Raw genomic sequence first — 57,671 nt, 5'->3', positions numbered from 1 at the left:
TCCAACCTGCACCATTCCGCCAATGCGTAGTCGTTCTCCAATCGTTGGTATATGCCCATCACGGCCATAGACAATTTGGCTTGGAGTATAGAATAAGTTCATGTTTTGATTAAGAGCATAGAGAACTAAGCCAATAGCAATCGCCATGCCTATGACAATCGCGGTGACGATAGTTAGGCGTTTACGTCGTCTCGGATTCATAGGGTGTTCTCCATTTTTTTCGCAGCATCAATACGCGCTTGACGTTCTAACTTGTTACGCACTTCGGTCAAAATCTGCTTGCGACGTTTAACACTCATGCACCAAATGGCTGCCATCGCGATAAATGTAATCGCAAAAGCGCTCCACACATAACCGGCATAGCCACCCATGGCGAGAAAGTCGTGAAAAGAATTAAAAAACATATCAGTGGCTTCCTTCCTGTTTGGCAAGTTCGATGACCCAAGGGCGGCGGCTTTCTCGACTTAAGATTTCATTACGTAAACGAATCAAGGTTAATGCCCCAAGAAAAAGTGCAAACCCCAAAATGTTTATCAGTAATGGCCATAGCATTTCTGGCGCGATGGAAGGCTTAGCAAATTTCGTGATAGTAGCGCCCTGATGCAGTGTGTTCCACCATTGAACAGAGTAGTGAATAATTGGAATATTAATCACCCCGACTAACGCCAAAATACCAGCGGCATCAGAGCCCGAACGCGCATCATCAAAAGCGTGGTATAAAGCGATTACACCAAGGTATAAAAAAAGAAGAATCAATTCAGAAGTTAACCGCGCATCCCAAACCCACCACGTGCCCCACATAGGTTTGCCCCAAATCGAACCAGTGACCAATGCCACGAAGGTGAACACGGCGCCGATAGGGGCAATAGCTTGAGCAGCGTAAGAAGCCATTTTCTGTTGCCATACCAATGCGATTAAGGCAGAAATGGCCATGGCCATATAGGCCCCCATCGACCAGATAGCCGCTGGCACATGAATATAAATAATTCGAAAGCTATCGCCCTGTTGGTAATCAGCGGGTACAAACGCCAATCCCCACACAGATCCGATGATAATAAGCAGTATTGCCAAACTCGAAAACCAAGGAACCCACTTACCACATAACCGGTAAGTGTTTTCTGGTTTGGCATACGGATGAAGCCATTTCCACATTGTTGAATCTCACTTTTACTTTCTGCTAAGTCATCACTGCTTAGCTTAATTTTGTTATTAAATATTGGGGCAACTATCCTTTGCGGACATAACATCCAGATGAAATCTGCCTTACTTTAAGTTAGCGAACACTTACACGCAACGCAGCACTAACCGCAAATGGTGATAAGGTTGCAGAAGCTATAAACATAGCCGCAATAATGGCTAATTGACCGCTATAATCCATCCCCATAGATGCAGCATCGATTGCCGATGTAGCAAAAATCAAAACAGGAATATACAGTGGCAACACGATTAAGCTCAGTAGTACACCACCTTTTTTTAGCCCTACTGTCAGCGCAACACCGATTGAACCAATAAAACTAAGTGTTGGTGTTCCAAGCAATAGCGTTAATACCACTCCCCCCCATGTTTGGAGATCAAAAGACAGCAAAATCGCTAAAAGAGGGCTGATAATAATCAGGGGCAAGCCAGTTAGAAGCCAATGAGCGACGACTTTAGCAACCACACTGATAGACAGAGGGATAGGCATCACCATTAGCTGTTCAAGCGTACCATCATAAAAATCATCTCGAAAAAGTCGTTCTAATGATAGAAGTGCGGCTAATAAAGCGGCCACCCAAATAATACCAGGGGCGATACGCGACAATAAGGTTGGATCCGGTCCGACACTTAATGGGAATAGTGTGATAACTAGAATGAAAAACCATAACGGATTAAAGATATCGGCTTGACGACGATATGCAACTACTAGCTCACGACGAATGATCGCCCACATCATTTTAATCATGCTTTGTCACCCAGTCTGACAGTTCTTAACAGAGGATGTTCCGTTAGCATGTCCTGATGAGTGGTTAATAATACCATTCCACCCTGCTGAGCATGGCGTATAAACAAGGATTCCAACACTTTTACCCCTTGTTTATCAATTGCCGTTAGTGGTTCGTCTAGTATCCATAGTGAGTGGTCACTTAGCCATAAACGAGCTAAAGCAACACGGCGTTGCTGCCCTGCTGAAAGTTGAGCAACTGGCACATCTTCCCGCCCGGCTAACCCAACTTGGCTTAATACTTTGTACAAAGTATCACGCTGATTATCACCACCGTGTAAGGACAAATAAAATTGTAAGTTTTCTAATGCGGTGAGTTCCCGCTTTACACCTGCGAGATGCCCTAAATACAGCATGTCTTGATAATAACTTTCTCGCTGCTCTTCTATCGATTCCCCGTTCCAGCATACCTTGCCTTGAAAATGATTCCCCAAACCTGCAATGATTCGCAGTAGCGTGGTCTTGCCTGAACCATTGCGCCCTTCAATTTGCATAATTTGACCGGATTGAAGTTCAAATGACAGTTGGTGGAAGAGTTCATTTTCATCTCGAACAGCACTGAGGTTATCAACTGTGAGCATAGCAATCTCGCTTTAAAAACAGAGCGCACATCTTAACACAGGCTAAAAGCGTCAAAATAGTGTTTCAAGTAATACAATTATTGATTTGTAGATGTTTTTTTTGTTAACAATTCATTGCAACAATTATTAACAACAATTATTTATCAGAAAATTATGATTTTAACACTATTTGTGCAACTAACCGGGACGCATTAACCATCACGATACTTCTTCGACTCATAATGCGAACTCGTCATTGGGTAGGTCAAATCATCAACACGACATCGACCTAGATAAGATAATCGATAGAATGGGTCTTACCTGATAGGTAATGTTTCAGATTAAAAAATGGGGATAAGAAAAAAGCCGCTCTTTATGTAATAAAGAACGGCTTTCAAACAATTTATCTAGATCGTTTTACACGTCTGCGCGTTGCCGATGATTGCTGGTTATCCGGATCACTCGCAAGCGGAGGGACCGCTTCACGTCCGGCTAATTTATTTTGCAGCGACATCATCAATTCAGCTTCAGCTTTGGGCAATTCACACTCAGAGATTAACTCATCTAAGTCAGCACCAAGCTTCACCATTTTACTGGCACGACTATATAAACGGGCATCATTATCTTCTGTTTCCAAAGCCATGATGCGTTCATTTAAATGACCGATAATATCTTGCTGCTCAGACACTCTTTGCCCTAACCCAACCACTACAGAGCGAACTTCAAGCAACTGCTTATTGGCTTTGGTTAGCTCTTTATCTAACGCGCGGTTTTGTTGGCGCAGAGCATCTGACTGCTTGGTCATTTCACGTCTCACCTGAATCACAACTAAGATCAACAAGCAGATAATGAGAACAAATCCTCCAGCGATCACTGAAGGATGTAACCAAGACCAATCACCCATTATAGATGAGCCATTTCTTCCCATTCTTCGTCAGTCAATAGTTTATTCAAATCCACAAGGATAAGAAGTTTGCCATCACGGTTGCTGACGCCTTGAATGAATTTAGCACTTTCATCAGTACCTACACTTGGTGTTGTATCGATTTCTGAAGTACGTAGGTAAACAACTTCCGCAACGCTATCCACCAAGATACCAATCACTTGATGTTCAGATTCAATCACGATAATGCGTGTGTTGTCGTTAACTTCACCTTGCACCAAACCAAAACGAGAACGAGTGTCGATGACTGTTACAACGCTACCACGAAGATTGATGATACCTAGAACATAATCTGGCGCACCAGGGACAGGAGCGATCTCAGTGTAACGCAGCACTTCACGTACCTGCATTACGTTAATGCCGTAAGTTTCTTCTTCAAGTTGGAACGTCACCCACTGAAGCACTTCGTCATTTGATTTCTCTTTTCTCACTTCTACCACTTCGTTTTGAGACATACCTTTTCCTCTCTACGTCGTCTCCGACCTAAAAACTAATTATCGAGTGACTTCACATCTAGCCCAGCATTTAGCATTGCAATTAATGCCTCTACATGGATTAAAGCACACATTTTTTCTTTTACCATTCCGGCGAGCCATGGACGCTTGCCGACTTGCTCTCTCCAACGAACCTTTTCACTCTGCAGTAACTCGGTTCCCATCAGTTGAGAACAGGCCAACCCCCACATGCTTTCACCGAGCATAACAATATATTGGTATGCCTCTTTATAGCTGTCATCCCTGAGTTTCTCTGCCATCACCCACTTTGCAGTGTCCACGACATCAAGCTGAGCATCACGCTGAGCTTGAAGTCCCAAATACCACTTTGGTCGACCAATCAAATGACTCAGTTCACCCATTCGGTGAATACCACCTAATTCTTCTAAAGGAACCGCAAACGTGACCCCGTTCACATCAAAGTACAACACTTGAAACGCTTCACTGCGAATAGGATCTTTCCAATTCTCTGGATTCAACCCGCCCGTTTGAGTCTGAGGGGCTGTATCGACCTGCTGTTCTACTTCTTGTTCAGTTGTACTCGCTACTGCAACATCGACGTCGACATCAATGTCCGTATCGGTTTGAGGTTCCTCAATAAAATTCTCGGTGGCGACCTCTTCCTCTTCTACTGCATCGACATGATGATGAGGTTCGCCCTCGTCTTCTTCAGTAAGAGTTGTCACATCCCATTCTTGAATTTCTTCAACAACAGGCTCAATCACTTGCTCTTCAACCATTGTTTCTTCTATGGTTGCCGTTTCCACAGCGATATCTGTGGTATTTTGCTCCATCACTTCTTCAAGATGGAGATCCTCAACTGGATTGGTCTGTTCCAATTGATTTAACAATCGCTGAACTTCTTCAAGATTAGCCCCTGGAAGTTCTTCGATGTCTTCATCAGCAAACATAGGAGAACCGCTTGAACGAGCCGCGATTGGTTGGCGTGCAAGTTCAGGCTCTAATTCAGAGTCTTTTTCGGGTACTGTCTCTTCGTCACCCCATTCTTCACAAAGCAACGCATCAAAGTACTCATCTAATGCTTGTTCACTTGATAGTGGTGGCGCACTACTCATCGATAGCTAGCCTCTCTAAATGCAGTAACAATTGCTTATATGCAAACACACCACGACTTCCCTCAGCAAAATGCGACGCTGGTAAGCGTTTTAAACTGGCATCACGGAATTTGGTATCAATCGGCACCGCTGATGTCCAAACCTGATCTGGATAATCCCGTTTTAGCTGAGTTAATGTTTGTAACGATGCCCTAGTTCGCTTGTCATACATCGTTGGAACAATCGTGACTTTAAACGAGCGATTACGTGATTTTTGCATAATCGCTAAAGTTCGAATCATACGTTCTAGCCCTTTCATAGCTAAGAACTCTGTTTGAACCGGTATTAAAATGCGATCACTGGCCGCTAGAGCATTAACCATCATGACACCTAAAATTGGCGGACAATCAATTAATACGTAGTCGTAATTCTTACGCAACGCCAGCAATGCGCGTTTCAAAATCAATCCCATGCCACTTCGATTACCCATGACACGATCTAACGTTGCCAGCGACATATGAGCCGGAATAATATCGATACCTTCAATATCTGTTCTCAGAATTAACGGTGCGACACTGTTCTCCGTATACTCTTTTAGTTGAAACAAATCAAACAGGCTGGATGGAACGTCATCAGCATCATAACCAAGATAGGTAGTTAAAGATGCATGAGGATCCGTATCAACGAGTAACACACGTTTGCCTTGCTTACTCAGTAAGCCAGCTAATGTGATAGTCGTCGTAGTTTTACCGACCCCACCTTTTTGATTTGCAACACTCCAAACGATCATTCAGTACCCTTATCCAAGACCTACTTCAACCAACATACGTTCGGATATTCGATCTAGAGGCAAGTCTTCCGACGAGATACCCGCTTTTGCTACGGCTTGAGGCATACCATAAACGACACAGCTTTCTTCATCCTGTGCCCAAATTGTTGCCCCAGCTTCTTTGAGCATGCGTGACCCGTCTCGACCATCGGCACCCATTCCTGTCAATATCATTGACAGTACCTTGTCACCAAATACCTTAGCTGCTGAACCAAAGGTAACATCTACGCATGGTTTATAGTTCATACGCTCACCGCCATCGATGATGCGTAATTTAGCAGCGCCAGGACGCCCTTCTAACATCATTTGCTTTCCGCCAGGAGCGAGATACGCAACGCCTGGACGCAATACATCACCGTCTTCCGCTTCCTTAACTTCAATACTGCATAACGAGTTCAGTCGGCTAGCAAAAGCAGCGGTAAACGTAGCAGGCATATGCTGTACCAAAACAATTGGATGAGGATAGTTACCTGGTAATTTAGTTAAAATTTTCTGTAACGCTACCGGTCCACCTGTTGAAGTACCAATTGCTGTTAACTGGTACTTTTTACCCGTGGCTTTAAATCGTCCCGCAGGAGCGCTGTGCGACACCACTTGACGAGGTGTCGCTGGGGCAGCCTGACGAGTTGTGGTCGTAGTCGGACGTGAAGTACGATCAAAGACACTTGTTGAACTGGTAGTAGTCGAACGAGACGTCGGTGCTGGGCGTCGCATCAACCCCTTTTTAGAGGCGATACTTAACACTCGTTGCTGTAGTACGGCTACCGCTTCATCACGATTACGAGCAATGTCTTCAAACTTTTTAGGTAAAAAATCTAATGCGCCAGCATCAAGTGCATCCAACGTTGATTTAGCCCCTTCATGGGTCAACGAAGAAAACATCAAAATCGGCACAGGACCTTTAGCCATGATTTCACGGACTGCTGTGATGCCATCCATTACTGGCATTTCAACATCCATGGTGATAACGTCTGGCTTCAAACTCAGCGCTTTTTCTACTGCTTCTTTGCCATTAGTTGCAACGTCAATCACTTCAAGTCGCGATTCGGAGTTGATGATTTCACTAACGCGACGTCGAAAAAAACTTGAATCATCAACAACTAATACTCTAATCGCCATAGCTATCCTTATAAATATATATCATCACTTAGATACGCGACGCAGCTGCATACTGTTTCAATAAGTCTGGCACATCCAAAATAAGAGCAATATGGCCATCACTTGTGATAGTTGCGCCGGCCATACCTGGTGTCCCTTGCAGCAATTTATCAAGCGGTTTAATGACCACTTCTTCTTGACCAATCAGTGTATCAACAACAAAACCTACTCGTTGGCTGCCTAATTGAACAATAACAACATGGCCGTGACCTTGACGCGCTTCAACACGCCCTGCTTTAGGTGCTAACCAGTTTTGCAAGTAGAACAATGGGATAGACTTATCGCGAACGATAATAGTCAATTGCCCGTCGACGACGTTGGTGCGACTTAAATCTAAGTGGAAAATTTCGTTCACACTTGCCAAAGGCAGTGCAAATGGGTGATTTGCAACCCCGACCATTAGTGTTGGTAGGATAGCTAATGTTAAAGGTACCTTGATAGTAATCTTAGTCCCTTTCCCCATTTCAGAATCAATATCGATTGAGCCATTTAAGGTATTAATCGCAGTTTTAACCACGTCCATACCTACACCACGACCTGAAATATCAGAAATTTGTTCTTTACTGGAGAAGCCCGGCATAAAGATCAAGTTGAAACATTCTTTATCAGAAAGGCGAGATGCAGCATCTTCATCCATCAACCCTTTCTTCACAGCAATACCGCGCAGTTTGTCAGGATCCATACCGGCACCATCATCGACGATAGCCAATTCAATATGGTCACCTTCTTGCGATGCGGACAAAATAACTTTACCGGTACGAGATTTGCCACTTTTCTCACGCACATCTGGCATTTCAACGCCGTGGTCAACAGAGTTACGCACTAAGTGGATCAATGGATCGGCAAGCGCTTCAACCAAGTTCTTATCTAAATCCGTTTCTTCACCACGCAGTTCTAAGTTAATGTCTTTCTTTAGGCTACGAGCTAGGTCACGAACGACCCGAGGGAAACGACCAAATACTTTCTTGATAGGTTGCATGCGCGTTTTCATCACCGCGCCTTGCAGATCTGCCGTCACCACATCTAGGTTAGATACCGCTTTCGACATCTCTTCGTCGTTGCTATTCAAACCTAGGCTAATCAATCTGTTACGAACCAAAACTAATTCACCAACCATGTTCATGATGGTATCAAGAGTTGAGGTATCAACACGCACGGTGGCATCCGCTTGTTGCGCTTTTTTCGCGGCATGCTTTTCTTCTACAGCTGTCGATTTACTTTCAACAGGAGCGGGAGGAGCACTCTTCGCGGCTGGCGCTGCTTTTGGTGCGGCTTTAGCTGCCGGTTTTGCCGCTGGTTTTGCTGCAGGCTTAGGTGCCGGATTTTGAGATACAGGCTTAGTTGCAGCTTCCAATTCTTCGATTGAAGGGCCTTTACCTGAACCATGTAATTCATCTAACAGTTTTTCGAATTCATCATCCGTCATCAGATCATCACCACCAGAGGAGGATGCTGATGTTGCAGCTTTTGGTGCGGCTGGTTTTTCGGCAGCAGGTGTTTTCTCTTCTGGAGGATGACCAGAATTAGCAGGCCCTTTACCCGCGCCATGCAATTCGTCTAATAATTTTTCAAACTCATCATCGGTAATATCGCCACTAGGATCAGAGCTAGTACTTGCGGCTGGCGCTGGTTTAACTTCTTCTTTCTTGCTAGGAGCGGCCCCCTTGCCATGCAGTTCATCAAGAAGTTTTTCGAATTCATCTTGAGTGATTTCATCGATTGAGCCTGCATCAACAACACCTTGTGATTCATTTTCGGACTCAGCCACTACCGGCTCTTCGACAACATCGACGACTTCATCTTCAACAGCAATGTCTTCGTCTTCTTCGAAAGTATCTTCTTCCGCTTCTGCAACCACTTCTTCTTCAGCTTCATCGGCAGATTCGGGTTTACATAAACGATGAAGTTCTTCAAGCAAATCAGGTTCTGCGGCCACGAGAGGTTCACGCTCTTGCACTGCACTAAATTGTTCGTTAACGGTATCGAGTGCTCTGAGCATGGTATCCATTAAACTTGACGATACGCTACGTTGGCCGTTACGTAATGTATCGAACACGTTTTCTGCACCGTGACAAGTTTCAACCAATTCGGTCAACGATAAGAATCCCGCACCACCTTTAACTGTGTGGAATCCGCGGAATATAGCGTTAAGTAAATCTTTGTCTTCAGGGTTGTTCTCAAGTTCAACCAACTGCTCAGAAAGCAATTCTAGGATTTCCCCAGCTTCAACCAGAAAGTCTTGAAGAATATCTTCGTCTAATTCGTAGCTCATACGTTACCCCTAAAAACCAAGACTCGACAGCAAATCGTCGACTTCGTCTTGAGATGCCACAGCATCTTCGCGCTCATGAGGATTCATAATTGGACCCTCTGCCTCAGTTGCTGAATTATCCTTATCTTCCGCTTTAGTTGATTCAACCTGATTACCGCTAAATACGGTCAAAATATCAACTAGGCGTTTTTCTACCTCAGTCACCAACGAAATGACTCGACGAATAATCTGACCTGTTAAGTCTTGAAAATCCTGAGCCATTAAAATCTCTGTCAGTTGTCCACGTAATTGACTGCTGTCTCCCTCTACCAAACACAGTAGCTCATCAATGCGATGACATAGGGCCTTAAACTCAGCGAGATCAATTTTACCATTCATTAACTGGTTCCATTGAGGACGAACCTGAAGCAAACTTTCATGCATACGATCAGCGATAGGCATACAGCAATCCACTGCATCCATCGTTTTATTCGCTGCTACTTCTGTTTTTTCAATAACATAATTGAGTCGATCACGAGCATCGGGAATCTCGTCGTTCGCGAGCTCTGTCATACGATCATCAATATGAAAATGCTTTAGAGAGTCATGCAGTTCACGAGTCAGAGTACCGATTTCTTGAAGCATCGGGTCGTGTTTGAGAGCATCTTCAAGAGCACCAGGGTCTTGAGTAGATACATGCATGTGTGCCACTAATGCACTGGCTTCATCTTGGAGGCCGTTTTCAACGAGTTGAACGAGTTCTTTGGCTTGTTCTAATGAAATCATCCTGAGTAGCCTTTTTACGCGTTATGAATAGATCACCTATTGTCCAATCGAAGTTTGGTAACAACTCCAGCCTAAGCAGCGTTGACACTAAACATCGCTAGTCAGAAACAATGGCGTTATAGACGCTCAAAGATTTTGTCTAATTTTTCTTTTAGCGTTGCTGCAGTAAAAGGCTTAACAATGTAGCCATTTACGCCCGCTTGAGCGGCTTCAATAATCTGCTCGCGTTTAGCTTCAGCAGTGATCATCAGAACAGGCAAATGTTTTAGTTCATCATCTGCACGAATGTTTTTAAGTAGATCAATACCTTGCATGCCAGGCATGTTCCAGTCTGTTACTACAAAGTCAAAATCACCTTTTTTAAGCATAGGCAAAGCCGTTAAACCGTCATCTGCTTCTTGGGTGTTATTGAAGCCAAGATCACGAAGAAGGTTCTTAACAATACGGCGCATTGTTGAAAAATCATCAACAATAAGGATCTTCATGTTTTTATTCAAAATTGCCTCCACTGAGTTCGAAATCAGTGATATTTAGTCGTTTTCTGTCCAAGAACTCAACTTTGTTCGTAGACGCTGCATTGATTGGCTAAGTATTTGGCTAACGCGAGATTCACTAACACTGATTACTTCACCAATTTCTTTCAAGTTTAGTTCTTCATCATAATAGAGTGAAAGTACCAAAGCTTCACGCTCGGGAAGCGATTTTATTGATTCAACTAATGCTTTTCTGAATGATTCATCGGCAACTCCCTTAAATGGAGAGTTATCCTCGTCATCATCGATCGGCGATATAGCGTCATCAGAAACCCCTAAATCTTCTATCCCGACAATGCGTGAACAGTTAATGTCAGTTAAGGCAGTGTGATACTGATCTAGCGACATTTCCAAATACTTCGCAACTTCGGAATCCGTTGGGTCTCGATTTAATTCGCCTTCCAAGATCGAAATTGCCTGGCTGATTTCTCGATTCACTTTGTGAACCGAGCGTGGCACCCAGTCACCACGTCGAATATCATCGAGCATAGCTCCACGAATTCGAATTCCTGCATAGGTTTCAAAGCTGGCGCCTTTACTTCCATCGTAGTTTTTTTGTGCTTCAAGCAGGCCAATCATGCCTGCTTGAATCAAATCTTCGATAAGGACGCTAGGGGGGAGGCGTCCAATTAAATGATGAGCGATACGCTTGACCAGCACGGAATACTTTTCAAGGAAGAGCTGCTGGCTCTTCACATTTCCATATTGGTCATAAGTTAGCGCTTTATTCACCGAAAGGTTCCCCTACTATTTCAGTTCGATTTAGCAATCTTTCCACAAAGAACTCAAGATGCCCACTTGGCGTTCTTGGGATCGGCCATGTTATAGCTTTGTTCGCTAATGAGCTAATTGCAAGTGCAGCAGGTGAACGTGGATAGGCATCGACCACAATTTTTTGTTTTTTCACCGCTTGTCGAACATTATCGTCCAAAGGTATGCATGCTACGAGCTCAAGACTCACATTCAAGAACCGCTCTGTGACTAATGTCAATTTTGCGAACAATTCTCTACCTTCACGATAGCTTCTGACCATATTAGCCACTATTTTAAAGCGCTGTACTTGATGTTCCCGACTCAGTAATTTAATCAATGCGTAAGCATCTGTAATCGAAGTAGGTTCGTCACATACCACAACAACAACGTCCTGCGCAGCTCGCGAGAAGCTTACCACCATATCAGAAATACCTGCGGCTGTATCAACTAACAATACATCCATTTCATCTTCGAGAGATCCGAAAGCTCTAATTAAACCAACATGTTGAGCATGTGACAACTCTGTCATCGATTGAGTGCCTGATGTCGCAGGAATAATTCTAACGCCAAATGGACCTTCGACAATGGCATCTTTTAGCTCACACTCACCAGCGAGAACGTGTCCGAGATTGCGTTTAGGGCGAATTCCGAGCATGACATCAACATTGGCTAACCCAAGGTCAGCATCAAGTACCATAACTTTTTTACCTTGGCGAGCCATACAAATGGCCATTCCCAAAGTGACGTTAGTTTTCCCCACTCCACCTTTACCTCCAGTTACTGCGATAACTTTGGTAAGTGAAGGCTGGGTTAAGCGGCGTAGCCCGCTAGCTTGGTCATATATCATTTTATTCGTCATATCAGTCGCCGCCTAGAATTTTTCTACGTCACTAGCCCAGTAGTGAGGTTCGTTTTCTGTCGACTTCTCCAGTAACTCGTTAGCTTTAGATACCATGTATTTCGGTTGGGCTATCACGATATCTTCGGGTACACGCTGACCATTGGCGATATAAGCCACTGGAAGAGCATTTTGTACCACAACACTGACAAATTCCCCTAAACTCAAGCACTCATCGAGCTTGGTCATAATGCACCCAGACAATGGGATCCGTCTGAAGTGCTCAATTGTTTCTTGCAACACTTTACGCTGTGCCGTTGCAGGTAATACCAAGTAGCTGTGAATCACTTCACCGCTCTCTTGCATTAAGGTATCAAGTTGCTCGGACAGACGAACATCTCGCTGTCCCATACCCGCGGTATCAACCAAAATCAGGCGACGATTTCTCAACTGATATATTACATCGGCTAACTCTTTGGAATCTTTAGCAACTTTTACAGGACACCCCATAATTCGTCCGTATATGGACAATTGTTCGTGAGCACCGATACGATAGGTGTCGGTTGTCACGAGTGCGACGTTATCCGCGCCGAATTCCATGGCAGCACGTGCAGCAAGCTTAGCCACTGATGTAGTTTTACCCACACCTGTAGGACCAAGCAGTGCAACAACACCACCACGTTTTAAAATATCTTGCTTTGAGACTGGGATTTGGTCGGCTACCAGACGCAGCAACGCTTTCCACGCTTTTGGCGGAGGCGTATCCTCTGGGATGTAACAAGCTAATTGATCGGCCAAGTCAAGCGATAATCCCATCCGTTCTAAACGACGAATTAACATCGCTCGTAACGGTTCTCGCCGCTCAACTTCTTGCCACATGAGCCCGGAAACTTGATGCTCTAATAAGCGACGAATTGAAATCATCTCTTCGCGCATATTTTCTAGCTCTTCCGCTGCTAATGTTGATTCTTCATCACGACGTGAACGTTCGTAACGCGTTGGGTCCAAACGTTGCGAATTGCCATTTTGACGCTGCCCCGCCAATTCATTCCCCTCTAACATACGAGATAAAGGAGACTGACCTTTCTGCCCTGAAGACTCGTTTTGACGTTTGAGAAGAGCGGTTAATGAATCCGCATTTTCGTCTGGGTCGGGATCGTTAGCATGATCAACTTGAGTATTGCTGTATTGCTTGAGCATATTAGCAAACCGCTGGGTCATTGAACGACCTTCAGACTCGCTAGACTTCAGGTTAACGCGATCTTCGGCGAGTTCACGATTACTCGATCTAGAAATGGGAGCTAACGCAGGCTTAGACGCTTGCGTACTATTTGCCCGCTGGGGTTGTGGTCTGGAATAACTGCTGGTGGAAGACGAACGATTTGGCATCGCCGTATCTCCATCGACCGCAGCCACAATTTCCACGCCACCAGCGACTTTTTTATTGGACATGATCACAGCGTCAGCACCAAGTTCTTCTTTCACTTGGAGCAATGCTGTTTTCATGTCTCTGGCAAAAAATCGTTTTATCTTCAAAGCAGCTATCCGTATCTAGGGTGCGCCGTTTAGTTACCGACGGCCTGCACTATGCGAATTTGTTTTTCATCGGGAATTTCCTGATAAGAAAGAACCCGTAAGTTAGGAATCGTATTTTTAACGAATTTCGCTAACGTTGAACGCAATACCCCAGAGGTGAGTAACACGGCGGGCTCGCCTTTCAACTCTTGCTCTTGGGTTGCTTGGCTTAGCGAAGCTTGCAATCGTTCAGCTAATCCAGGCTCAATGCCAGCAGACTCTCCGCCAGCCGCCTGCATGGTTTGATGCAATATTTGTTCCAGCTCAGGTATCAAGGTGATAACCGGCAGTTCAGGCTCTATTCCATTGATTTCTTGTACGATTAAACGTCGTAGCGAGATTCGAACCGCTGCTGTTAATATGTCAGGTTCTTGACTCTTACTCGCATACTCCGCCAAAGTTTGGATAATGGTACGAATGTCTCGAATTGGAATCGCTTCGTTCAGTAAGTTTTGTAGCACCTTCACAACAACACCTAATGCCAGTTGATCAGGCACAAATCCTTCGACGAGTTTTGGTGCCGAACGGCCCAACATTTCCAACAGGTTCTGAACCTCTTCATGCCCTAGCAATTGTGAAGCATTGTTCGTTAGTAATTGGCTTAGATGGGTCGCAAGAACAGTTGAAGAATCGACGACGGTATAGCCCAGTGCTTGAGCATGTTCACGCTGTTCTTCCCTAATCCAGACGGCTTCTAAGCCAAAAGCTGGATCGTAAGTCTGTTCACCATCAATCATGCCGTAAACTTGGCCAGGGTTGATCGCGAGCTCTTGTTCCGGGCGAATTTCTGCTTCACCAACAGCCACCCCCATAAGAGTGATTCGATAACTGTTTGGAGTCAGCTCTAGGTTATCTCGAATATGCACTGGAGGAACCAAAAAGCCAAAATCTTGTGAGAGTTTTTTCCGTACCCCTTTTACCCGTTCAAGTAATTCCCCACCTTGGTCTTTATCAACCAAGGGAATAAGGCGATAGCCAACTTCTAGGCCAATCATGTCGACAGGTTGAACATCATCCCAAGAAAGCTCTTTATGCGTTGGGGCATCTTGATCACTTGTCGCGGGTAACTTGTCGGTGTTTTCTTTCGCTTCTAATTGCTTACGATGCATAAGATAAGCAGCACCACCAGCCAAAATAGCAAGCAGTAAAAAGGCAAAATGTGGCATGCCTGGAACGATACCCATCACACCTAAAATACTTGCGGTAATCGCTAATGCTTTCGGATTATCAAACAGTTGGAAGACAACTTGCTGCCCCATGTCTTCATCGGTATTTTGACGCGTCACCATAATGGCTGCACCGATAGACAGTAGTAACGACGGAATTTGCGCCACTAAGCCGTCACCAATCGTTAGCAGAGTATAAATCTGAATGGCATCGCCAAAATTAAGATCGTACTGAATCATCCCAATGGTCAAGCCACCAATGATGTTGATAAACAGGATTAATATACCTGCGATCGCATCCCCTTTAACGAATTTTGACGCACCGTCCATTGAGCCGTAAAAATCCGCTTCTTTGGTCACTTCATTTCGGCGTGTGCGCGCTTGCTCTTGATCGATAAGTCCCGCATTTAAGTCAGCGTCGATCGCCATCTGTTTACCGGGTAACGCATCCAAAGTAAAACGTGCACTTACTTCAGAAATACGTCCTGCACCTTTGGTCACAACCACAAAGTTGATGATCATCAAAATGAGGAACACAACTAAACCAACCGCGTAGTTACCACCAATAACGACGTTACCGAACGCAGCAATCACATTACCAGCGGCATCACCACCTTCATGACCTTTCAATAATACGACCCGGGTAGACGCGACGTTTAGGGCTAAGCGCAACAAGGTTGCAATAAGAAGAACTGTTGGAAACGCAGCAAATTCAAGTGGTCTACGGGTATAAACCGTCACTAAAAGCACAACCAAAGACAGCGCGATATTGAAGGTGAAGCACAAGTCCAACAAAAAGGCAGGCATGGGCAAAACGACCATGGCCAAGGTTGCCAAAACCATAATTGGAGCGCCGATCGCAGGCATTGCCCGTTTTGGTATAGGAGGTAACTTGTCCGCAAATGGCAGATTAAACTTCATAGGCTTTATTGAACACCGAGTAATAAATCTTGAGCAGTAGAGATGTTGTATACAGGAAAATAATGTATAGCAGGACCGAGCATGCAATTTTCAGTCCACACTAACATGTCAATTTTTCGTCAGATTTTATACCAACAGTGAGCTACTAGTTATTCCGACGTTACATAGTAAAAAAGCTTCCCTAAGGAAGCTTTTCAATCATTTAACAACGTCAAAAGTCTGTTGTTATGGCCTTACAGACCACAACACCTCGCCTTTACGTTTCTTCGGATCGTACTCAACACAGTACAAACTCGATGTGGTAAACATCGGTGCTGGAATATCTTTAACAAATTCAGAAACAAGATAGCCAACAAGAGGTAAGTGAGAAACCAGTAACACGTTTTCTAATGATTCATGCTCTGAGATAGCAAGAATATAATCAAATACATCATCAGCTTGACCATACGGTGTAATGTCATCACATACATCAACACAATGACCAGAAACGTAAGGTGCTATGGCTTGCCATGTTTCTTGAGCACGAAGATATGGGCTGACTAAGACTTTATCGAAATCCATTGGACCATATTGGCTCGCGCATGCTTTGGCAACGATAATAGAATCGTTCTGGCCACGTTCTGTGAGAGCACGTTGAGCATCGCTTTCAGCCAACGCTTCTGCTTCCCCATGACGCATAATAAATATTTTCATTATGTTTACCTATATTCACTGTCCCAGCCACGTTGGATTCAGGGAGGTTGATGTACTAAATTGCCTCTAAATCAGCGCGTGCATGGTACATTCTTTCTCTGACAATTGGAAATCACGACTCATAACGCACTTTTTCATATCCAACAGTAGCCACAATTACGACGTTTGGCTGGACTATCCTCTGCAACAAACGACTGGGTTCAAAAAAACAGACCTCACTATTTGATACTTTCTTGAGACCTTTTTCACTCTCAATGAACGGTTTAAAAAGGAATTGGGGATTATAACAGCAACAAATATGAAGAATCAGACGCCCTTAACACTCTGTTAAAAATGGTGCTAAACCGTTAAAATGTAGCCACTAAGCAATCTCTTGATTCTGTTTTATTTCGTTTATATCTCCACTTTAATGACTCAAAATACAGGTTTCAACCATAGAGCAACAACCGGTTTCTCGCCACTATCTTATTGGTACAGAAACCCATTGATGGCGCTCTGAATTCTGCAAGTTAACGTTATTTAGGTATATACTTAACTGATTGTGAGATACGACATAAATCCGTGCTTATCTGACAAAATGGAATCACTGAAGAGTTATGCCGTTTGCAGATTGCTTGTTTAGAATTTGCGCCTCATGGTGTGATAACCATACTTTACATCTCAATGTCGCTTCGGAGAGTCCACGTGCACATTAGCCCAAATGACAACAATACCTATCGGTACCTTACGCTAGAGAACGGATTACGCGCACTCCTTATCCACAGTGATGATGCGCAACGTTCATCAGCAGCTTTAGCTGTCAATGTGGGGCATTTTGACGATCCAACAGATCGGGAAGGGTTAGCGCATTATCTTGAGCACATGCTGTTTTTGGGAACAGAGAAGTACCCTCGTGTCGGCGATTTCCAAAATTTTATAAACCAACACGGTGGCACTAACAATGCTTGGACGGGAACAGAACATACCTGTTTTTTCTTTGACGTCACTCCCAACGCATTTGATAAAGCTCTCGATCGTTTTAGCCAATTTTTCACTTGCCCATTATTTAATGAAGAAGCTTTAGACAAAGAACGACAAGCTGTTGATTCAGAATACAAGATGAAGATAAATGACGATGCCCGTCGTCTATATCAGGTACAAAAAGAAACCTGCAACCCTGCCCATCCATTTGCTAAATTTTCAGTGGGCAACATTGACACACTGGGCGATCGTGAAGGTTCAAACATCCGCGATGAAATCATCCACTTTCACCAACGTCATTATTCTGCCGATATCATGACTTTGGCAATGATAGGGCCGCACAGTCTTGATGAAATGGAACAATGGGTCAATGAAGGTTTCGCGACCATTCCTAATCACCATCAAAACACCAAACAGATTACAGAACCGTTTGTTACTGAAGAACAAACAGGCATACTCATTCAAGTAGAGCCGCTTAAGGAAATACGCAAGCTTATTTTAAGCTTTCCTCTTCCAGGAACAGAATCTCATTATCAAATTAAACCCCTCTCCTACTTTGCGCATTTGTTAGGCTATGAAGGTGATGGCAGTCTTATGCTCGCACTGAAAGACAAAGGATGGATTACCGCCCTATCTGCCGGAGGTGGTACCAGTGGTAGCAACTACCGTGAGTTTTCAGTGGGTTGTTCACTGACAGAAGAAGGGTTGCAACATGTTGATGAGATTATTCAGTCACTATTTCAGACTCTCAAGTTGATTGGCGAACAAGGCTTATCTGATTGGCGTTATAAAGAAAAACGCGCAGTGCTGGAGTCTGCATTTCAATTCCAGGAAACATCACGTCCAATGGATTTAGTCAGTCACTTAGTGGTTAATATGCAACATTACGCTCCTGACGATACCATTTACGGTGATTACATGATGGCGGGCTACGATGAAGCCCTTCAGCGCTCTTTGCTGACATACTTTTCACCCGATAATTTACGGGCAACACTCATTGCTCAGGGGCTGGAATATAACCAAACCGCCGATTGGTACTTTACCCCTTATTCAGTTCGTCCATTTAGCGATGCCCAACGTATGCAATGGCAACAGCCAATCCGTGATTTACCGATTGAACTGCCAGCGCCTAACCCATTTATTTGTTACGACCTCGCGCCGAAACCACTGAGTTCGGAGCAGCAACATCCAGAAATTATTGAAGAGTTGCCTGGTTTTCGCCTTTGGCACATGCAGGATCAACAATTTCCGGTTCCTAAGGGCGTCATTTATATCGCTATTGATAGTCCGCACTCTGTCGCTAACCCCCGTCATATTGTAATGACACGTCTGTGTGTAGAAATGTTTTTGGACTCCCTAACGAAAGAGACGTACCAAGCTGAAATCGCCGGCATGGGTTATAACATTTACGCTCATCAAGGTGGTGTCACGCTTTCAATATCAGGGTTTAGTCAGAAACAGCCGCAGTTAATGAAAATGATCTTGGATAAATTTGCCAACCGACATTTTCGTGAACAACGCTTTGCTCCTATTAAAGCCCAGCTACAACGTAACTGGCGTAATGCGGCGCATGACCGCCCCATTTCACAGTTATTCAATGCTATGACGGGGTTGTTGCAACCCAACAATCCGCCGTACGCGACTCTTTTAGCGGCACTTGAAGATATTCAAGTTACGGAACTAGAAGCTTTTGTCGATAAAATATTGGCGGAATTGCACATTGAAATGTTTGTGTTTGGTGATTGGCGCAAAGAAGATGCACTGCATATGGGTGAATCACTAAAAAACGCATTGCGTGTTAAAGATCAAACGTATGAAGAATCGTTACGTCCACTCGTGATGTTGGGTAACAATGGTTCTTTCCAACGGGAAGTGCATTGCCATCAAGAAGATTCCGCTATTGTGGTTTACTATCAGTCAGGCTCTATGGATCCACGCAGTATCGCCTTGTATTCATTGGCAAACCATCTGATGTCTGCCGCATTTTTTAATGAGATTAGAACCAAACAGCAGCTTGGATATATGGTAGGCACCGGAAACATGCCATTAAACCGACACCCCGGAATTGTCCTTTATGTTCAATCACCCAATGTCGGGCCAGCCGATCTTCTGTTTGCTATTGATGAATTTTTAAATGCATTGCATCTAGTGCTATTAGAGTTAAGTGAATATGAGTGGCACAGTAGTAAACGAGGGCTTTGGAATCAGATAGCCAGTCCAGACCAAACTTTGCGTTCACGAGCTCAACGCTTTTGGGTTGCCATTGGCAACAAAGATTGGGAATTCAAACAACGTGAACAAGTACTGGAAGAACTCAAAACACTCACTCGTAGTGACATGTTGCGCTTTGTCATGAATGAGCTCAAACCGCGTAAAGCTAACCGGTTGATTATGCACACCCAAGGTAACGCTCATCAGGATGAAGAGCCATTAACCTCGGGTCAAGAAGTGGGATCAATTGATGAATTTCAACTGCGCCCGAAAGCCTACGATATCGGTTAACTTTCGGATTCAATAACTCGTTTTAATGGATGGGGGTGAAGCTTTATGGTCACCCCTTGCCATTTGAAAGCGACGGTCGGGTTTGCCAAGCGCTCTCCCTCACCTTTAGGGCTCGAGAGTTTTGTTTTAATGCTTTTTGCCTCGAGTTCTGGCCAGCACTTTGCAAATTCGGGAAAGCGTTTAAAAAGATCATTGAGATAGGCTTCGGCTGTTTGAGCATCAGAGGGCACTACAAACTCGACATGCTCCCAATCTTGAGTTGGATACACTTTCCCTTGCGCTGGGAAAGGTAACTCTAAACATTCTATTCGCCATTCTTTTGTCTGTATTGGCTGGAAAAACTCGAATACCACAATCGGACGACCATTAATCTGCGCTGCCGAAATTTCCTGCCCATATTCCCCCCATGCTTCTCGTGCTGATTGAGCCAATTGCACATCGTTAATACGCAAAGCAATGTGATCCATTTGATAAGGAAGGAAATCAAACTTTATATGACCAGAAAAGGCGGCAATTTTCTCGATAAAACTGTCTAAACGAGACAACATCTGATGAGGTGCTAGGCCTGCTTGAATAAGTGGTGTAGACATAAAATAGAGTCCATCGCGCTGTTTTTTCGGCGATAGTAGCAGGAATTGGCTGAAAAGTAGAAATTTAACTAAATTACTCACTATAAGACTGACAATAAAATTGCTATCATGTGCGCCAATTTATGAACCAGATTGAGATATACGAACACTTTCCCAAATGCCTCAGGCATTTGGCTACTGACTAGCGCTTAAACAGCCCATAACTACGAAGTGTTAACGTCATTTTATCGACTAAAACATCACGTTCACTCGTTAAAAACTCAGTAAAGTAACGTATACCCAGCCAATTCCCGGAATTGAAGGAAAAGCGTGTGAATATCCAAGCACTGATTAATGACAAAGTTTCTCAGGCTCTCGAAGCCGCAGGCGCACCAGCAGGCACTCCAGCTGCAGTACGCCAATCAGCAAAACCACAGTTTGGTGACTACCAAGCTAACGGTGTCATGGGCGCGGCCAAAAAATTAGGCACTAACCCTCGCGAATTTGCGCAAAAAGTCTTGGACGTTTTAGATCTTGATGGCATCGCAAGCAAAACTGAAATTGCAGGCCCCGGATTTATTAACATTTTCCTAAGTGAAGACTACTTAGCAACTCAAGCACAGCAAGCACTCGCTGACGCACGCTTGGGCGTTGCTCAATCAGCCCCAAAAACTATCGTTGCTGATTACTCTGCACCAAACGTAGCAAAAGAAATGCACGTTGGTCACCTTCGCTCAACCATCATTGGTGATGCTGTTGTTCGTACCCTTGAATTTTTAGGAAACAAAGTTATCCGTGCTAACCACATCGGTGACTGGGGTACACAATTTGGTATGTTGATTGCCAACCTAGAGCGTGTGCAAAAAGAGAGCGGTGAAGTTTCAATGGAGCTGTCTGATCTTGAAGCCTTCTACCGCGAATCTAAGAAGCTGTACGACGAAGACGAAGAGTTTGCAGTGAAAGCGCGTAACTACGTCGTAAAACTGCAAGGCGGCGATCAATACTGTTTAGACATGTGGAAGAAACTGGTTGATATCACTATGGTACAAAACCAGCGCAACTACGATCGCCTCAATGTATCACTTACTCGTGAAAACGTAATGGGCGAGAGCATGTACAACGACATGCTTCCTGGCATTGTTGCAGACCTTAAAGAAAAAGGGTTAGCACATGAATCAGAAGGCGCTCAAGTTGTATTCCTTGATGAATACAAAAACAAAGATGGCGACCCTATGGGCGTTATTATTCAAAAACGCGACGGTGGTTACCTCTACACAACCACTGATATTGCCTGCGCAAAATACCGTTATGAAACACTCGGTGCAGACCGCGTATTGTACTTCATCGACTCACGTCAACATCAACACCTAATGCAAGCTTGGACGATTGTTCGTAAAGCAGGCTATGTACCAGAATCAGTCAGTTTAGAACACCATGCATTCGGTATGATGCTTGGTAAAGATGGTCGCCCATTTAAGACTCGCGCTGGTGGTACTGTTCGTCTAGCTGCACTGCTAGATGAAGCCGAGCAACGCGCAGCTAAACTGATCGAAGAGAAGAGCTCTGAATGGAGCGCAGAAGAGAAAGCGAACATCGCAAAAACTGTCGCTATGGCGGCAGTAAAATACGCGGACCTTTCTAAGCACCGTACGACAGACTATGTCTTTGACTGGGATAACATGCTTGCTTTTGAAGGTAACACAGCACCATACATGCAGTATGCCTACACTCGTGTTGCTTCTATCTTCTCGAAAGCAGGTGTATCAATGGACAACCTAAGCGGTTCTATCCAGCTCACGGATGATAAAGAGAAAGCTTTGGTTGCTAAACTACTGCAATTTGAAGAAGCAGTTCAAGCTGTTGCCCGTGAAGGTCAACCTCACTTGCTATGTGCATACTTGTTCGAACTTGCTGGCCAATTCTCAAGTTTCTACGAAGCATGCCCAATTCTAAGTGCTGAAGACAATGTTAAAAACAGCCGTTTACAATTGGCAGCATTGACCGCAAAAACCATTAAGCAAGGTTTAGCGCTTCTTGGTATCAACACACTAGAACGCATGTAAACATCGTTCCAGTTTTAGAGTCTTGTTGAAATCATGACAGTAAAAAGGTTGGCAAATTGCCAACCTTTTATTTTATTGGAATCAATAATTTATATATCTAAGGACATGACCCATGAGTTTTGAACTCCACCCACAATTAGCCAAAGACACTGACGTTATTGGTCATTTTCCATTGTGTATCGCCCTATTACATAAAGATGATGCTGTTCCTTGGGTTATTCTCGTTCCTAAAAAAGAAGCATTGAAAGAGCTTCACCATCTACCAATGGAAGAGCAGCAACAATTTCTACTCGAATCCCAAGTAGTCAGTGAAGCGATTGAACAGCTCTTTAGCCCAGACAAAATTAACCTCGGTGCATTGGGTAATATGGTGCCACAACTGCACATTCATCACATTGCCCGTTTTAAAACTGACGTAGCTTGGCCGGGACCAGTGTGGGGCAACACCAAAGGTGCCGTACGCGCAGCTGAAGAGCAGCAGCAACTGGTAAAAACATTGCGCCAAGAATTTGCTAAAAGCCCATTATTCTCTTTATAAATAATAAGGCTAAGACTAAAAAACAGGCCCTCATTGCGAGGGCCTGTTTTTCTCTATGGGTAGCAGATATTACATGGTGACATTAATCGCCAATGAATCACTACTATTAACCCTATAACGAACACGAACTCGACCTTTACTGCCTGGTGTTTTATCTTCCAAGCGTGAAATCGCGCCCTTTTGCAACCAAACATGCAGCATGGCGTCAACACCATCTTCACTGAGTGCAAAACGCTGTGCTAATTCAGTACGGCTCGCGCCATGATGTTGGCTAATATAATCTTTTAGTTCGGTCAAAATCATACTACCCCCACCTGAATAGTTTGAGGTTTAGATCCTTGTTTCCTCAAGTAGAAGAACGTCGCAACATAACCTGCAATAATGATGACTAACCAAGCAATACTTTCTACAGGGTTGCTGTGAATACGTGTTGCTTGATAGAAGAACGTGGCACCGCCGTAACCTAATGCAAATGTCCACACCGCGATAAAGCGAGCAAACTTAGGTCCAAACTCACGGACATAAGCACCCATGGCAGCCACACACGGTGTGTATAACAATACTAATAACAAGTATGAGAACGCCGCATAACCATCGCTGAAATAATGATTTAAGTTGTTGAAAATAGAACTGTCGACATCTTGCTCTGTGGCGACTTCTTGGCTGTTACTTAAATCCCCAACTTCGATACCAAGTGGATCTGAGAAGTTAAGTCCAGCTAAGTTTTCCGGAATCGACATAACCGCGTCTTTTAAGCTGCCCATTAAGTCGTAATCGTCGCCACCAGCAGCCTCATTAGAGCTGTACAGACTATTTAACGTTCCGACTACCGCTTCTTTTGCGAAGATACCGGTAATGATACCTACGGTTGCAGGCCAGTTGTCTTTTTCAACACCTAGTGGCTCAAATACAGGAGTCACTACCTGAGCAGCACGAGATAACACAGAGTTAGGGCTGTCTTCATTACCAAATGAGCCATCCATACCGAGTGAATTAAAGAAACTTAACACGGCAACGACAAGAACAATGGTTTTACCCGCACCTAGAACAAAACGTTTTAGTTTTTGCCAAGTTTTAATTAACACGTTTTGCAATGTTGGAATTTCGTAATCAGGCATTTCCATGATTAAAGAATCACTTGACCCCGGAAATAGCGTTTTCTTCATAAAGAGTCCAGTGAATACCGCTGCAACGATACCAAGGATATAGAGTAAGAAGACGATATTTTGACCACTATTAGGGAAGAATGCAGCAGCAAACAGGGCGTACACTGGTAAACGAGCACCACATGACATAAATGGAGCCATTGATGCCGCCAATTTACGTTCACGTTCTTGATCAAGCGTACGAGTCGCCATGATGGCTGGTACATTACAACCAAAACCCAACACCAAAGGGACAAATGCTTTGCCCGGTAAGCCGATTTTTTGCATGACTTTATCAAGGACAAATGCCGCGCGAGACATATACCCAGAACTTTCTAGGACAGCTAAGAACAGATATAAACACGCGATAACCGGGATGAATGTCGCGACGGTTTGAATACCTCCGCCAATACCATCTACGATGACTGTCACTAACCACTGTGGCAAGTGATTATCGAGCAAATAGTGACCACCATCGACTAAAACAGCGCCAAAGCTGATATCAAAAAAATCAATAAATGCACTACCAATGTTAATAGAGAACATGAACATCAAGTACATCACGATAAAGAAGAACGGAATACCAAACCATTTGTTCAAAATCAGTTTGTCAGCTTGAGCAGTAAAGTTATGTGTTAACTTACCTTCGTTGGTGCGAACTTTTTGGCACTGCTTATGTAGCAAGGTATATTTTACATCCGCGACATGTAAATCGATGTCTTCAGCGCAATTCTTTTGAACCGCCTCAATCTGAGCACGTTGTGCTGCTGGTAATTCATTAATTACTAGACGATCGTTTTCTAACGCGCGAATTGCTAATGCACGCGCTGCTGCCACTTTGCCAGTAAATAGCGGCTCAATTTCTGTAATAGACTGCTCGAATACATCGCTGTAAGTCAGTTTAAACGCATCTAATTTGACACCTTGAACCAAAGTGCGATGGAGCTGTTCTTTAAATTCATTTACTTGACCGCGGCTGTGCGCAGAAATGGCAAATACAGGACAACCCAATACTTTTTGTAACGCTTTCTCATCAAGACTTTGACGTTCCCGTTTCAACGCATCTATTTTGTTAAGTACCACAACCATAGGGCGACCTAACTCACGCAACTGCAATGTCATATACAGACTACGTTCTAAACATGTGGCATCGACTACGTTAATGATAATGTCTGCGGGATGACTTAATACCGCACGAGAGGCGATTGATTCATCAATACTATTAGCATCGTTACCACTATCAAGTGCATAGATCCCTGGCAAATCCGTCAAATGAAATTCATCACCGGAGTGCACGTAACGGCCTGTTTTCTTATCGACAGTGACACCAGCCCAGTTACCCACCTGCTGACGAGCACCTGTTAATCCATTGAATAGTGTGGTTTTGCCGCTATTTGGGTTACCAACGGTTAAAACTTGATACTGCATTATACTCGCTCCACTTCAATATCATCTGCGATACTGACACGCAGTGCAATTGATACACCACGGACTTCAACTTGTAACGGATCTCCCATCGGGGCGCGACGAACAAGTGTGATGTTGGTATTCGGTAACATCCCCATTGTCATAAGTCGCTTACGAGCGTCCTGCGATAATTTTTGCAAAGTGGTCACACATCCAACTTCGCCGCTTTTTAATTCTGATAATTTCATTGCCATGCCAGTGGTTTTAGTATTCTTAATGAGAAATATTTTTATTTAGTTTAAGTATGATAGTTAAATTTATACGGGTTGAGAATGTTCAACATCAAAAAAAGCCACGTAATATATGTGTGTTTAACCATCTGGCAATTTATTTATTATTTTCAAAAAAATAAGATATTACTTATATAAAAAAAGCGACTTACCGTCGCTTTTTTATTCTATTTGTATCACTTTCTATTGAGATAAGCAGTCATAATAACTTTGGCTTAAATGACGGAGAAATTGGAAATATCCGCCAGAGGTTACCGGAATATCGGTAGCAAGTGGGTCAAGAATCCCAATCGTCGCTTTTGTACCACGTACAACACTTTTGATTACAGCAGGTTGGAATTGAGGTTCCGCAAACACACATTGAATTTTATTCTCAGTGAGTAAGGTACGAATTTTTATCAGCGTTTTCGCTCCAGGTTTACGCTCAGGACTGACAGTAAAGTGACCTTGGTTATTTAAGCCAAAATGTTGTTCAAAATAAGCATAACCGTCGTGGAAAACATAGTAAGGAATCTTTTGCACCGGTTTAAGCTGAGCTTGAATGTCTTTATCTGTCTGCTTAAGAGATAGCAAAAACTGCTTTAGGTTTGTCCGGTACTGCTGTGAGTGGGCGCTATCCATCGCAATTAACTTATTAGTAATTGCTTGCGCAACAGTCGCCGCTTGTTTTACGCCCAGCCAAAAATGCGGATCATGCTCGCCATGATGGTGATGCCCCTCCTCATGTTCGTCATGCTCTTCTGGCCCAAATTTACGAAGCTTCAAATTAGGAATATCACTAAGCGTTAGTACATTGCTTTGTTCTGACAAAATCTTAGTTAAAAAAGGCTCTAGATCAGGACCAAACCAAATAACAAGCGATGCTTGACTGATACGTTTTACATCAGAAGGACGTAAAGCATAATCGTGCGGAGAAGCGTTAGTACCAAGTAACACATCCGGTGTCTCAATACCTTGAGTGAGCTCGTTGGTAATCAATTGAATGGGTTTAATGCTGGTTAAGATACCATTCGCCCATGATGTTGCTGAAATAACCAGCAAAGTGACCGTCAATAAGAGTCTAGCTAACATATTTGAATTCTAACCTGTAGCGAAAAAATTGCCGAGATGTTACATTATAACATCATGTCTTAGCAAATGAGTTTCTTTCATGCCGACTCTTATTGAGTTACAAAATATTTGTGTCACTTACAATCAAAAACATGTCTTAGACCATATATCTCTAACTATAGAGCAAGGCAAAATCACTACCCTAATCGGACCAAATGGCGCGGGAAAATCCACATTAGTTAAAGTGCTACTTAATCTATTAAAGCCCCATTCAGGTGTCGTTAGCCGAGCAAAAAATCTTAAAATTGGCTATGTTCCACAGAAATTAAAGCTCAACGAAACACTCCCGTTAACCGTCGAACGTTTTCTTAAACTTGCAGGCCGTTTTAGCGCGAGTGAAATTCAGCAAGCCCTGCGTTTAGTTGGTGCTGAACATTTACTTCATAATGACATGCATCAGCTTTCCGGTGGAGAGAACCAACGCGTACTGATTGCTCGAGCCTTACTCCCTCGCCCACAGTTATTAGTACTAGACGAACCCGCACAAGGTGTTGATGTTCAAGGACAAATAGATCTGTACGCATTAATCAACGATATTCGCTCTCGTTTTCAATGTGCAGTGTTTATGGTATCCCATGACTTACATTTGGTCATGGCTCAAACCGATGACGTAGTGTGTCTGCAGCATCATATCTGTTGTTCTGGTACACCAGAAGCCATCACTCAGCACCCTGAGTACCTTTCTTTGTTTGGTCGCCAAACTCAAGAAAACCTCGCATTTTATCAGCACCATCACAATCATCATCATCATGACTTATCGGGTAACCCCGTCAGTGGCGATGGCGATCATTGCCACTCTCATGATCACGGGCATCATCAACATGATTGAGTTTCTTCTACCTTCGATATTGGCAGGACTTGGTATCGCATTCATTTCTGGGCCTCTAGGCTCATTTGTGGTTTGGCGCCGAATGTCCTACTTTGGCGATACCTTAGCTCACGCTTCCTTACTCGGCATCGCATTAGGTTTCTTGTTCGATATTAACCTTTACCTTGCTTTATTAGTGTGTTGCCTTGGGCTTGCCGTCGTACTAGTGGTCATGCAGCGCCAAAAACTGGTCGCTACCGATACCTTATTAGGTATTCTGGCACATAGTTCCCTGTCACTAGGGCTCATCGCTGTCAGTTTTCTTGATAATGTTCGTATCGACCTGATGAGTTATCTCTTTGGCGATCTGCTTTCAGTCACACCGACTGACCTGACCTTTATTTGGTCTGGCGTCATTATTGTCGCGGCCTTACTTTATTACTTTTGGCGGCCACTACTTTCAAGCAGCATTAATGAAGATTTAGCGACAGTCGATGGCATTAACGTCGATTTAATGCGCCTCATCTTAATGCTACTTATTGGTACTGTGATTGCTGTGGGTATGAAATTTGTGGGGGCGCTGATTATGACATCTCTCCTTATTATTCCTGCAGCTGGCGCACGGCGTTTAGCTTCGACCCCAGAACAAATGGCATTGTTTGCCTCGTTAATCGGTTGTGTAAGTGTGCTTAGTGGTATCACCCTTTCTTGGCATTATGATACTCCCGCTGGCCCATCGGTGGTGATCAGTGCAGCGGCACTCTTTATCTTAAGTCACTTAGTAAAACGTAAAGCCTGAATAAACAAAACCCTAAGCATTGCTTAGGGTTTTAGGTATTCACAACCATTTGGTTAGAAGATTACCAGCCGGTCACTTCACGCAATGCGCTACCGATTTGAGCTAGGCTTTTCACGGTCTTAACGCCCGCGGCTTCAAGTGCTGCAAATTTTTCATCCGCAGTCCCTTTCCCACCAGAAATAATAGCTCCAGCATGACCCATACGTTTACCCGGAGGCGCAGTCACACCCGCGATATATGAGACGACAGGTTTAGTCACATTCTCTTTGATGTATGCCGCTGCTTCTTCTTCAGCCGTACCACCAATTTCACCGATCATCACAATCGCTTCAGTTTCTGGATCTTTTTCAAACAGCGCCAAAATATCAATGAAATTAGAGCCCGGGATTGGGTCACCACCGATACCAACACAGGTTGTTTGGCCGAAACCTTCATCCGTTGTTTGTTTTACTGCTTCATAAGTTAGAGTACCGGAGCGAGATACGATGCCCACCTTACCTTTCTTATGAATATGTCCAGGCATGATACCAATCTTACATTCATCCGGCGTAATGACTCCCGGACAGTTAGGACCGATCATCTGTACACCCGCTTCATCTAAACGTACTTTAACGTCTAACATATCTAGCGTTGGAATACCTTCAGTAATGGTGACGATCAGTTTGATACCTGAGTCGACGGCTTCCAATATTGCATCTTTACAGAAAGGAGCGGGTACATAAATCACAGATGCGTTCGCACCTGTCGCTTCAACCGCCTCACGGACAGTATTAAACACAGGTAAACCTAAATGTTTAGTGCCACCTTTACCAGGTGAAACGCCGCCAACAAGTTGCGTACCATAGTCGAGCGCTTGCTCAGAGTGAAATGTCCCTTGTCCGCCAGTAAATCCCTGACAGATGACTTTAGTCGATTTATCGATAAGAATTGACATTATTTACCCTCCGCTGCCGCAACAACTTTTTCTGCAGCTTCGGTAAGCGAAGTGGCTGCAATAATATTTAAGCCACTGTCGGCCAATGTTTTCGCACCGAGTTCTGCGTTATTCCCTTCAAGGCGTACTACTACTGGTACTTTGACGCCAACTTCTTCTACTGCTCCAATAATCCCTTCTGCGATTAAATCACAACGAACGATACCACCAAAGATATTCACTAATACCGCTTTGACATTGTTATCAGAAAGAATGATTTTAAATGCTTCCGTAACGCGCTCTTTCGTCGCGCCGCCGCCAACATCCAAAAAGTTAGCAGGATGACCACCATGAATGTTTACGATATCCATCGTCCCCATTGCTAAACCCGCGCCGTTGACCATGCAGCCAATATTGCCATCAAGCGCAACATAGTTAAGTTCCCATTTTGCGGCATGAGCTTCGCGAGCATCTTCTTGAGTCGTGTCGTGCATATCGCGTAATGTTGGCTGGCGATATAACGCATTGGAATCGATATTGATCTTACCGTCTAGGCACAATAAATTGCCTTCGCCTGTAATCACCAATGGGTTGATCTCTAGCAGAGCGAGATCATATTGGGTAAACATATTGCCTAACCCAAGGAAAATCTTAGTAAACTGTTTAATTTGGTCACCTTCAAGCCCAAGCTTGAACGCCAATTCACGACCTTGATATGGCTGAGGCCCTACTAACGGATCAATCGCTGCTTTATGAATCAGTTCTGGAGTTTCTTCCGCTACTTTTTCAATTTCCACACCACCTTCTGTCGATGCCATAAACACGATACGCCGTGTAGAGCGATCGACAACAGCACCGAGATAGAGCTCATTCGCGATGTTGGAAGCCGCTTCAACAAGAATTTTTGAAACAGGTTGTCCATTTGCGTCTGTTTGATAGGTCACTAGGTTTTTACCTAGCCACTTTTGCGCAAAATCACGGATACCTTCTTTGTTATCATGCAGTTCGACACCGCCTGCCTTACCACGGCCACCAGCATGCACCTGACATTTTACGACCCACTTACTTCCACCGATCTTACCAGCAGCTTCAGCAGCTTCTTGTGGAGTATCGCAGGCATAACCTTCAGGTACTGGCAGTCCGAACTCTGCAAACAGCTGTTTGGCTTGATATTCATGCAAATTCATTGTGTTGTTCCGTCTGTTCGTTTTTATCCATAGCGCCTGTAAACAGGGCTTCACGTCTTGTAGGGAGACTCAGATGAGCGCCACTTTTCAGTGACTTAACCGGGTTAGACGTTGAGCTAGTCTAACCCGAAAAGTTTTAGACGTCTAGAAATCTAAACGTATAAACATTTATACATCAAGAAGTAAGCGCGCAGGATCTTCTAGCAATTCTTTTACGGTTACTAGGAAACCTACTGATTCACGACCATCAACCAAACGGTGGTCATAAGACAGAGCTAGGTACATCATTGGCAAGATTTCGATTTTGCCATCAACAACCATTGGACGGTCTTGAATCTTGTGCATACCTAAAATTGCTGCTTGTGGCGGGTTAATGATTGGCGTAGACATCAATGAACCAAATACACCACCGTTAGTAATAGTAAAGTTACCTCCGGTCAATTCATCCACTGTCAATTTGCCGTCACGCCCTTTTAGCGCAAGTTCTTTAATGCCTTTCTCGATTTGAGCCAGACTCAATGTGTCAGTATCACGTAATACCGGTGTTACCAACCCACGAGGAGTCGATACGGCAATACTGATATCAAAGAAGTTGTGGTACACAATGTCATCACCGTCAAGTGACGCATTCACTTCTGGATAACGCTTCAGTGCTTCTGTGACCGCCTTAACATAGAAAGACATAAAACCTAAACGGATATCATGTTTTTTCTCAAACAGATCTTGATACTGCTTACGCAGATCTTTAATCGGTTTCATGTTTACTTCGTTAAACGTAGTCAGCATTGCTGTACTGTTTTTGGCTTCTAACAGACGCTCTGCAATACGTTTACGTAAACGCGTCATAGGCACACGTTTTTCACTGCGACCAGAAGCGACGGGCGCAATCGGTTCTGCTTCTTTCGTCGCAGGTGCTGCTTTCGCTTTCTTAGCAAGATACGAATCAACGTCTTCGCGTGTAATACGTCCACCAACGCCCGTTCCTTTCACATCGCTCGCTTCTAGATTATTTTCAGCAAGTAAACGACGAACTGCTGGGCTTAGCCAATCATTGCTTTCCTCAGTGAGCGATGTCTTATGACGGCTGTCTGGAGAAGGCTCTGCTGATTCCGCTTTATCTTTGGTTGGTTCACCAGCTACTACGCCCGGTTTGAGACGTGCAAGCAGCTGTTTAGAAAGCACGGTGGAGCCTTCATCTTCAACGATTTCTGCCATCACGCCAGCTTCTGGCGCAGGCACTTCTAATACGACTTTATCGGTTTCGATTTCAACAATGACTTCGTCGCGATCGACTGGGTCACCCGCTTTTTTATGCCATGTAGCCACGGTCGCATCGGCTACAGATTCAGGTAAATCTGGAACCAGAATTTCTATTGTCATCTTTTGGTCTTCCTTTCTCTTCTAGTTCTTAATTGATCGTCAATGCGTCTTCAACTAATGCTTTCTGTTGTTTCAAGTGTACCGACATATAACCTACTGCTGGAGAAGCAGAAGCTGGACGGCCCGCATATTTCAATTTTGCTCCATCAGGAATCGCTGCAACGAAATTGTGCTGACTTGAATACCATGCACCTTGGTTTTGTGGCTCTTCCTGACACCAAACATAATCGACAACATTGGTGTATGGCGCTATCAGTTCTCGAACATGATCAATAGGGAACGGATAAAGCTGTTCGATACGAATGATGGCGACATCGTCTTGCTCATTCGCCCGACGCTGCTCAAGTAAGTCGTAATACACTTTGCCAGAACAGAACACTACGCGTTTGACTTTAGCAGGATCTAATTCGTCGACCTCACCTATCGCTGGCATAAAATTACCGTTGGCGAGTTCATCTAAACTAGAAACACATAATGGATGACGCAACAAAGACTTAGGTGACATCACTATCAGTGGTCGACGCATAGGGCGTACCACCTGACGACGGAGCATATGATAGACCTGCGCCGGACTTGATGGCACCACGACTTGAATATTTTGCTCAGCACAAAGCTGTAGATAACGCTCTAAACGAGCAGAAGAGTGTTCAGGCCCCTGGCCTTCATATCCATGTGGTAGCAACATTGTTAAGCCACATAAACGGCCCCATTTCTGCTCACCAGAAGAGATAAATTGATCAATGACAACCTGAGCACCGTTGGCAAAATCACCAAATTGCGCTTCCCAGATCGTTAAGCCACTAGGTTCCGCCGTCGCATAACCGTATTCAAACGCGAGTACCGCTTCTTCAGATAATACCGAGTCAATCACTTGGAATGGACCTTGTTTATCATGAATATGCTTAAGTGGCGCATAAGTGCTCGCATCAGTTTGATTATGCAGTACTGAATGACGATGGAAGAACGTGCCACGGCCGGAATCTTGTCCAGATAAACGGATACGCTTGCCATAATCCACTAACGTGGCATATGCAAAAATTTCGGCCATCCCCCAATCCAGCATTTTTTCGCCCGACACCATAGCACGGCGATCTTCATAAATTTTGGCTACTCGACTTTGCAATTTATGGCTTTCCGGCCAAGTACATAGACGATTACCCAATTCTTTAAGACGCTCGAAATCGAATTGATTTTGCCATTCCATGTTCCAGTCGTGATTGAGGTACGGTTCCCAATCCACTGAATGCATGGTCATTGGACGCCACTCTTTCACCACGACTTCACCGTGATCCAGCGCATCTCGATACTCATTAATTAACTGAGTTGCTGTTTCAATATCACTCTCACCACGATCCATTAATACATCAGCATATAATTTCCGAGGTGTTGGGTGTTTCTTGATTTTTTGATACATCAAAGGCTGCGTTGCATTTGGCTCGTCAGCTTCGTTATGGCCGTGGCGGCGATAACACACTAAATCGATAACAACATCGCGTTTAAAAGTATTACGGTAGTCCAGTGCAATACGCGTTACAAAGGCTACAGCCTCTGGGTTATCAGCATTGACATGGAAGATAGGAGCCTGCACCATTTTTGCAATATCGGTACAGTACATAGTTGAACGAGTGTCAGTAGGATTAGACGTTGTGAACCCCACTTGGTTGTTGATAACGATACGAACCGTACCACCAACTCGGAAGCCACGAGCTTGAGACATATTAAATGTTTCAGCCACAACGCCCTGCCCTGCGATCGCCGAATCACCGTGGATGGTAATTGGCAGAACTTTGGCGCCTTCTTTATCACCTAAACGATCTTGACGAGCTCGTACCGACCCCATAACCACGGGGTTAACGATTTCTAGGTGAGATGGGTTAAACGCAAGCGCCAAGTGAACATCACCACCTTCAGTGGCGAAATCAGCCGAGAAACCTTGGTGATATTTCACATCACCAGTACCCCATGTTTCATCATGCTTGCCAGCGAATTCATCGAATAAGCCTTGCGGTTTTTTACCGAGCACGTTCACCAACATATTCAAGCGACCACGGTGAGCCATACCGATAACCACTTCTCGCATGCCTTTTGAACCTGCATAACGGATTAATTCTTTGGTCATTGGAATAAGAGCATCGCCCCCTTCCAACGAAAAGCGTTTAGCACCTGGGAACTTCGCACCTAAATAACGTTCTAGCCCTTCTGCAGCCGTTAACTCTTCAAGAAACGTATTTTTCTCGTCAAGGCTAAATTGGGGATGCCCGTTAATCGGTTCGATTTGCTGTTGAATCCAACGCTTTTGTTCTGTGTCAGTAATGTGCATGTATTCTGCACCTACTGGACCACAGTAAATATTATTGAGTGATTGATAAATATCTTTTAACTGCATCGTATCGCTGCCAATGGCGAACGAGCCTACGTTAAAAGTTTCTTCCATGTCATCATTGTTTAGATTATGGAAAGCTGGTTCTAATTCCGCCACAGGCGGACGCTGCCATAATCCAAGAGGGTCCAATTGAGCAGCTTCGTGACCGCGGAAACGGTACGCGTTTATAAGCTGGAGTACTTTTACCTGTTTTGCATCGACTTCAGGATCACTAACTTGGACACTGTAATGCTTAGTCTCTTGAGCGAGTCGCCGGAAGTAATCACGGATGCGCGTATGTGATTGTTCAACCACATTGTCAGGTTGCATAGGCAACCCTTCAAACACACGTCTCCATTCCTCACTTACCAATTCGGGATCACTTAGATACGTTTCGTAGAGTTCCTCTACATAAGTTGCATTGGCGCCAGCCAAGTGTGAAGACTCGAGCCATGCCTTCATCACGCCGTTGTGCATCATTTTCCCTTTACCAGTAGTTTACAGTTGCTGCGGTCTTTCGCCGAGCTATTGTTATACCAATCTCCGTGATTGGTATAAGAAGCAGGCTCGAAAGCCTGCTGTATTTTGTTACACCGACCGGCTAAGCAACATCGATTTGATGTGCCCGATCGCTTTGGTCGGATTGAGACCTTTCGGACATACACTTACGCAATTCATGATGCCGTGGCAACGGAATACACTAAACGCATCATCAAGCTCAGACAAACGCTCGTCTGTGGCTGTATCTCGACTATCAATGAGCCAACGATAAGCCGCTAACAAACCAGCAGGACCGATAAATTTATCTGGGTTCCACCAAAATGATGGACAAGAAGTCGAACAGCATGCACACATAATACATTCGTACAAACCGTCTAAATGCGCCCTTTCTTCAGGGGACTGCAAATGCTCCCTTGATGGTGGTAAGTCGCCATCAGACATAAGGAACGGCTTCACTTTTGCGTAGTTATCGTAGAACTGAGTCATATCGATGATCAGATCGCGAATCACTGGTAGTCCAGGAAGAGGTCGAATTACGATCTTTTTACTGTCCGCGAGGGCAGATAATGGCGTAATACAAGCCAATCCGTTTTTCCCGTTCATATTTAGACCATCCGAGCCACAAACACCTTCGCGGCAAGAACGACGGAACGCAATGCTAGGATCTTGTTCTTTAAGCAAAATCAATGCATCAAGCACCATCATATCTGAACCCTCGTCTACTTCAAGGGAATAGTCTTTCATATACGGTTTGTTGTCTTTATCTGGATCATATCTGTACAAAGAGAAGTTAAGTTTCATAAGTTAGCCCTCCCTTAATATGTACGTACTTTTGGTGGAAATGCATCACGGGAAATTGGCTGCATGTTCACATGGCGTTTACTCATTTCTTCCGTTTCAGGATTGAAAATTGAGTGACATAACCAGTTTTCATCATCACGCTCTGTAAAGTCGAATCGCGCATGAGCACCACGACTTTCAGTGCGGAAGTTAGCCGCTACCGCTGTAGAGAATGCGGTTTCCATTAAGTTATCCAATTCCAGACATTCAACACGTTGAGTATTGAACTCTTTTGACTTATCTGCAAGGTGTCCGTCTTCTAAACGTTCACGAATTTGCTTCAACTCTTCCAGCCCTTCGGCCATTGCAGCCCCTTCGCGGAATACAGAAAAGTTATGTTGCATACACTGTTGTAGGTCTTTACGGATTTGCGCAGGGTCTTCACCACCGGTGCTATTTTCCCAACGCATGGCTCGAGATAAAGACGCTTCAATATCAGATTCAGATGCAGGACGGGATTCAGCATGAGCTGCCAATGTTTCGCCAAGATGTAAACCAGTTGAACGGCCAAATACAACGAGGTCAAGCAAGGAGTTGCCACCTAAACGGTTAGCTCCGTGAACTGAAACAGACGCAATTTCACCGCAGGCAAACAAGCCTTGGATTTCAACATCATCACCAGAACTGGTTTGCTTTAAAGCTTGTCCTGAAATTTGGGTTGGTATACCGCCCATCATGTAGTGACAAGTCGGAATGACTGGGATTGGTTCTTTCACTGGATCAACGTGAGCAAACGTACGAGATAATTCACAAATACCTGGCAGGCGAGACTCAAGAACATCACGACCTAAGTGATCCAATTTCAACTTAATGTGTGTTCCCCAAGGTCCCTCACAACCGCGGCCTTCACGAATTTCTTGCATCATAGAACGAGCAACCACATCACGACCAGCTAAGTCTTTCACACGTGGCGCGTAACGTTCCATAAAACGTTCACCGTCTTTGTTGAGCAGGTAACCACCTTCACCGCGACACCCTTCTGTGACTAAGACCCCCGCACCAGCAATACCGGTTGGGTGGAATTGCCACATTTCCATGTCTTGCACTGGAGCACCAGCACGCAGCGCCATTCCAACGCCATCCCCCGTATTGATATGAGCATTAGTGGTTGATGCGTAAATACGCCCCGCACCACCTGTCGCTAATACGGTTGCTTTAGATTTAAAGTAAGAAATTTCACCTGTTTCCATACAAATGGCGGTACACCCCATGATGGCACCATCTTGGTTTTTCACCAGATCCAAGGCATACCATTCAGAGAAAATGGTGGTTTTATGCTTGATATTTTGTTGATACAGCGTGTGCAGCAATGCGTGACCGGTACGGTCCGCAGCAGCAGCAGTGCGCGCCGCTTGCTCGCCACCAAATTCTTTTGATTGTCCACCAAATGGACGTTGGTAAATTGTTCCGTTTTCAAATCGAGAAAATGGTAAACCCATTTTTTCTAATTCAATTACTGATTCAGGACCATGCTTGCACATGTATTCAATCGCATCTTGGTCCCCGATGTAGTCGGAACCTTTGACTGTGTCATACATGTGCCATTCCCAGTTATCTTTATGGGAATTACCCAAAGCAACCGTAATGCCACCTTGAGCTGAAACAGTATGAGAACGAGTTGGAAACACTTTTGATAACAAAGCACAAGTCAGGCCTTGTTCAGAGATTTGCAGTGCAGCACGCATACCTGCACCACCTGCGCCGATCACAACGGCGTCGAATTCACGAACTGGAATAGTCACTTATACACCCCACAAAACGAAAAGGCCGGAAAAGAAATAGCCAAGTAATACTGCAATGACCACTAATTGAAGTAGGCTCCGCAGTTTCGCGCATTTGACGTAATCGGTCAGTACTTGCCATAGCCCGATCCAGCCATGGATAAGAACCGAAACCAACGCCAGCATAGTGAAGACTTTCGTAAACGTTCCACTAAAGAAGGAAGTCCACGAAACATAAGTGATATCAGTAAAGGCGCAGAAACAGACCATGTATATGACATACAAAGTCATGATAATGGCGGTACCACGAACCAATAAGAAATCGTGCACCCCATTACGACCTAGGGATGAAACATTTTTTACCATACCAATACTCCTGCTAGCACAGCGAGTACGATAGTGATACCGAAACTCACTTTCGCACTCAACGCACCAGTATCCAGCTCTTCGAAATAGCCCATATCCATCATGAGGTGGCGAATACCCACTACAATATGGTAGGCCAAAGCTGTCAAAATACCCCATAGGATGAATTTAACGATGAAACTATCAATAATTTCATTCGCATCCATAAAGCCCATTGGGGAGGATAAAGATAAGGAGAGTAACCAAAGCAGAATTCCGACCGCAACAAACATAATGACACCGGTGACACGGTGCAAAATAGATGCTATTGCGGTGATCGGAAAGCGAATGGTCTGTAGATCTAAATTTACAGGACGTAACTTTCTTTCTTTCACGGGCTTGCTCACTCAGCTCCATTGAGCATTTATAGTTATTGAAGAAAAATCAGACACAAAGCTTATATTTCGCAACAATTAATTAACAATTATCCACACAATAGAACGTAATAGTGATTAACTAGTGCAAAAATTCCAGACTAAAAAAAGAAAAAAAATGATTGTTCAGGCTAGAATTAATAAGGCTTTTATCTTCATTTACTTAGCCAATATAGGACTCGCTACATTTTAGTACAATGGATGTAACAATTTTTGTTACTTAGCACAGATTTTTAACTTTCCATTTATGAAAAATCCAAGTAAGTGCACACTACAAGGGAGAAAAATTGACTTTACTTAGGATCGGTCGTAAATAGTTCAGGCACAAACATCCTGGACGGACTACACAATAAATAAACAAAGGAGATTGTTATGGCAGATAAGAAAGCGACCCTTCATATCGAAGGCAAAGCGCCAATCGAGCTGCCGATTATCGATGGGAGCCTCGGCCCTCAGGTAATCGATGTTCGAGGATTGGGTGCAAGCGGCTATTTCACGTTTGACCCAGGTTTTCTTGCCACTGCATCTTGTGAATCTCAAATCACTTATATCGATGGAGATAAAGGTGTTCTGCTCCACCGTGGTTATCCGATCGATCAGTTAGCAAACAACGCTGATTACTTGGAAGTCTGTTACATCTTGTTGTACGGCGAGGCACCAACTCGTGAGCAATACGATGAGTTTACCTATACTGTTGCACGCCATACAATGGTTCATGAACAAATCGCAAGTTTCTTCCATGGCTTTCGTCGTGACGCACACCCTATGGCTATTATGTGTGGTGTTGTTGGTGCTCTTGCGGCTTTTTATCACGACTCATTAGATATTAACAACGCATCACACCGCCAAATCGCCGCGTATCGTCTGTTATCTAAAATGCCAACGCTTGCCGCGATGTGTTACAAATATTCGGTTGGTCAGCCATTCATCTATCCACGTAATGACCTAACCTATGCAGAAAACTTTTTGCATATGATGTTTGCAACACCGTGTGAAGAATATGAGGTGAATCCGATCGTAGCGCGCGCTATGGATAAGATTTTCACATTGCATGCAGACCATGAACAAAATGCATCGACATCGACCGTTCGACTCGCCGGTTCTTCTGGTGCGAACCCATTTGCTTGTATTGCTGCGGGTATCGCATCTCTTTGGGGCCCAGCCCACGGTGGTGCCAATGAAGCGTGCCTACATATGCTGGAAGAAATTGGCTCTGTAGACAAAATTCCAGAGTATGTCGCTCGAGCAAAAGATAAAGATGACCCATTCCGCCTAATGGGCTTTGGTCACCGCGTTTACAAAAACTATGACCCTCGAGCAACTGTGATGCGTGAAGCTTGCCATGACGTTTTGAAAGAGCTCAACATTCAAGATCCACTGTTAGACGTGGCCATGGAGTTAGAGCGTATTGCGCTATCTGATCACTACTTTATCGATAAAAAACTGTATCCAAACGTCGATTTCTACTCAGGTATTATTCTGAAAGCAATCGGTATTCCAGTATCAATGTTTACGGTTATCTTCGCGATGTCTCGTACCATTGGTTGGATTGCGCACTGGAACGAAATGCACAATGACCCAGGCAGCCGAATCGGTCGCCCACGTCAACTTTATTCTGGTCATACAATGCGTGATTTTGTACCACTACAAAGCCGTAAAGAATGAGCAGGTAGATAGCAAAACTATCATCTGAAACGTAGTGGATATAAATAAAGCCTCCTTAGTTAATCAAGGAGGCTTTTCTTTTTATACCAGATGGTTATAGCAAGATCTTGCGGCTTACACCGGATTATCAATGTCGATAAATGTCACATCCAATCCATGCTCTTTCGCTAGCCATTCCCCTAACGCTTTTACCCCATAACGCTCTGTGGCGTGATGACCTGCAGAGTAGTAATGTATATCGCACTCTCGAGCGGTATATGTCGTTCGTTCGGTAATTTCACCAGAAATAAAAGCATCTAACCCATGATCAGCAGCCATATCGATAAAGCCCTGACCACCACCAGTACACCAACCGACGGTTTTGATCAGTTTATCAGCATTGTCTGGGGCAATATGTAATGGTGCTCTCGCTAATACGGTTTCAATTTTTTGCGCTAATTCTTGCCCCGTCATCGCTTTAGCAAATGAGCCAAACATAGCCACCGATTGAGGGTGACCTTCTAGGCCACCTTCCACATTGATATCCAACAATTGAGCAAGCTGCGCATTATTGCCCAGAACAGGGTGAATATCTAAGGGTAAATGATAACCGTAAAGGTTAATATCATTTTGGATCAAGCTACGAATGCGACGACCTTTCATTCCTCGAATAGGTTGAGATTCATTCTTCCAAAAGTAGCCATGGTGAACCAACAGCGCGTCTGCTTTTTCTTCAATCGCCCGTTCAATCAGGGCTTGAGAGGCGGTCACCCCAGTAATAATTTTTTTTACCTCGGCTTTACCTTCTATTTGTAAGCCATTTGGACCGAAATCTTTGATCTGTTCGGGAGACAATGTCTCGTTGAGTAATGTCTCAAGTTGTAAGTTATTCATGGTTTTCTTCCATTGCATCCGTTTAACGTGCAGGTTATAACAATTTAGTGTAATACCCAAACTAGATTAGTAATGATGAACTTACAGCAACTCGCCCAATGGATAATTTCTACGCCCTGCTTATTAAAGGGGAACGCTCCCGTAGAATCCCATTCGCCTTTTACTTCAAACACCACCATGTTGAAGAACGAATACACGGGTAACCGACGACTGGGCTTTCTGTACCAATTTTTATGTGCAGAACTTTTCCACCAGCATGCAAAATATCAAGATATCTATGAAGAGCTGCAAATTAACCAAGAGGGTCGCACACTAGGCGCGGTTGATTTCGTATTACGCACCACGGAGGGCCAACTAGAACACTGGGAAGTGGCTGTTAAATTTTACTTACTTCATCAAGGCTATTGGTATGGTCCAAACGCGCAAGATCGCCTAGATCTTAAACTTAACCATATGCTCAATAAACAGTTACCCTTTTCTCAATCGTCTGCGTTTATTCAGGCTTATCCTGAATTCACCGATCCTACTCAGCACCTTTTGATGCAAGGGCGGCTCTATACCAACCCTTTTGAGCCCGAAACAGTGCCTCAGCAATGCCTAAACATTACGATTAACACAGACCAAATTCAGGGGTATTGGTGCTATCAATCTCAACAACAAAGAATCACCACACCACTCTATCTACTTGAAAAACATCAATGGTTAACGGGTGCAGATGCTCAATCTCCAGAATATCATGGTGATGCCAAAGGCTTCGTTCACTGCCAAGATAGCAATGGCAAATTTTGGTTTATCGTTCCCGACTCATGGCCAACTACAGGGAACAAGATCAATTGATATAAAAAAAGAGGCGTACTACGCCTCTTTCTACTTTACGATTAAAAGCTCAGTTTACTATAAACCAGCGTCTTTAAAGACTTGATTCACAATTGATTGAGCTTCGTTCTCAATCAATTTTAGATGTTCTTCACCTTTGAAACTCTCACAATAAATCTTGTAAATATCTTCCGTACCTGACGGGCGAGCAGCAAACCAGCCGAATTCAGTGGTCACTTTCAAACCACCAATCGCTGCACCATTACCTGGAGCATGAGTAAGTCGTGCTGTAATCGCATCACCAGCCAGTGTTTGAGCAGATACCATCTCTGGAGAAAGTTTCTTCAACACCTCTTTTTGCGGGCCATTAGCCACAGCTTGTAAACGGCTGTAGTAACAGTCACCGTGCTTAGCAGCCAGCTCATTATAATATTGCTGAGGGTTCTTACCTGTAACAGCGGTAATTTCAGCCGCTAGCAGACATAAGATGATGCCATCTTTATCAGTTGAGCACGGAGTGCCATCTAGACGAAGGAATGACGCCCCAGCACTTTCTTCACCACCAAAACCGAAGCGGCCACTATAAAGGCCATCCACAAACCATTTAAAGCCGACAGGAACTTCACATAGCTCACGGCCTAAATCAGCGACAACCTTATCAATCATGGCACTGGAAACCAGTGTTTTGCCCACAGCAACATCTTGTGACCAGCCACTACGATGGCGATATAGGTAGTCAATACATACCGCTAAAAAGTGATTTGGATTCATCAAGCCTTTGGTTGGCGTTACAATGCCATGACGGTCGTAGTCAGGATCGTTACCAAATGCTAAATCATATTCATCTTTCAGCGCTAAAAGTCCAGCCATGGCATAAGGTGATGAGCAATCCATACGAATCACGCCATCTTTATCCAACGACATAAATTGGAAACTTGGATCAACCGCTTCACTGACCAGTGTTAAATCAAGGTCGTACTGTTTACCAATACGGCGCCAGTAATCAATGCCGCTACCACCTAGTGGATCAACACCAATTTTCAAATTTGCTTTTTGAATCGCTTGCATATCAACCACATTAACTAAATCGTCAATGTATGGCTGAGTTAGATCGATTTCACGGAACAGTGGGGATTGTTTCGCATCATGAATTGAGATGCGTTTAACCTCTTGTAAATCATTTGCAATCAATTCGTTTGCGCGATCTTGGATTGCTTGAGTAAGCTCAGCCTCAGCAGGACCACCATGAACCGGATTATATTTAATACCGCCATCTTGTGGTGGGTTATGTGATGGAGTAATAACAATACCATCGGCTTTTTGTTGGTGGTTCTGGTTATGGGTTAAAATCGCATGAGAAACACCTGGAGTCGGTGTGTAACCGTTATTCTCTTGAGCAATCACTTCAATACCATTGGCAATTAGCACTTCAACAACGGTACTAAATGCAGGTTCAGATAATGCGTGAGTATCTTTGCCCACATAGATTGGGCCTGTTGTGTCATGTGCAGCACGCACTTCAACAACAGCTTGAGTAATCGCTAAAATATGATGTTCATTAAAAGTGGATTTGTCAGAGCTACCGCGGTGGCCAGAAGTACCAAACTCAACTTTGTGCTGTGGATTATGTGGATCAGGTTGAAGTAAAAAGTAATTCGCTACAAGTGCAGGAATATTATGTAAATCTTCCTGTAGCGCCTTTTTCCCTGCTCTAGGGTGCATAGCCATACGACATCCTTATATAAAAATTACGCAAACAAAAACCCCATAATAAGGCCTCTCTAAGGTTTATTATGAGGTTTTAATCAGATTTTTTGTCCGTTTTGTGTCAGAACCCGCTAAATTGCATGACTGACTTTTTCAATAATATCAGCAGGAAAGTTCATTCTAACCATCACTTGCTCCACCATTTGCTGTTTGCGACTGGTGTTATTATTGGTAATTACCCAAAACGGTGTGTTTGTTATTAACTTAGGCTTGGTCGTTTGACCATGTGACAACAGCGTCTGTTCATTATCGGCAAAATAAACCCGTTTACGACCTTTTACTGACATTGCGTCAGAGAAACTCGCAGGATCGATTCGGTAAAGTGTAGACAACACTAGGATAAAACGATCAACTGCCTTTTTAAGACCTGCAAACTCATCAGAGATCAATAGAGAACGCATCTCTTTCACGCTATCAACTTTGTGCTCTTGAGCGGCATCCTTACTTACGACTATACCTTTGTCAGCCTTTACTTCTGGCTGTGTTACGACTGCGGTAGGCTCTGCAACATTTTCTTCACCCACTTGGAGTAGACGACGTAAAATGTCGGAAGCACTTTCCCCGATATGTAGGGTTTGACTCGCAATGTAACGGTATAGATCCTCATCAACCTCAATTGTTTTCATTCGCTTTTCACAATCTCAATGTTTAAACTCTGGGGGATTATAGCGAGATCTTCGCTCAGACTCTACGTTAAACCAATCACTAGTAAGATAAAATGTCAGCACTTCTCAATTACAAACTAGAAGGTGAGGGTCACACCATTGTTTTGATCCACGGTTTATTTGGTAATTTAGATAACCTCGGTCTGCTTGCCCGCGACCTTGTGAAAGATCATCAGGTGCTCAGCGTTGATCTGCGTAACCATGGACTTTCGTTCCACAGCGATGACCATCATTATGCTCTGTTAGCCCAAGACGTCAACCTACTGCTCGATCATCTGAATATCCATTCAGTCACTTTAGTTGGCCACTCCATGGGTGGGAAAGCGGTGATGAAACTGGCCTCTATTGCCCCAGAAAAAGTTCAGCACTTGATCGTTTTAGACATGGCACCTGTCGCTTACCAAACTCGACGTCATGATAATGTATTTGCTGGTCTTAATGCCGTGATTGAAGACAAACCACTCAACCGCCGCAATGCGATGGATGTGTTGTCCCAGCACATAGAGATTGAAGGCGTGCGCCAATTTATTGGCAAATCTCTCTACAACAATGGGCAATCCATGACCTGGCGCTTTAATGTCGCTTCATTGGAAAAAAATTACTGGCATATTCTCGGATGGGACAATATCGACCCTTGTGATGTTCCCACACTGTTTATTAAAGGTGGAGACTCTGACTATCTAATGCCAGAGCATCAAGCCGCTATTCAGGCACAATTTACCAATGCTAAAGCGCATGTTGTGGCCAAAACCGGTCATTGGTTACACGCAGAAAAACCCGCTGAAGTATTAAGAGTAATACGCAAATTTTTGCAGGCTTAACTTATCTTGAGTTAAGTTTGCTATTATTGACTCAGAAATGGGCATAATCGGTACATTAACTTTGTAGATTAACAATGGTATAGTGCGCCCAGAAAATTGACATCCGGGATAGCCATACGGTTTGACCGTGCAGTGCTTAATCTACGTTGACCGACATATAGGTTGACTTGTACAGTCAATAGATGCTGTGACCAAGCATGTCGCAACTGTCATCAAACTCTATGGTTTTCTTTTCCAGGTTGTTGCAAGGTAGATAATATATCCGCGCATCAACTGAGTTGTCGCTCACGGTTTGCTACCAGTTGGTCACAACCGCAGAGAAACAACCCATAACAATTTAAAGGTAATGATTTTATGGCAAGTGTAGGTATCTTCTTTGGTAGCGATACAGGTAACACCGAAGCTGTTGCAAAGATGATTCAGAAAAAGCTGGGTGAAAAACTTGTTCACGTACAAGACATCGCCAAAAGCAGTAAAGAAGACATCGATAATTTTGATCTGCTGCTTTTAGGTATCCCTACTTGGTATTACGGCGAAGCACAATGCGATTGGGATGATTTCTTCCCAGAACTAGAAGCAATTGATTTTTCTACAAAATTAGTGGCTATCTTTGGTTGTGGTGACCAAGAAGATTACGCTGAATACTTCTGTGATGCGATGGGAACTATTCGCGACATCGTAGAAGCAAAAGGCGGTACGATTGTTGGTGAATGGCCAACTGAAGGCTATGAATTTGAAGCGTCTAAAGCACTTGTTGATGAAAACCACTTTGTCGGCTTATGTATCGATGAAGATCGTCAACCTGAATTGACTGAACAACGCGTTTCAGCTTGGGTAAACCAAGTATACGAAGAAATGTGTCTTGCTGAGCTTGAAGATTAATAAAAAGATCCCCTGCCTCGCAGGGGATCTCTTGCTCATCGAGAATGAATGCACTCTACCCTATTACCATAAAATAGGCCCTAGAAATGGTGCTAACAAAACCGTAACCATGCCAGCAATCATCATAACTACACTCGATACTACTCCTTCAGAACTGCCAATTTGGTAAGCCTTCGCCGTTCCCGCACCATGCGCAGAAGCACCAAGGCTCACCCCTTTCCCTAATCGAGAACGGATAGATAAAATCGTTAGGATACCTTCACCAACAGCCATCCCAATTAAACCTGTCATCACCACAAATAAAGCCGCTAAATCTGTTTTTCCACCTACCGACTTCGTTGCTTCAACAGCAAACGGCGTGGTAATTGAACGCATAGCTAAGCTACGTTGCAAAATTTCTGGTAAATGAAACAATCTTGCTAACAGAACGGTACTGCTCACAGCAACTAATACCGACACGCAAACACCAACAGAAAGTGACAACCAATGGCGATAGATTAATTCACGATTATCATAAACAGGAATAGCAAATGCGACTGTTGCAGGACCAAGCATCCATAAGAGCCAGTGCGAGTCCTCAATATAAGATTGATACGGTATATGAAAACACATTACCACTAGCACTAATAATAGTGGCGACAAAAACAGAGGCATTAAAAAAATTGTGCGTTTATGACCATACGCCCACTTACTCGCATAGTAAAATAAGACGGTCATAATGAAACAAAGCGCACCTAACCCATAATGAGACAAAAAATCCATTTTAGCGGCCTGCCTTAGCTAAAGCATGACGGTTACTCTTGCGTCGTGACAAACTCAATTCTAAGCGATAAATTCTATCAACGACCAACGCTGTGATTGCGATAACGAGGATCGTGCTAAGCACTAACACTGCGATAATCTGCAACCCCTCTTGTTCCATCAACTGCTGGTAATTCACCACAGCCACGACAGCAGGAACAAAGAACAACAACATCTCAGCCAATAACCAAGTCGCCCCTCTACGTAACCAGTTAACGTTAACCATTTTGCTAAACACCAAAATTAGCAACAGCAACATTCCTGTTAAGTTAGATGGTAAAGGCAAATGCAGCAATTTAACCAAATAATCTGCGGCAAACCAAATCCCTGAAAGCACGACAATCTGAAAGATCGTCAGTAAGCTACCACCCATTTTATTCATTGCTATTCATATCCATTTTGTGAATTCAATCACAGTATAAGGATGCCCTAAACCATCATAAAATGAATTTTTATTATCAAAAACATGCCAAAATGGCATACATTAAAAATCCGTTTAAGGTTGTGTTATGGACATCAAAGCACTGCGCTATTTTGTCGAATTAGTTAATCAAAAAAGTTTTACTAAAGCGTCTGAACGCTTGTATGTTACTCAACCTACCATCAGTAAAATGATTCGTAATTTGGAGCAATCCATTACTCAACCGCTATTACATCGAGATGGTCGCCGTTTTTGGTTAACAGATAGTGGTGAAGTCGTTTACCAACGAGCATTGCATATCCTTGAACAAATGGACCAACTCAAAGCCGAGCTCATTGATTTAAATGAGCTAAAAACGGGACATTTACGGTTAGGGATCCCGCCAATGGTCGGCCATTTATATGCCGGAATTATACGCAGGTATCGTCAAATGTATCCAAACATTGAATTAACCATTGTGGAATATGGTGGAAGAAAAATTGAACAGGCGTTAATTGATGGTGAATTAGATGTAGCAATGACGATGCTCACACCAAATAACAATCATTGTTTAGCCAACCTACCTCTTGATGGTTACTCTGTTAATGCTGTACTCCCCGATAATGACCACTGGCGTTCCCATGAAACAATTTGTTGGGAGTCTTTAAAAGATGAGCCTTTTTATTTATATACTGAAGAGTTTACTTTAAGTGACTATATTCATCATTTATGTCGTCAAGCCCATTTTGAACCTCAGGTATTAGCACGCAGTAGCCAATGGGACTTCTTAGTGGCCTTGGTAAAAAGTGGGATTGGAGTCGCGTTTTTACCAGAACCACTGTGCCAGCGAATACACGACCAAGGCGTTTTAGTGAAGCCCATTACTCCTTCGATTGAATGGCGTTTGGGCGTTATTTGGCATAAAGAACGTTATGTTTCAAAAACGGCGGAAGCATGGATTAGCTTATGCGAAGAATATATATCCCAACATAGCCATAAAAATGAATGACAACATTCAATTCACTACAATATAGGTAAGATAACCTTAAACCTTAAGAAGGTGCTGGCATATTTGATCTTGGGTAAAACACCGATAAATTTTACTGTTATTTAGCACTCCATCGCACACAACCTTTTTAATCAATGCTAAACTGTAACGAGTTTTATTTGCAATTAAACTGAAGTGTTTATTTTTAATTAAAAAGTGTTACCTATTAATGTCATTGGTAAAACCTATTAAAAATAAAAGAAACACGAAAGTTAGCAAATATTAATCACCTAAATAAGCAGGAAGCGTACACATAACGCGGTAGAACTCAGATAGTCGAATTACTAAAAAAATTATTTAATATTAGTGTTTTATAATATTTAGCTATAATAAACCAATCGAAAAATCGGTTGTCTAACGCTAAATGATACCTGTAACAGTTTACATGAGCTTAAGAGTAAATACGGAATTGGTTGCTTAACATTTCGCACAAAAATGACTTTTAACGCGAAACTCAGTAGTAACCCTTTGAACTTCGTGGTTTATTGTTTTGGTCTACTCACCTATAATACGGGCAACACTGACTTCTGTTATTTACTGCAGATCATCAACGGGAAACTATATGTCAGATAACAACCAAGCGCTAAAGGATGCTGGTCTTAAAGTAACCCTTCCAAGGCTTAAGATTCTAGAAGTATTACAGCAACCTGAGTGCCAGCATATTAGTGCTGAAGAGCTCTACAAGAAATTGATAGATCTCGGCGAAGAAATTGGTCTCGCGACAGTGTATCGCGTGTTAAACCAATTTGATGATGCAGGTATCGTGACCCGCCACCACTTCGAAGGTGGTAAATCTGTATTTGAACTATCAACACAACATCACCACGACCACCTCGTGTGTCTAGATTGTGGTGCCGTGATTGAATTCTCTGACGAGGTTATCGAACGTCGTCAACGTGAAATTGCCGCTGAATACAACGTAGAATTGACTAACCACAGTCTTTACTTGTACGGCAAATGTGCTGATGGTTCTTGCAAAGAGAACCCTAAAGCACACAAAGGCAACAAATAAAAAAAACCACCCTCGGGTGGTTTTTTTATACCGATAAAAGCATCTCGTTACAGGTAATCTCTCACCAACACTTCCGCAATTTGTACAGCGTTTGTTGCCGCACCTTTACGTACGTTATCAGCAACAACCCACATGTTAATGCCACTGTGGTGACTGATATCTTCACGAATACGTCCGACCATTACATGGTCTTTACCGCCAGCATCACGTACTTGGGTTGGAAACTCTTCACCAAGGAATAACTCGATGCCTTCTTGTTGCTCTAGTAAGTTAATCACTTGCTCAGCACCAATTGGTGCACAAGTTTCAATATGCACGGCTTCAGCATGCCCGTAAAAGACAGGAACACGTACACACGTTGGATTCACACGAATGCTTTGGTCTGCAAAAATCTTTTCTGTTTCCCACACCATTTTCATTTCTTCTTTGGTGTAGCCGTTTTCCATAAAATCATCGATTTGAGGAATACAGTTAAACGCGATTTGCTGACGGAACGCTTCATTTTCAGCAGGCATACCATTGAGTAGTTTCGCTGTTTGCCCAGCTAATTCATCAATGCCTTTTTTACCTGCACCTGATACGGATTGGTAAGTCGTTACGTTAATACGTTCAATGCCTACTTCATCATGAATCGGTTTTAAAGCGACCAACATCTGAATCGTTGAACAGTTTGGGTTGGCAATGATATTCCGGTTACGGAATTCAGCGATCGCAGTTGGGTTCACTTCAGGAATGACTAAAGGTACATCATAGTCATAGCGAAACTGTGACGTGTTATCGATGACAACCACACCGTTATCTGCTGCGATAGGTGCCCACTGAGCAGAAAGCTCAGAACCAGCAGAGAACAAGGCAATATGCACTTGAGTCCAGTCAAAGTCTTCGACATTTTCAACGGTCAATGTTTTGCCGTTAAAACGGTAGTGTTTACCTTCGCTGCGTTCACTTGCCAATAAATATAAATTACCGACAGGAAACTTACGCTCCTGCAGAATTTCTATCATGGTTTCGCCCACAGCGCCAGTTGCGCCTAAAATCGCAACATTAAATTCTTGGCTCATTATTTAACCTCAATATTGAAACCTAGTTTGGCCAGTGGTGACAAATCACATGTGTCATCACCTACCAAAGTGACTGCGCTATATTCACGTCTATCCCAGTATTGTTTGCGCATTTTATCAAATGCGCCTGGGTGACGAATTTCGCGTCTAAACAGCGCGTCATCCTTACGCACATCATAAATCAGTTGAGTCAGTGAAAACAGCGCTGCTTCATCCCACTCACGGGAAAGATGCATGGTTGGAACAGGTGCTGTTGGCAATAACTCACTCGCATTAGCAGTTAAATCGCTACCAATAAACTCGCAGTATGAGTTAAAAATCATGGTTGTACCACGCGCTTTCCCTTCTAAACCATATCCTGCAACATGAGGAGTAGTGAAAGCGACCAAAGGTAATAGCTCCATATCAACTTCTGGTTCAAACTCAAAGACATCTAACGCTGCAGTAAAACCATCGTAGGCCAATAAACGTTGTTTTAACGCGTCATTGTTGACGATAGGACCACGCGCAGCATTAATTAAAATTTGATCAGCGCGTAGTTGGTTCAGCACCGTTTCATCAAACATATGATGAGTCGGCCATTCACCATCAGTCGTAATTGGTGTATGCACCGTAATCACATCAGCTTGCTCTAATAGTGTAGCTAATGGCGTAAAATTGCGCGTGTCGCCTTGAGCTTGCTTAGGTGGATCGTTAAGAAAAACCTCAATGCCTAAGCCCGTCAAACAATCATGCAAATAACTACCGACTTGCCCTGCCCCAATGATGCCAACTTTCTTATCAAAAATTGAAAATCCTTGTTGCTGAGCTAATACCATCAACACGCTCACTACGTACTCAGCCACGCCAACTTTGTTACAACCAGGAGCAGCAGTAAAGAAAATGCCCCGCTCAGCAAGTAATTCTTGGTCAACGTGATCCATACCTGCCGTAGCAGTACCGACAAATTTGAGTTTATTCGCTTTAGCCAGTAGCGCTTCATCTACTTTCGTTACAGAGCGAATCATTAAAGCATCGATATCAACCAAATCCTCGGCTGACAAGGTGCGTCCAGGCTTTAAAATAACCTCACCAAGCTGACTGAATAGTGACTCGGCATAAGGCATATTTTCATCGATTAGTATTTTCATAATTGCTTCTATTCATTGACACTGGAGGCATTGTGCAAAAAAGCATGCAAAGTGTCGAGAATAAAAATGCCCGTTACCAAAAGGTAACGGGCATAAATACAGTCAATCACCAAAGTAGATAAGGTATTTCTACCTGATGATGAGCAGCTTATATATTAAGCTTGGTATTTTTTGATGATAAGCGTTGCGTTAGTACCGCCAAAACCAAAGCTGTTAGACATAACAGTGGTTAGCTCTTGCTCACGCATGTCAGTCACGATATCTAGACCTTGCGCAGCTTCATCAAGTTCTTCTACGTTGATGCTTGGTGCAACAAAACCATGCTCAAGCATTAGCGTTGAGTAAATAGCTTCGTGAACACCAGCTGCACCCAATGCGTGACCAGTCATCGCTTTAGTTGCAGAGATCGCTGGGCTATTGCCACCGAACACGTCTTGAATAGCGCCCAGTTCTTTCACATCACCAACAGGAGTAGAAGTACCGTGAGTGTTTACGTAATCTACGCTATCGACATTTTGCATTGCCATCTTCATACAACGTACAGCACCTTCACCAGATGGCGCGACCATGTCGTAGCCATCAGATGTTGCGCCGTAACCGACAACTTCACCGTAGATTTTTGCTCCACGCGCTAAAGCATGCTCTAGCTCTTCAAGCACAACCATACCGCCGCCGCCAGAGATAACAAAACCATCACGGTTAGCATCGTAAGTACGTGACGCTTTTTCTGGTGTCTCATTGTATTTAGTTGATAGAGCGCCCATCGCGTCGAACATCATGGTTAGAGTCCAATCAAGTTCTTCACCACCACCAGCGAACACAACGTCTTGTTTACCCAATTGGATAAGTTCCATTGCATTACCAATACAGTGTGCAGAAGTAGCACACGCAGAGCTGATTGAGTAGTTAACACCACGGATTTTGAATGGTGTAGCCAAACAAGCTGAAACTGTTGAAGACATGGTACGTGGCACCATGTATGGACCGATACGTTTAACGCCTTTAGCGCGTAATGTGTCCACAGCAGCAGCTTGGTTTAATGATGAAGCACCACCAGAACCTGCGATAATACCTGTACGGTCGTTAGAGACTTGCTCTGGAGCTAGACCAGAATCATTAATCGCTTGTTCTAATGCTAGGTATGCGTATGCAGCCGCATCACCCATGAAACGCATTTGCTTGCGGTCAATATGTTCAGCAGGGTTGATTTTCAGGTCGCCCCACACTTGAGAGCGAAGGCCTTGCTCTTTAAATTGCTCTGAAGCGGTAATACCTGATTTGCCTGCTTTTAGAGACGCTAAAACTTCTTCGACGTTGTTACCGATACTTGAAATAATCCCCATACCGGTGATTACGACTCGTTTCATGTGACATTCCTATAATTCAAAATTCAGCTAGATGATAACAGAGAAAGGATAACAAAAGTGGTCAGCTTTCCCATAAATCCGTACAATCTTAACCATCTTTTGCCTGTTTTCATAGAAATCATCGATTATGACTTCCATTACACATGCTCAGCTCGACTGGAACGATGCTGGCACACCTGTCTCAGACCAATTCGACGACGTTTACTTTTCTAACGTTAATGGCTTAGAAGAAACGCGCTACGTCTTCCTTACCCAAAACCACCTTCCAGAACGATGGTTAACCTTTGAACGCAAACACTTCGTTGTTGCCGAAACTGGCTTTGGCACCGGATTAAACTTCTTGGCTTTATGGCAATGGTTTGATGCCTTCAAAGCACAACATCCAGATTCCTCTGTTGAGTCTTTACATTTTATCAGCTTTGAGAAGTATCCACTGAGTAAAGATGATTTAATTAAAGCACATCAATCATGGCCTGAGTTGGCTGATTACGCCAAACAATTACAAGAATACTATCCACCCGCGGTTCCTGAGTGTCACAGAATAATCCTTGCCGATGGTGCCATCACGCTAGATTTATGGTTTGGTGATATTAAAGATTGTCTCCCGAGTGTACCAACACCTAAAACAGGTCTGGTCGACGCTTGGTTTTTAGATGGCTTTGCGCCAAGTAAAAACCCTGAGATGTGGAATCAGGAGCTATTTAACGGCATGGTCAAAATGGCTCGCCAAGAATGTACTGTCGCCACGTTCACCGCAGCTGGTTTTGTACGTCGAGGCCTAATTGAAGCTGGTTTTACAATGAAAAAAGACAAAGGTTTCGGCACAAAACGCGATATGATCATTGGTAGCCTTAACGAAAAAACACCGTATACCAATATCAAACCTTGGTTTGAACGTCATGGCACTGACGACTTATCAGATGTCGCCATTATTGGTGGCGGTATTGCCAGTGCAACTCTGGCTGAGGCACTGGCACGACGCAATATTAAAGTGACGCTTTACTGTGCAGATTCTAAACCAGCACAAGGTGCGTCAGGTAACCGCCAAGGAGCAGTCTATCCACTGCTTAATGGAAACCATAAAGATGTGTCGCGCGTTTTCGCCCCCGCGTTTCTTTACGCTCACCAACGTTTTTCTGAATTAGCTAAATCCATCGAATATGATCACGCCTGGTGCGGCGTAACGCAATTAATGTGGGATGAGAAATCGAGTAAAAAGTTATCTCACCTGCTCAATGACCAATTCGATCATGAGCTAGTAACCGGATTAACCCCCGCAGACACCGATCGTGTAACCGGTGTTGATATTGGCATGCCTGCTATCTCCTACCCATTAGGCGGCTGGCTGTCACCTGCACAGTTGACCCAAGGCTTAATCACTCAACTTGAAACCAGTGGTCAGTTAAGCACTCGTTATCAGTGCCCTGTGACCGATTTAACCCATAAAGATGGGCAATGGCAACTATCCAATGGCGAACAGGTGTTTCACCATCAAGCGGTTGTCGTGGCGACAGGGCATCATTTTGATGCATTTGAACAGACCCAAGCCATTCCATTGAGTAAAGTGAAAGGTCAGGTCAGTCACATTCCAACCAATGAGCAGATTGGCGCACTTAAAACGGTTCTCTGCTACGACGGGTATATGACACCAGTGAACCCCAAAAACCAACATCACTGTATCGGCGCGAGTTATCATCGTTGCCAAACCGATACCGAGTTTGATCCTCAAGCTCAAGAGGAAAACGCGCAGCGTTTAATCCATTGCTTACCCGGTAAAGAATGGGCAACCCGTGCTGATACCAGTAGCAATGAATCTCGTCAGGGTGTGCGTTGTGTCAGTCGCGATCATCTCCCTTTTGTCGGTAATGTCGGTATCTATGACACCATAATCTCTGACTATCAGAATTTACACTATATGGAAGAAAACCAAGTATCGCCGGTCGCCCAATACCCAGATTTATACGCGTTTCTTGGTTTAGGCGCGCGTGGTTTGAGCTCCTCACCACTGATGGCAGAAATGCTTGCGGCGCAAATGTGCCAAGAGCCACTACCCTTACCAAATTCGGTATTAGAAACCCTCCATCCAAGTAGAATGTGGGTAAGAAAACTGAGAAAAGGCAAAGCCATCGTTGAGCGTTAACAAGTGAAAAGGACCAGATTTGGTCCTTTTTTACTTATCCCCAACTGACCTTAAGATGCAGGGTTCCCAATAATATGGTGTCTCGCATTATAGAAAGTTAACCCTATAACCACTAACATCGCCACAATACGAATCGTATCAGTCGCAAATAATACTGTTAATGCCATCACCAAGAGGATTAAACGCTCAGGAAGGCTCAACACTTTAACTAAACGACCTTCAATGCCACCAGCAAAGGCAACGAACAGTGTAATAGTGGCAATAATCGATACCAGAAAGTGCCAAATAGATTCGTCACCGATAAAGATCAATCCAGAAAATGCCATCATCGCTGGAATTAAAAAGAAACCCTGTGCCAATTTAAACGCTTGCACTGCCGACTTCATCGGTGATGCATTGGCGATCCCTGCCCCAGCAAACGCCGCCAAAGCAATCGGAGGAGTCACATTCGAGGTTTGAGATAACCAAAATACAATCATATGCGCTGCAAGTAGCCCTACATCAAATTTCATTAACGCAGGTACCGCCATAATCGATAAAACAATGTAAGCGGCGGTAACAGGTAGTCCCATTCCCAAAATAACGGCAGCAAGAGCAATCAGCGCTAATACCGACCACAAATAGCCGCCTGACATCGCAATAAGAAACTGCGTAAATTGCAGTCCAATCCCCGTTTGCCCCACGACCCCAACCACGATACCTGCTGTAGCGCAAGCAACTGAAATTGGTAACGCTAATAAAGCGCCCTCACGCATACCTAAGATAATTGGTTTTAGTCCAATCCTACTTGAACGGCGCAACATGGCGGCCACCAATATTGCGACACAGCCAGCAACGCCAACTAAGACCGGCGAATAACTCATGAGCAGCAAGACAGTAATAAGCACCAATGGCACTAAAAAGTGCCAACCCTGCGCCATTACAGTACGCATCTGCTCTGTTTTACTCATCCCTTCTAGGCCGAGTTTACAAGCCATTAAATGGACGTAAAGCAGGGTACACATAAAATACAAAATGGCAGGAGCAATGGAAACGAGCAAGATATCGCTGTAGGCAATACCGGTAAATTGCGCCATGACAAACGCTCCAGCGCCCATCACAGGAGGCATAATCTGCCCCCCCGTAGACGCGGCAGCTTCAATCCCCGCCGCCTGCTCTGCTTTATAGCCGAGCTTTTTCATCATAGGAATAGTTAAAGCGCCGGTCGTTACTGTATTCGCTATCGCACTACCTGAAATAGACCCCAATGCAGCAGATGCAAGCACACTTGCCTTTGCCGGACCACCTCGATATTTGCCCGCAACCGCAAAGGCCATATCAATAAAAAATTGCCCCGCTCCTGTCACTTGTAAAAAAGCGCCGAACAGAACAAAGATAAACACCACGCCGGCAGCAATAGCTAATGGCGCGCCATAAACACCATTAGTGGAAAAAATATGGAAACGGATAATTTCTTCTAAAGAAAATCCTTTACTGGCTACTGTCGCTGGTAACGCATCACCAAATAACGCATATCCAAGAAAAAGCACCGCAATAAACACCATCACCCAACCAACGGTGCGGCGAGTGGCCTCCATCAAAGCAACGAGCATGACGACGCCGGCACATTGATCAAGTGGCTGTAAACCATCCAATAAGAAGCTAATGTCATCGTAATCAAATTCAGCAATTCTCAATGTTGCCCAGCACGTAATTACGATTAACGCCAGATCAATAGCTCTCCCGGAAAGATAAACCATGACATTTTTTTGGGGTCTAAATAACGGGTGAGTTAAAAACACCAATACCAATACCCAACTAAGATGAACAGGGCGAAATACAGGTGCAGCAAGGTGTGCAGAAATACTCTGCCAAAGTTGAAAAATAGAAAAAGCGACCGCAGCGATGGCGGCAATCACCATAACTAGCTCCGTCGTCTTACGGTTTGTTGTACTGATCTGACTCATTGCTAACTCCATGCATTATGTCAGTAAATATTGTCTAGCCTGCTATATCATCGCGATGCTAAGTGATTGGTTTTAATACCATTCCCAATAGTAGTAAGTACTATTATTACGCAGAAAAATGATTAGATAATGAATAGAATTGGAATCATACATGGCTAGATTACATAAAAAACGCTATCAGCCGTACGAATACGGCTGATCAACATAGTATTTATAAAAACACGAACTACTTAGCAAATTGCTCCTGACGATATTTCTCCGCGCCTGGATGCAAAGCGATACCGTTTAATTTGTTCATATTATCAATGGTGGTGAACTGAGTAACATTAATCACTTTACGAATCTCATCCATATGTTCAAAAGCGATTTTCGTCATCTGGTAAGCCAGTTTGTTATCAAGATTTTTGTTCACCACTAGCACATTCCATACTGCAGGTGCTTTAAAAGCAGGAACTTTATTGTAACTATTTTGCGGTACATCCTGTTCGATATAAGATGGATTGGCAGCGGTGATTTTTTTCAATTCATCGGCAGTAAAGGACAAAATACGAACATCGTGAGTCAACGCTAATTCTGTAATCGCGCCCACGCCAAGGCTACCCACAATCACTCCCGCATCAATCTGACCATTAGCAATCGCGTTTGTCGTCGCGGTGTAATTAAGTGATTGAGCGCGAATATCACTGGTAGAAATGCCGAGTGTTTGCAAAATATTGGTCGCACTTACACGAGTACCGGATCCAGGCGCTCCCAATGAGACCTTTTTGCCTTTTAAATCTTGAATCGAATGAATATCTGAATCAGCAGGCACGATAAACTGAACCACGTTAGGATACAGAGCGAATAAAACAGACACGCCCATCTTAC

The 57,671-nt window shown here is 43.8% G+C and carries 52 protein-coding genes and 2 pseudogenes (2 of these 54 cut by a window edge); 12 read left to right on the top strand and 42 right to left on the bottom strand.

Features of this window, described 5'->3' with window-relative positions; all coding sequences use genetic code 11:
• From ccmE to sixA, 19 genes and pseudogenes are all read right to left on the bottom strand, one after another.
• On the bottom strand, positions 1–201 hold the 5' end (the start) of the coding sequence (gene ccmE, locus F9817_RS02795; protein ID WP_161153441.1) for a cytochrome c maturation protein CcmE. 279 nt of this gene lie to the left of the window's left edge; 201 of the gene's 480 nt are visible here — the first part of the coding sequence; it begins with the start codon at positions 199–201; the stop codon falls past the left edge of the window.
• Positions 198–404 (bottom strand): heme exporter protein CcmD, encoded by a 207-nt coding sequence (gene ccmD / locus F9817_RS02790; protein WP_161153440.1) that lies wholly within the window; start codon positions 402–404, stop codon positions 198–200. The genes ccmE and ccmD overlap by 4 nt, the downstream gene beginning before the upstream one ends.
• Before the next feature lies 1 nt (position 405).
• Positions 406–1,152 (bottom strand): heme ABC transporter permease, encoded by a 747-nt coding sequence (locus F9817_RS02785; protein WP_161153439.1) that lies wholly within the window; start codon positions 1,150–1,152, stop codon positions 406–408.
• Positions 1,153–1,273: 121 nt separating this feature from the next.
• Positions 1,274–1,942, bottom strand: a complete 669-nt coding sequence (gene ccmB, locus F9817_RS02780; RefSeq protein ID WP_161153438.1) for a heme exporter protein CcmB — start codon at positions 1,940–1,942, stop codon at positions 1,274–1,276.
• Complete coding sequence (ccmA, locus tag F9817_RS02775) at positions 1,939–2,562, bottom strand: cytochrome c biogenesis heme-transporting ATPase CcmA (RefSeq protein ID WP_161153437.1); 624 nt, start codon at positions 2,560–2,562, stop codon at positions 1,939–1,941. The genes ccmB and ccmA overlap by 4 nt, the downstream gene beginning before the upstream one ends.
• A 382-nt stretch (positions 2,563–2,944) precedes the next feature.
• Complete coding sequence (locus tag F9817_RS02770; RefSeq protein WP_161153436.1) at positions 2,945–3,445, bottom strand: DUF2802 domain-containing protein; 501 nt, start codon at positions 3,443–3,445, stop codon at positions 2,945–2,947.
• The gene (locus tag F9817_RS02765) at positions 3,445–3,939 is read right to left on the bottom strand and encodes a chemotaxis protein CheW (RefSeq protein ID WP_161153435.1); all 495 of its coding nucleotides are present in this window, start codon (positions 3,937–3,939) and stop codon (positions 3,445–3,447) included. The genes F9817_RS02770 and F9817_RS02765 overlap by 1 nt, the downstream gene beginning before the upstream one ends.
• A gap of 35 nt (positions 3,940–3,974) precedes the next feature.
• A complete protein-coding gene (locus tag F9817_RS02760; RefSeq protein WP_161153434.1) occupies positions 3,975–5,054 on the bottom strand; it encodes a chemotaxis protein CheW in 1,080 nt (359 codons plus the stop codon).
• Positions 5,047–5,823 carry a ParA family protein gene (locus F9817_RS02755; protein WP_161153433.1) on the bottom strand — a complete coding sequence of 259 codons (777 nt, stop codon included), beginning with the start codon at positions 5,821–5,823 and terminating at the stop codon, positions 5,047–5,049. The genes F9817_RS02760 and F9817_RS02755 overlap by 8 nt, the downstream gene beginning before the upstream one ends.
• A gap of 9 nt (positions 5,824–5,832) precedes the next feature.
• Positions 5,833–6,981 carry a protein-glutamate methylesterase/protein-glutamine glutaminase gene (locus F9817_RS02750; protein WP_161153432.1) on the bottom strand — a complete coding sequence of 383 codons (1,149 nt, stop codon included), beginning with the start codon at positions 6,979–6,981 and terminating at the stop codon, positions 5,833–5,835.
• A 28-nt stretch (positions 6,982–7,009) separates the two neighbouring features.
• A complete protein-coding gene (locus F9817_RS02745; protein ID WP_161153431.1) occupies positions 7,010–9,292 on the bottom strand; it encodes a chemotaxis protein CheA in 2,283 nt (760 codons plus the stop codon).
• Between the two features lie 9 nt (positions 9,293–9,301).
• Positions 9,302–10,057 carry a protein phosphatase CheZ gene (locus tag F9817_RS02740; RefSeq protein ID WP_161153430.1) on the bottom strand — a complete coding sequence of 252 codons (756 nt, stop codon included), beginning with the start codon at positions 10,055–10,057 and terminating at the stop codon, positions 9,302–9,304.
• A gap of 116 nt (positions 10,058–10,173) precedes the next feature.
• Entirely contained in the window at positions 10,174–10,542 is a 369-nt protein-coding gene (gene cheY, locus F9817_RS02735; protein WP_161153530.1) for a chemotaxis response regulator CheY, read from the bottom strand.
• A 45-nt stretch (positions 10,543–10,587) separates the two neighbouring features.
• Entirely contained in the window at positions 10,588–11,322 is a 735-nt protein-coding gene (locus F9817_RS02730) for an RNA polymerase sigma factor FliA (RefSeq protein WP_161153429.1), read from the bottom strand.
• A complete protein-coding gene (locus tag F9817_RS02725; protein WP_161153428.1) occupies positions 11,315–12,202 on the bottom strand; it encodes a MinD/ParA family protein in 888 nt (295 codons plus the stop codon). The genes F9817_RS02730 and F9817_RS02725 overlap by 8 nt, the downstream gene beginning before the upstream one ends.
• Before the next feature lie 12 nt (positions 12,203–12,214).
• Positions 12,215–13,462 (bottom strand): annotated as a pseudogene (gene flhF / locus F9817_RS02720) (flagellar biosynthesis GTPase FlhF); the annotation flags it as partial.
• 108 nt (positions 13,463–13,570) lie between these two features.
• Positions 13,571–13,717: pseudogene (locus tag F9817_RS24600) on the bottom strand (flagellar biosynthesis protein FlhF); the annotation flags it as partial.
• A gap of 29 nt (positions 13,718–13,746) precedes the next feature.
• Positions 13,747–15,843, bottom strand: coding sequence for a flagellar biosynthesis protein FlhA (gene flhA, locus F9817_RS02715; RefSeq protein ID WP_161153426.1), 2,097 nt, complete (start codon positions 15,841–15,843; stop codon positions 13,747–13,749).
• 225 nt (positions 15,844–16,068) lie between these two features.
• Positions 16,069–16,536: a phosphohistidine phosphatase SixA gene (gene sixA, locus F9817_RS02710; RefSeq protein WP_161153425.1), complete on the bottom strand. Its 468-nt coding sequence runs from the start codon at positions 16,534–16,536 to the stop codon at positions 16,069–16,071.
• A 684-nt stretch (positions 16,537–17,220) separates the two neighbouring features.
• Here sixA and F9817_RS02705 point away from each other — a divergent pair.
• The gene (locus F9817_RS02705) at positions 17,221–19,998 is read left to right on the top strand and encodes an insulinase family protein (protein WP_161153424.1); all 2,778 of its coding nucleotides are present in this window, start codon (positions 17,221–17,223) and stop codon (positions 19,996–19,998) included.
• Here F9817_RS02705 and F9817_RS02700 read toward each other — a convergent pair.
• Positions 19,995–20,588 carry a VOC family protein gene (locus F9817_RS02700; protein WP_161153423.1) on the bottom strand — a complete coding sequence of 198 codons (594 nt, stop codon included), beginning with the start codon at positions 20,586–20,588 and terminating at the stop codon, positions 19,995–19,997. The genes F9817_RS02705 and F9817_RS02700 overlap by 4 nt on opposite strands.
• Positions 20,589–20,899: 311 nt before the next feature.
• Here F9817_RS02700 and argS point away from each other — a divergent pair, with 311 nt between their 5' ends.
• Positions 20,900–22,630: an arginine--tRNA ligase gene (gene argS, locus F9817_RS02695; protein WP_161153422.1), complete on the top strand. Its 1,731-nt coding sequence runs from the start codon at positions 20,900–20,902 to the stop codon at positions 22,628–22,630.
• Between the two features lie 112 nt (positions 22,631–22,742).
• Positions 22,743–23,168 carry an HIT family protein gene (locus F9817_RS02690; protein WP_161153421.1) on the top strand — a complete coding sequence of 142 codons (426 nt, stop codon included), beginning with the start codon at positions 22,743–22,745 and terminating at the stop codon, positions 23,166–23,168.
• A gap of 69 nt (positions 23,169–23,237) precedes the next feature.
• On the opposite strand, the gene F9817_RS02685 is transcribed toward F9817_RS02690, so the two are convergent.
• From F9817_RS02685 to znuA, 4 genes are all read right to left on the bottom strand, one after another.
• Complete coding sequence (locus F9817_RS02685) at positions 23,238–23,471, bottom strand: FeoC-like transcriptional regulator (RefSeq protein WP_161153420.1); 234 nt, start codon at positions 23,469–23,471, stop codon at positions 23,238–23,240.
• Positions 23,468–25,741 (bottom strand): Fe(2+) transporter permease subunit FeoB, encoded by a 2,274-nt coding sequence (feoB, locus tag F9817_RS02680; protein WP_161153419.1) that lies wholly within the window; start codon positions 25,739–25,741, stop codon positions 23,468–23,470. Before feoB ends, F9817_RS02685 begins: the two co-directional genes overlap by 4 nt.
• The gene (locus F9817_RS02675; protein WP_161153418.1) at positions 25,741–25,968 is read right to left on the bottom strand and encodes a FeoA family protein; all 228 of its coding nucleotides are present in this window, start codon (positions 25,966–25,968) and stop codon (positions 25,741–25,743) included. The genes feoB and F9817_RS02675 overlap by 1 nt, the downstream gene beginning before the upstream one ends.
• A 225-nt stretch (positions 25,969–26,193) precedes the next feature.
• The gene (gene znuA / locus F9817_RS02670) at positions 26,194–27,081 is read right to left on the bottom strand and encodes a zinc ABC transporter substrate-binding protein ZnuA (RefSeq protein ID WP_161153417.1); all 888 of its coding nucleotides are present in this window, start codon (positions 27,079–27,081) and stop codon (positions 26,194–26,196) included.
• A 79-nt stretch (positions 27,082–27,160) separates the two neighbouring features.
• Here znuA and znuC point away from each other — a divergent pair, with 79 nt between their 5' ends.
• Positions 27,161–27,949 (top strand): zinc ABC transporter ATP-binding protein ZnuC, encoded by a 789-nt coding sequence (gene znuC, locus F9817_RS02665; RefSeq protein ID WP_161153416.1) that lies wholly within the window; start codon positions 27,161–27,163, stop codon positions 27,947–27,949.
• Positions 27,942–28,727, top strand: a complete 786-nt coding sequence (gene znuB / locus F9817_RS02660; protein WP_161153529.1) for a zinc ABC transporter permease subunit ZnuB — start codon at positions 27,942–27,944, stop codon at positions 28,725–28,727. Before znuC ends, znuB begins: the two co-directional genes overlap by 8 nt.
• Positions 28,728–28,788: 61 nt before the next feature.
• Here znuB and sucD read toward each other — a convergent pair whose 3' ends face one another.
• The 8 genes from sucD to sdhC form a co-directional block, all read right to left on the bottom strand.
• Positions 28,789–29,661, bottom strand: a complete 873-nt coding sequence (sucD, locus tag F9817_RS02655) for a succinate--CoA ligase subunit alpha (RefSeq protein ID WP_161153415.1) — start codon at positions 29,659–29,661, stop codon at positions 28,789–28,791.
• Complete coding sequence (sucC, locus tag F9817_RS02650) at positions 29,661–30,827, bottom strand: ADP-forming succinate--CoA ligase subunit beta (RefSeq protein ID WP_161153414.1); 1,167 nt, start codon at positions 30,825–30,827, stop codon at positions 29,661–29,663. Before sucC ends, sucD begins: the two co-directional genes overlap by 1 nt.
• 168 nt (positions 30,828–30,995) lie before the next feature.
• On the bottom strand, positions 30,996–32,207 hold the full coding sequence (odhB, locus tag F9817_RS02645; protein WP_161153413.1) for a 2-oxoglutarate dehydrogenase complex dihydrolipoyllysine-residue succinyltransferase: 1,212 nt from the start codon (positions 32,205–32,207) through the stop codon (positions 30,996–30,998).
• Positions 32,208–32,235: 28 nt separating this feature from the next.
• Complete coding sequence (sucA, locus tag F9817_RS02640) at positions 32,236–35,046, bottom strand: 2-oxoglutarate dehydrogenase E1 component (protein ID WP_161153528.1); 2,811 nt, start codon at positions 35,044–35,046, stop codon at positions 32,236–32,238.
• A gap of 111 nt (positions 35,047–35,157) precedes the next feature.
• Positions 35,158–35,871 carry a succinate dehydrogenase iron-sulfur subunit gene (locus tag F9817_RS02635; RefSeq protein ID WP_161153412.1) on the bottom strand — a complete coding sequence of 238 codons (714 nt, stop codon included), beginning with the start codon at positions 35,869–35,871 and terminating at the stop codon, positions 35,158–35,160.
• A gap of 14 nt (positions 35,872–35,885) precedes the next feature.
• On the bottom strand, positions 35,886–37,652 hold the full coding sequence (sdhA, locus tag F9817_RS02630) for a succinate dehydrogenase flavoprotein subunit (protein ID WP_161153411.1): 1,767 nt from the start codon (positions 37,650–37,652) through the stop codon (positions 35,886–35,888).
• On the bottom strand, positions 37,653–37,997 hold the full coding sequence (gene sdhD, locus F9817_RS02625; protein ID WP_161153410.1) for a succinate dehydrogenase, hydrophobic membrane anchor protein: 345 nt from the start codon (positions 37,995–37,997) through the stop codon (positions 37,653–37,655).
• On the bottom strand, positions 37,991–38,383 hold the full coding sequence (sdhC, locus tag F9817_RS02620; RefSeq protein ID WP_161153409.1) for a succinate dehydrogenase cytochrome b556 subunit: 393 nt from the start codon (positions 38,381–38,383) through the stop codon (positions 37,991–37,993). Before sdhC ends, sdhD begins: the two co-directional genes overlap by 7 nt.
• A 399-nt stretch (positions 38,384–38,782) precedes the next feature.
• Here sdhC and F9817_RS02615 point away from each other — a divergent pair, with 399 nt between their 5' ends.
• Complete coding sequence (locus F9817_RS02615; RefSeq protein ID WP_161153408.1) at positions 38,783–40,075, top strand: citrate synthase; 1,293 nt, start codon at positions 38,783–38,785, stop codon at positions 40,073–40,075.
• Between the two features lie 114 nt (positions 40,076–40,189).
• Here the strand turns inward: F9817_RS02615 and F9817_RS02610 are convergent, their stop codons facing one another.
• Positions 40,190–40,948 carry a Nif3-like dinuclear metal center hexameric protein gene (locus F9817_RS02610; protein WP_161153407.1) on the bottom strand — a complete coding sequence of 253 codons (759 nt, stop codon included), beginning with the start codon at positions 40,946–40,948 and terminating at the stop codon, positions 40,190–40,192.
• A gap of 75 nt (positions 40,949–41,023) precedes the next feature.
• Between F9817_RS02610 and F9817_RS02605 the strand changes: the two genes are divergently transcribed.
• The gene (locus tag F9817_RS02605; RefSeq protein WP_161153527.1) at positions 41,024–41,785 is read left to right on the top strand and encodes a DUF1853 family protein; all 762 of its coding nucleotides are present in this window, start codon (positions 41,024–41,026) and stop codon (positions 41,783–41,785) included.
• Between the two features lie 57 nt (positions 41,786–41,842).
• On the opposite strand, the gene pgm is transcribed toward F9817_RS02605, so the two are convergent.
• Positions 41,843–43,492, bottom strand: a complete 1,650-nt coding sequence (pgm, locus tag F9817_RS02600) for a phosphoglucomutase (alpha-D-glucose-1,6-bisphosphate-dependent) (protein ID WP_161153406.1) — start codon at positions 43,490–43,492, stop codon at positions 41,843–41,845.
• A gap of 110 nt (positions 43,493–43,602) precedes the next feature.
• The gene (gene seqA, locus F9817_RS02595) at positions 43,603–44,157 is read right to left on the bottom strand and encodes a replication initiation negative regulator SeqA (RefSeq protein WP_161153405.1); all 555 of its coding nucleotides are present in this window, start codon (positions 44,155–44,157) and stop codon (positions 43,603–43,605) included.
• A 92-nt stretch (positions 44,158–44,249) separates the two neighbouring features.
• On the opposite strand from seqA, the gene F9817_RS02590 reads away from it, so the two are divergent.
• Positions 44,250–45,017, top strand: a complete 768-nt coding sequence (locus tag F9817_RS02590; protein WP_161153404.1) for an alpha/beta fold hydrolase — start codon at positions 44,250–44,252, stop codon at positions 45,015–45,017.
• A 354-nt stretch (positions 45,018–45,371) separates the two neighbouring features.
• The gene (fldA, locus tag F9817_RS02585) at positions 45,372–45,899 is read left to right on the top strand and encodes a flavodoxin FldA (RefSeq protein ID WP_161153403.1); all 528 of its coding nucleotides are present in this window, start codon (positions 45,372–45,374) and stop codon (positions 45,897–45,899) included.
• Positions 45,900–45,962: 63 nt separating this feature from the next.
• Here the strand turns inward: fldA and F9817_RS02580 are convergent, their stop codons facing one another.
• Together F9817_RS02580 and F9817_RS02575 are read right to left on the bottom strand one after the other, a co-directional pair.
• Entirely contained in the window at positions 45,963–46,661 is a 699-nt protein-coding gene (locus F9817_RS02580; protein ID WP_161153402.1) for an LrgB family protein, read from the bottom strand.
• A 1-nt stretch (position 46,662) separates the two neighbouring features.
• Positions 46,663–47,082, bottom strand: coding sequence for a CidA/LrgA family protein (locus F9817_RS02575; protein ID WP_161153401.1), 420 nt, complete (start codon positions 47,080–47,082; stop codon positions 46,663–46,665).
• 127 nt (positions 47,083–47,209) lie between these two features.
• Between F9817_RS02575 and F9817_RS02570 the strand changes: the two genes are divergently transcribed.
• Positions 47,210–48,109, top strand: coding sequence for a LysR family transcriptional regulator (locus F9817_RS02570; RefSeq protein ID WP_161153400.1), 900 nt, complete (start codon positions 47,210–47,212; stop codon positions 48,107–48,109).
• Between the two features lie 601 nt (positions 48,110–48,710).
• Positions 48,711–49,160, top strand: a complete 450-nt coding sequence (gene fcrX, locus F9817_RS02565) for a ferric iron uptake transcriptional regulator FcrX (protein WP_161153399.1) — start codon at positions 48,711–48,713, stop codon at positions 49,158–49,160.
• A gap of 47 nt (positions 49,161–49,207) precedes the next feature.
• Here fcrX and F9817_RS02560 read toward each other — a convergent pair whose 3' ends face one another.
• The 3 genes from F9817_RS02560 to fabB form a co-directional block, all read right to left on the bottom strand.
• Complete coding sequence (locus F9817_RS02560) at positions 49,208–50,221, bottom strand: aspartate-semialdehyde dehydrogenase (RefSeq protein ID WP_161153398.1); 1,014 nt, start codon at positions 50,219–50,221, stop codon at positions 49,208–49,210.
• On the bottom strand, positions 50,221–51,351 hold the full coding sequence (locus F9817_RS02555; RefSeq protein ID WP_161153397.1) for a 4-phosphoerythronate dehydrogenase: 1,131 nt from the start codon (positions 51,349–51,351) through the stop codon (positions 50,221–50,223). The genes F9817_RS02560 and F9817_RS02555 overlap by 1 nt, the downstream gene beginning before the upstream one ends.
• 155 nt (positions 51,352–51,506) lie before the next feature.
• Entirely contained in the window at positions 51,507–52,718 is a 1,212-nt protein-coding gene (fabB, locus tag F9817_RS02550; protein WP_161153396.1) for a beta-ketoacyl-ACP synthase I, read from the bottom strand.
• Positions 52,719–52,845: 127 nt separating this feature from the next.
• Between fabB and mnmC the strand changes: the two genes are divergently transcribed.
• Positions 52,846–54,858 (top strand): bifunctional tRNA (5-methylaminomethyl-2-thiouridine)(34)-methyltransferase MnmC2/FAD-dependent 5-carboxymethylaminomethyl-2-thiouridine(34) oxidoreductase MnmC1, encoded by a 2,013-nt coding sequence (mnmC, locus tag F9817_RS02545; protein ID WP_161153395.1) that lies wholly within the window; start codon positions 52,846–52,848, stop codon positions 54,856–54,858.
• Between the two features lie 50 nt (positions 54,859–54,908).
• Here the strand turns inward: mnmC and F9817_RS02540 are convergent, their stop codons facing one another.
• Positions 54,909–56,804, bottom strand: a complete 1,896-nt coding sequence (locus F9817_RS02540) for a TRAP transporter permease (RefSeq protein ID WP_161153394.1) — start codon at positions 56,802–56,804, stop codon at positions 54,909–54,911.
• A gap of 226 nt (positions 56,805–57,030) precedes the next feature.
• On the bottom strand, positions 57,031–57,671 hold the 3' portion of the coding sequence (locus F9817_RS02535) for a TAXI family TRAP transporter solute-binding subunit (protein WP_161153393.1). It continues 295 nt past the right edge of the window; 641 of the gene's 936 nt are visible here — the last part of the coding sequence; the start codon falls outside the window, past its right edge; its stop codon occupies positions 57,031–57,033.

Origin of the sequence: Vibrio eleionomae (assembly GCF_009874545.1) — a bacterium.
GTDB classification, from domain to species: Bacteria; Pseudomonadota; Gammaproteobacteria; order Enterobacterales; family Vibrionaceae; genus Vibrio; species Vibrio nitrifigilis.
Note: the sequence above shows the minus strand (reverse complement) of the source record. Positions and strands in the feature narration are given on the sequence as shown.

Coding starts and splice junctions, on each gene's coding strand:
- ccmD (WP_161153440.1), bottom strand. CDS start 404: ATGTTTTTTAATTCTTTTCACGACTTTCTCGCCATGGGTGGCTATGCC.
- F9817_RS02785 (WP_161153439.1), bottom strand. CDS start 1,152: ATGTGGAAATGGCTTCATCCGTATGCCAAACCAGAAAACACTTACCGG.
- ccmB (WP_161153438.1), bottom strand. CDS start 1,942: ATGATTAAAATGATGTGGGCGATCATTCGTCGTGAGCTAGTAGTTGCA.
- ccmA (WP_161153437.1), bottom strand. CDS start 2,562: ATGCTCACAGTTGATAACCTCAGTGCTGTTCGAGATGAAAATGAACTC.
- F9817_RS02770 (WP_161153436.1), bottom strand. CDS start 3,445: ATGGGTGATTGGTCTTGGTTACATCCTTCAGTGATCGCTGGAGGATTT.
- F9817_RS02765 (WP_161153435.1), bottom strand. CDS start 3,939: ATGTCTCAAAACGAAGTGGTAGAAGTGAGAAAAGAGAAATCAAATGAC.
- F9817_RS02760 (WP_161153434.1), bottom strand. CDS start 5,054: ATGAGTAGTGCGCCACCACTATCAAGTGAACAAGCATTAGATGAGTAC.
- F9817_RS02755 (WP_161153433.1), bottom strand. CDS start 5,823: ATGATCGTTTGGAGTGTTGCAAATCAAAAAGGTGGGGTCGGTAAAACT.
- F9817_RS02750 (WP_161153432.1), bottom strand. CDS start 6,981: ATGGCGATTAGAGTATTAGTTGTTGATGATTCAAGTTTTTTTCGACGT.
- F9817_RS02745 (WP_161153431.1), bottom strand. CDS start 9,292: ATGAGCTACGAATTAGACGAAGATATTCTTCAAGACTTTCTGGTTGAA.
- F9817_RS02740 (WP_161153430.1), bottom strand. CDS start 10,057: ATGATTTCATTAGAACAAGCCAAAGAACTCGTTCAACTCGTTGAAAAC.
- cheY (WP_161153530.1), bottom strand. CDS start 10,542: ATGAAGATCCTTATTGTTGATGATTTTTCAACAATGCGCCGTATTGTT.
- F9817_RS02725 (WP_161153428.1), bottom strand. CDS start 12,202: ATGACGAATAAAATGATATATGACCAAGCTAGCGGGCTACGCCGCTTA.
- flhA (WP_161153426.1), bottom strand. CDS start 15,843: ATGAAGTTTAATCTGCCATTTGCGGACAAGTTACCTCCTATACCAAAA.
- sixA (WP_161153425.1), bottom strand. CDS start 16,536: ATGAAAATATTTATTATGCGTCATGGGGAAGCAGAAGCGTTGGCTGAA.
- F9817_RS02700 (WP_161153423.1), bottom strand. CDS start 20,588: ATGTCTACACCACTTATTCAAGCAGGCCTAGCACCTCATCAGATGTTG.
- F9817_RS02690 (WP_161153421.1), top strand. CDS start 22,743: ATGAGTTTTGAACTCCACCCACAATTAGCCAAAGACACTGACGTTATT.
- F9817_RS02685 (WP_161153420.1), bottom strand. CDS start 23,471: ATGATTTTGACCGAACTAAAAGATTATATTAGCCAACATCATGGCGCG.
- feoB (WP_161153419.1), bottom strand. CDS start 25,741: ATGCAGTATCAAGTTTTAACCGTTGGTAACCCAAATAGCGGCAAAACC.
- F9817_RS02675 (WP_161153418.1), bottom strand. CDS start 25,968: ATGAAATTATCAGAATTAAAAAGCGGCGAAGTTGGATGTGTGACCACT.
- znuA (WP_161153417.1), bottom strand. CDS start 27,081: ATGTTAGCTAGACTCTTATTGACGGTCACTTTGCTGGTTATTTCAGCA.
- znuC (WP_161153416.1), top strand. CDS start 27,161: ATGCCGACTCTTATTGAGTTACAAAATATTTGTGTCACTTACAATCAA.
- znuB (WP_161153529.1), top strand. CDS start 27,942: ATGATTGAGTTTCTTCTACCTTCGATATTGGCAGGACTTGGTATCGCA.
- sucD (WP_161153415.1), bottom strand. CDS start 29,661: ATGTCAATTCTTATCGATAAATCGACTAAAGTCATCTGTCAGGGATTT.
- sucC (WP_161153414.1), bottom strand. CDS start 30,827: ATGAATTTGCATGAATATCAAGCCAAACAGCTGTTTGCAGAGTTCGGA.
- odhB (WP_161153413.1), bottom strand. CDS start 32,207: ATGACAATAGAAATTCTGGTTCCAGATTTACCTGAATCTGTAGCCGAT.
- sucA (WP_161153528.1), bottom strand. CDS start 35,046: ATGCACAACGGCGTGATGAAGGCATGGCTCGAGTCTTCACACTTGGCT.
- F9817_RS02635 (WP_161153412.1), bottom strand. CDS start 35,871: ATGAAACTTAACTTCTCTTTGTACAGATATGATCCAGATAAAGACAAC.
- sdhD (WP_161153410.1), bottom strand. CDS start 37,997: ATGGTAAAAAATGTTTCATCCCTAGGTCGTAATGGGGTGCACGATTTC.
- F9817_RS02615 (WP_161153408.1), top strand. CDS start 38,783: ATGGCAGATAAGAAAGCGACCCTTCATATCGAAGGCAAAGCGCCAATC.
- F9817_RS02610 (WP_161153407.1), bottom strand. CDS start 40,948: ATGAATAACTTACAACTTGAGACATTACTCAACGAGACATTGTCTCCC.
- F9817_RS02605 (WP_161153527.1), top strand. CDS start 41,024: ATGAACTTACAGCAACTCGCCCAATGGATAATTTCTACGCCCTGCTTA.
- pgm (WP_161153406.1), bottom strand. CDS start 43,492: ATGGCTATGCACCCTAGAGCAGGGAAAAAGGCGCTACAGGAAGATTTA.
- seqA (WP_161153405.1), bottom strand. CDS start 44,157: ATGAAAACAATTGAGGTTGATGAGGATCTATACCGTTACATTGCGAGT.
- F9817_RS02590 (WP_161153404.1), top strand. CDS start 44,250: ATGTCAGCACTTCTCAATTACAAACTAGAAGGTGAGGGTCACACCATT.
- fldA (WP_161153403.1), top strand. CDS start 45,372: ATGGCAAGTGTAGGTATCTTCTTTGGTAGCGATACAGGTAACACCGAA.
- F9817_RS02580 (WP_161153402.1), bottom strand. CDS start 46,661: ATGGATTTTTTGTCTCATTATGGGTTAGGTGCGCTTTGTTTCATTATG.
- F9817_RS02575 (WP_161153401.1), bottom strand. CDS start 47,082: ATGAATAAAATGGGTGGTAGCTTACTGACGATCTTTCAGATTGTCGTG.
- F9817_RS02570 (WP_161153400.1), top strand. CDS start 47,210: ATGGACATCAAAGCACTGCGCTATTTTGTCGAATTAGTTAATCAAAAA.
- fcrX (WP_161153399.1), top strand. CDS start 48,711: ATGTCAGATAACAACCAAGCGCTAAAGGATGCTGGTCTTAAAGTAACC.
- F9817_RS02560 (WP_161153398.1), bottom strand. CDS start 50,221: ATGAGCCAAGAATTTAATGTTGCGATTTTAGGCGCAACTGGCGCTGTG.
- F9817_RS02555 (WP_161153397.1), bottom strand. CDS start 51,351: ATGAAAATACTAATCGATGAAAATATGCCTTATGCCGAGTCACTATTC.
- fabB (WP_161153396.1), bottom strand. CDS start 52,718: ATGAAACGAGTCGTAATCACCGGTATGGGGATTATTTCAAGTATCGGT.
- mnmC (WP_161153395.1), top strand. CDS start 52,846: ATGACTTCCATTACACATGCTCAGCTCGACTGGAACGATGCTGGCACA.
- F9817_RS02540 (WP_161153394.1), bottom strand. CDS start 56,804: ATGAGTCAGATCAGTACAACAAACCGTAAGACGACGGAGCTAGTTATG.